Consider the following 57,671-nt stretch of genomic DNA (forward strand, 5'->3'; position numbering starts at 1 on the left):
CGTGCCACGCGCAAGGCGACTGCCCCGGCCGGTGCGCCGCAGGCCGCCGAGGAGATCGTGGAGGCGGCTCCGGCTGCCGTCGCGGAGGTGCCCGAGGCCGCCGAGGAGGCCCCCGAGGCCCCCGCGCCGCGCACCCGCCGTCGTGCCACGCGCAAGGCGACTGCCCCGGCCGGTGCGCCGCAGGCCGCCGAGGAGATCGTGGAGGCGGCTCCGGCTGCCGTCGCGGAGGTGCCCGAGGCCGCCGAGGCCCCCGCGCCGCGCACCCGTCGCCGCGCCACGCGCAAGGCGACCGCGCCGCAGACCACCGTCGCGGACCCGGCCGTCGCCGAGGCCGTCGAGGACGAAGAGGCCGAGGACGCCGAGGAGACCGCAGAGGTCACCGCCGAGGCCCCGGTCGCGCAGGCCCCGGCCGCCGAGGCCCCCGCGCCCCGCACCCGCCGCCGCGCGACCCGCCAGGCGACTGCCCCGGCCGGTGCGCCGCAGGCCGCCGCCGAGCAGCCCGCGGAGCCCGCCGCGAAGGCGAACGCGCCCGCCGAGGCCGAAGCCCCCGCCGCCGAGGACGAGGCGCCCCGCGGACGCACCCGCCGCCGCGCCGCCCGCCCCGCGTCCAGCCCGCAGTTCACGCCGGTCGAGCCGCAGCCCGCCGCACAGCAGGAGGAGCCCACCGGGCGCTCCCGCCGCCGCGCCACGCGCCCCGCCGTCGCCGTGTTCCAGGCGCCCGTCTTCACCGAGCCGATGTTCCAGACGCCGGAGACGGCCGCGGCCGCCGCTGCCGCCGCCCGCGTCGAGGAGCCCGAGCCCGCCGAGACCGACGAGACCGTCGTCGAAACCGCCGAGCCCACCGCCGAGCCGCAGGGCCGCTCGCGCCGCCGCCGCCGTCGCGGCGAGGCCGCCGAGCCCGTCCAGGACAAGGCCGTCGACGAGCCGGCCGACGAGCAGGTCGACGAGGCCGCCGAGGCCGACGCCGAATCCGACGACTCCGACGACGACCGCCCCTCGCGCCGGCGCCGCCGCGGTGGCCGCCGCCGTCGCCGCGGCGAGCCCGCCGAGGCCGAGGACGCCCCGGACGAGCCGTACGAGCAGGCCGACCAGGCCGATGGCAACGACGCCCCCGCCGAGTCCGACGAAGAGGACGACGAGGACGAGGACGGCACGCCGTCCGCCGCCGGAACCAGCAGCAGCCGTCGCCGGCGCCGCCGCCGTCGCCGCTCCGGCGACGCGGGCCCCGAGGCCGAGCAGGGCTCCGACGACCCCGAGCGCACCGTCGTCAAGGTCCGCGAACCCCGCACGACCCGCGAGCGCCTTGACTCCGCCTCCGGCTCCACCTCCTCCGACGAGGTCCAGTCCATCAAGGGCTCGACGCGTCTGGAGGCCAAGAAGCAGCGCCGCCGCGAAGGCCGCGAGCAGGGCCGGCGCCGCGTCCCGATCATCACCGAGGCCGAGTTCCTGGCCCGCCGCGAAGCCGTCGAGCGCGTCATGGTCGTCCGCCAGAGCGGCGAGCGCACCCAGATCGGCGTCCTGGAAGACAACGTGCTCGTCGAGCACTACGTCAACAAGGAGCAGGCCACCTCGTACGTCGGCAACGTCTACCTGGGCAAGGTCCAGAACGTGCTGCCCTCCATGGAGGCCGCGTTCGTCGACATCGGCAAGGGCCGCAACGCCGTCCTGTACGCCGGTGAGGTCAACTTCGAGTCGCTCGGCATGGGCAACGGCCCGCGCCGCATCGAGGCCGCCCTCAAGTCCGGCCAGTCGGTGCTCGTCCAGGTCACCAAGGACCCCATCGGCCACAAGGGCGCCCGCCTGACCAGCCAGGTCTCGCTGCCCGGCCGCTACCTGGTGTACGTGCCCGAGGGCTCGATGACCGGCATCAGCCGCAAGCTGCCCGACACCGAGCGCGCACGTCTGAAGACCATCCTCAAGAAGATCGTCCCCGAGGACGCGGGCGTCATCGTGCGCACCGCCGCCGAAGGCGCGAGCGAGGACGAGCTGCGCCGCGACGTCGAGCGCCTCCAGGCGCAGTGGGCCGACATCCAGAAGAAGGCCAACCAGATCTCGACGTCCTCGCCGTCGCTGCTCTACGGCGAGCCGGACATGACCGTCCGGGTCGTCCGCGACATCTTCAACGAGGACTTCTCGAAGGTCATCGTCAGCGGTGACGAGGCGTGGGAGACCATCCACGGCTACGTCGCGCACGTCGCCCCGGACCTCACCGAGCGCCTGACGCGCTGGACCAGCGAGGTCGACGTCTTCGCGACGTACCGGATCGACGAGCAGCTCGCCAAGGCCCTGGACCGCAAGGTCTGGCTGCCGTCCGGCGGTTCGCTGGTGATCGACAAGACCGAGGCGATGATCGTCGTCGACGTCAACACCGGCAAGTTCACCGGCCAGGGCGGCAACCTCGAAGAGACCGTGACGAGGAACAACCTCGAAGCGGCCGAGGAGATCGTGCGCCAGCTGCGGCTGCGCGACCTGGGCGGCATCGTCGTCATCGACTTCATCGACATGGTCCTGGAGTCCAACCGCGACCTCGTGCTGCGCCGACTGCTCGAATGCCTGGGCCGCGACCGCACCAAGCACCAGGTGGCCGAGGTCACCTCGCTCGGCCTGGTCCAGATGACCCGCAAGCGGGTCGGCCAGGGCCTGTTGGAGTCGTTCTCCGAGACCTGCGTCCACTGCAACGGGCGCGGCGTGATCGTGCACATGGAGCAGCCGGCCGTGTCCGGCGGCGGTGCGGGCAAGCGCGCGAAGAAGCGCGGCCGCGGCGGCGCCGAGAGCGACCAGCACGACCAGCACACCCACGAGCACGACCACGAGCACGACGCCCCGGACACCGAGGCCGCCGAGCACATCGAGTCCGAGGCCGAGGTCGCGGCCGAGGTCGCTGCGCCGGTGGCGCTCGCCGAGCCCGAGTTCGTGCCCGACGAGGAGCTGTACAGCAGCGTCGCCGAGGCGGAGGCCGCGGCCCGTGGCGGCCGGTCCCGTCGCCGCGCCACCCGCAGGGCCTCGGCCCCGGCCGGTACGCCCCGTACGGCAGCCGTCGAGACCCCGGCCCCCGCGGCCGAGGAGCCCGAGGCAGCGCAGGCCCCGGCCGCGGTGACCGTCGCCTCGTTCATCGAGGACGACGCGCCGCGCGGCCGCACCCGTCGCCGTGCCACCCGCAAGGCGACCGCTCCGGCGGGCGCTCCGGCCTCGGCCACCGTCGAGCCCGTGGTGGTCGTCGCCGAGCCCGAGCCGAAGGCCGATGAGCCCCAGGCGCAGGAGCCGGTGGCCGAGCCCGCCGTCGCCGAGCCCGTCGAGGAGGCGCCCGTCGCCGCTCCGCCGCGGGCCCGCCGCCGGGCGACCCGCAAGGCCACGGCCCCGGCCGGTTCGCCGTCGGGTGCCGAGGACGCGGCGGTCGTCGTGGTCGTGTCCGCCCCGGCGGCCGAGTCCGCCGAATCCACGGAGCCCGCCGAATCCGCGGAGTCCGCGGAGGAGGCGGCCCCGGCCAAGAAGGCGGCCCGCAAGACGGCGAAGAAGGCCACCGCGAAGAAGGCCGCCACCCCGAAGAAGACGGCGGCCAAGAAGACCGCCGCGAAGAAGACGACCGCCAAGAAGGCCACGGCCAAGAAGACGGCGGCGGCGGAGCAGCAGTCGTCGTCGGTCTCGGCGTCGACGGACAGCTGACAGGTGACGGCAGCCAGGTGACGGCCGGCAGGTGACGGATGACGGTCGACGGCTGACAGATGTCAGACGATGACCGTTGTCCCGCAGGGCCCGCCTCCTCCGACCCCAGGGCCGGAGGAGGCGGAGGGCGAGGCCGGTTCGCGGCCGACAGGTCGCGGACAGCCCCCGCTCAGCCGGCGTACACCCGGCGGTAGTTGACTGATGCACGGCCCAGGAGCCCGTCCCCGGAACACCGGGGGCGGGCTCCGTCGTACGAAGGAGAGACCGCCCCCGCATGAGTGCGATCAGCAAAGCCGTCATCCCCGCCGCCGGGCTCGGCACGCGTTTCCTGCCGGCCACCAAGGCCACCCCCAAGGAGATGCTGCCGGTGGTCGACAAACCGGCGATCCAGTACGTGGTGGAGGAGGCGGTCGCGGCGGGGCTCTCGGACGTCCTCATGATCACCGGGCGCAACAAGCGCGCCCTGGAGGACCACTTCGACCGCAACCACGAGCTGGAGTCGGCGCTGACCCGCAAGGGCGACGCCGACCGGCTCGCCAAGGTGCGCGAGTCCAGCGATCTGGCCACCGTCCACTATGTGCGCCAGGGCGACCCCAAGGGCCTCGGGCACGCGGTCCTGTGCGCGGCCCCGCACGTCGGTGACGAGCCCTTCGCGGTGCTGCTCGGCGACGACCTCATCGACGCCCGGGACCCGCTGCTCGCACGCATGGTGGAGGTCCGGGAGCGCCTCGGCGGCAGCGTCGTCGCGCTGATGGAGGTGGCGCCCGAGCAGATCCACCAGTACGGCTGCGCGGCCGTCGAGCCGACCGGCGAGAGCGACGTCGTCCGCGTGACGGGCTTGGTGGAGAAGCCCGAACGGGCCGCCGCGCCCTCGAACCTCGCGGTGATCGGACGCTACGTCCTGGACCCGGAGGTCTTCGGCGTACTGCGCACCACCGCGCCCGGCCGCGGCGGCGAGATCCAACTCACCGACGCCCTCAACCGGCTCGACACCGTGCACGGCGTCGTCTTCAAGGGGCGCCGCTACGACACCGGCGACCGGGCGGACTACCTGCGCGCCATCGTGCGCCTGGCCAGCGAGCGGGCGGACCTCGGGCCGGACTTCCGGGCCTGGTTGCGCGGTTTCGTCGCCGAGGAGTGCGGGTAATGACGCTGGTTTGACCCACCACGCCCGGCCCCGTAGCCTTGACCCTCGGCGTGTTTATATACGCGCCTACCCCTGAGCACCTCACCTCCCGGTCCGCCGGGGGAGGCCCCCTGTTTTCCGCGGGATGGCTGGCTTCAAGGGTTCCGTATCGAGCGAGAGAGAGATCCGCGTGTACGCCATCGTGCGCAGCGGTGGTCGCCAGCACAAGGTTGCTGTCGGCGACATCGTTGAGGTTGACAAGATTTCCACTGCCAAGGTTGGCGACACGGTCGAGCTCTCGACCCTGCTCGTTGTCGACGGCGACGCCGTGACCAGCGACCCGTGGGTGCTCGACGGCATCAAGGTCACCGCTGAGATCGTGGACCACCACAAGGGTGCCAAGATCGACATCCTTCGGTACAAGAACAAGACCGGTTACCGCCGTCGCCAGGGCCACCGCCAGCAGTACACGGCGATCAAGGTCACCGGCATCCCCACGGCTGCGAAGTAAGGGACTGAGGAGACATGGCACACAAGAAGGGCGCATCGTCCACCCGGAACGGTCGCGACTCCAACGCTCAGCGGCTCGGTGTGAAGCGCTTCGGCGGTCAGACCGTGCTCGCCGGTGAGATCCTGGTCCGCCAGCGCGGCACCCACTTCCACCCGGGTGCGGGCGTCGGTCGCGGTGGCGACGACACCCTGTTCGCGCTGCTGCCCGGCGCGGTGCAGTTCGGCACCCACCGTGGCCGCAAGGTCGTGAACATCGTTCCGGCCGCCTGATCACTTAGGCGACCGTAGAGCGGTTTCAGCGGAGGCGGACCTCACTTCCCCCACGGGAAGCGGGTCCGCCTTTCGCGTGTTACTAGATAGACATTCCCGTACTTTCCCTCGACCGCTGGCCGGGGGCCCTCAGGAGGCACATCCCATGACCACCTTCGTGGACCGCGTCGAGCTGCACGTCGCCGCGGGTAACGGAGGCCACGGCTGCGCCTCCGTCCACCGTGAGAAGTTCAAGCCGCTCGGCGGCCCGGACGGCGGCAACGGCGGCCGTGGCGGCGACGTCACCCTGGTCGTCGACCAGTCCGTGACGACCCTTCTCGACTACCACCACTCGCCGCACCGCAAGGCCACCAACGGCCAGCCCGGCGCCGGTGACAACCGCTCCGGCAAGGACGGCCAGGACCTGATCCTGCCCGTGCCCGACGGCACGGTCGTCCTCGACAAGCAGGGCAATGTGCTCGCCGACCTGGTCGGCGAGGGCACCACCTACATCGCGGGCCAGGGCGGCCGCGGCGGCCTCGGCAACGCGGCGCTCGCCTCGGCCCGCCGCAAGGCCCCCGGCTTCGCGCTGCTGGGCGTGCCCGGCGAGTCCGCGGACATCGTCCTGGAACTCAAGACCGTCGCCGACGTGGCCCTGGTGGGCTACCCGAGCGCCGGCAAGTCCTCGCTGATCTCGGTGCTCTCGGCGGCCAAGCCGAAGATCGCGGACTACCCGTTCACCACCCTGGTCCCCAACCTCGGCGTGGTGACGGCCGGCTCGACCGTCTACACCATCGCGGACGTCCCCGGTCTGATCCCCGGCGCCAGCCAGGGCAAGGGCCTGGGCCTGGAGTTCCTGCGGCACGTCGAGCGCTGCTCGGTGCTCGTGCACGTCCTGGACACCGCGACGCTGGAATCCGACCGGGACCCGGTCTCCGACCTCGACATCATCGAGGAGGAGCTCAAGCAGTACGGCGGGCTCGACGACCGGCCCCGCATCGTCGTCCTCAACAAGATCGACATCCCGGACGGGCAGGAACTCGCGGACATGATCCGGCCGGAGCTCGAAGAGCGCGGCTACCAGGTCTTCGAGGTCTCCGCCGTCGCCCGTACGGGCCTGAAGGAGCTGTCCTTCGCGCTCGCCGGGATCGTCGCTCAGTCGCGTGCCGCCAAGCCCAAGGAGGAGGCGACCCGCATCGTCATCCGGCCGAAGGCCGTGGACGACGCCGGCTTCACCGTCACCTTCGACGAGGCGAACGAGGTCTACCGGGTGCGCGGCGAGAAGCCGGAGCGCTGGATCCGCCAGACCGACTTCAACAACGACGAGGCCGTCGGCTACCTCGCGGACCGCCTCAACCGCCTCGGCGTCGAGGACGCCCTGATGAAGGCCGGTGCCCGCACGGGTGACGGCGTGGCCATCGGCCCCGAGGAGAACGCGGTCGTCTTCGACTGGGAGCCGACGATGATGGCCGGCGCCGAGATGCTGGGCCGCCGCGGCGAGGACCACCGCCTGGAGGCCCCGCGGCCCGCCGCGCAGCGCCGCCGGGACCGGGATGCGGAGCGCGACGAGGCGGAGCAGGAGTTCAAGGAGTTCGGGCCCTTCTAGTCCAGGCCCTTCCCACAGGCGGGGCCGGGTGGCCGGCCGGCCGGGGGTACGGGATCACGTCCGCGGGCCGCGGGGGCTGTTTGCGCAGTTCCCCGCGCCCCTGGGTGCGTTCTCGGCTGCGGGCCGTGGGTGGCTTGTCGCGCAGTTCCTCGCGCCCCTGGGTGCGTTTTCGGCTGCGGGCCGTGGTCGCTTCTCGCGCAGTTCCTCGCGCCCCTGTAGGTGGCCGGCGTTGCCCTGGTCGCGCCCACCGCGGCGGAGCCGCGCAGGTGTCACAGTCTCGCGCCCTTGTAGGTGGCCGGCGTCGCCCCGGTCGCGTCCACCGCGGCGGAGCCGCGCAGGTGTCACAGTCTCGCGCCCCTGTAGGTGGCCCCGAATGTCTCGGTGCTGGCCGGCAGAGGCATCTTCAGCCTGTCCGGCGATTGAGGACGAGCGCCCTTCAGGCGCGAACGGGGTCTGGGGCGGAGCCCCAGGGGCTTGGTGGAGAGGGGCCCGCACGGGGGCTCCCGTAGGATTCTGGGATGAGCCAGAGCCCTGCCTCCCCGGACCGCCCCCCGGGCGTCAGCGTCGTCGTCATCGCCTACAACGACGCCGAGCTGGTCACCGACGCCGTACGGTCCGCACTCGCGCAGGGCCCGGCCGTCACCGAGGTCGTGGCCGTCGACGACTGCTCCAGCGACGGCACGGCCGCCGTGCTGGACCAGCTGGCCACCACCGAGCCCCGGCTGCGCGTGCTGCGCCGCGCGGACAACAGCGGCGGCTGCGGCACGCCCCGCAACGACGGAATCGCCGCCGCCACCGCCCCGTACGTCCTGTTCCTCGACAGCGACGACGTGCTGCCCCCCGGCGCCGTCCAGGCGCTGCTCGACGCGGCCCGCGAGCACGGCACCGACGTCACGGTCGGCCGCGCGGTGCGCCGCGAACTGCCGGCCGGACGGGACGTCCCGTGGCAGCCGGGCCTGTACCGGGAGGCGGCCGTGTACGAGTCGCCGGAGGCCGAGCCGCGCCTGCTCCACGACACGCTGTGCGTCAACAAGCTCTACCGCCGAGACTTCCTGACGGAGCATCAACTCCGTTTCCCCGACGGCAAGTTCACGTACGAGGACTTCGTCTTCACGGCCCGCGTGTACGCCGCGGGCCCCCGCGTCGCCGTCGTGCCCCAGCTCGTCTACGTCTGGCACGTGCGCCGCGCCGCCGCCCAGGTGTCCATCTCGCTGGCCCGCAAGGACGTCGCCAACTGGCAGGCCCGCATCGCCGCCCACGCCCAGGCCGTCGAGGCCTTCGGCGCGGCCGACCGCAAGGCGCTCGCCGCCGCCTGCCGCACCAAGTTCGTCGACTACGACCTGTGCCTCTACCTGCGCGAGCTGCGGGTACGGGACGCCGGCTACCGGGACCAGTGGTGGCGGCTCACCCGCGCCTACCTCGCCGATTTCGCCCCCGCCGAGCTCGCCGCGGCCGCCGCACCCGCGCGCTGGCTCGCCCAGGTGGTCCTGGCCGCCGACGCCCCGCGCGACCTGGACCGGCTCTCCCAGCTCGCCGCCGACCCGGCCCGCCTGATCCCGCCGTACGCGAGCGCCGCCGCGGGGCCGGTGTGGGCGGACGACCTCGCGGACGTGGCCCTGGACGGCCTGGCGGCGCTGCCCGCCGACCGGCTGCCCGTCACCGTCGACGCGACGCTGCTCGCCGGGCGGCGCGGCATCGTCAAGCTGCGCGTGCACGAGCTGTACGGGCGCCTCGCGGCCACCGGAGCCCCCATCAGCGCCGACATCGAGTTCGTGCCCAGGGACGGCGGCGAGAGCGCCCTGACCGTGACCGCCCCGCTGCGAGCGGGCGGCGACGGTTGGACCGGCCAGGCCCCTGTGATGCTCGCCGCTCTCGCGGCGGCGGGCGGGCGCGGCACCCAGATCTGGGACCTGCGGGTCCGTCTGCACAGCGCGGCGGGCCCCGGCGCACACACCACCCTCCGGGCCCGGGCCGCCGGGCTGCGGCGCACGGCGGTACCCGCCAGCCGGTACGGTGTTCTGCTGGTGCAGCCGTACCGGACGTCGAGCGGATCGCTCGCGGTGCGGCTCGCCCCTGGAGTACAGGGGGCCCTCGGGGTGGTCGGCGGCAAGCTGCGCAGACTGGCCCGGACGGCTCGATCAAGGCGACGATGAGGACGTGGACGCACACATGACTTTTCTGATCACTGGCGGCGCCGGATACATCGGCTCCCATGTCGTGAGGGCCATGACGGCGGCGGGGGAGCGCGTCGTCGTGCTCGACGACCTGTCCACCGGTGACGCGAAGCGGCTGCCGCAGGACGTGCCGCTGGTGGTCGGCTCCGTCCTGGACCGCGAGCTCCTGGACCGCACCCTCGCCGAGCACTCCGTGACCGGCGTGGTGCACCTCGCGGGCAAGAAGCAGGTCGGCGAGTCCGTCGAGATCCCGCTGCACTACTACCGGGAGAACGTGTTCGGCCTGACCGTGCTCCTGGAGGCGGTCGCCGCGGCCGGCGTGCGCACCTTCCTGTTCTCCTCCTCCGCCTCCGTGTACGGCATGCCGGACGTCGACCTCGTCACCGAGGACACCCCGTGCCTGCCGATGAGCCCGTACGGCGAGACCAAGCTGGCCGGCGAGTGGCTGGTGCGCGCCGCCGGAAAGGCGCACGGCATCGCCACCGGCTGTCTGCGCTACTTCAACGTGGCGGGCGCGGCCACCCCCGAGCTCGGCGACACCGGCATCTTCAACCTCGTGCCGATGGTCTTCGAGAAGCTGGAGGACGGGCAGCCGCCGCGCATCTTCGGTGACGACTACGAGACCCCCGACGGCACCTGCGTGCGCGACTACATCCACGTCGAGGACCTCGCCGACGCGCACCTGGCCGCCGCCCGCAAGCTCGCCGAGTCCGCGCAGGCCGGCGAGTACGCCGACCTGACCGTCAACATCGGCCGGGGCGAAGGCGTTTCGGTGCGCGAGATGGTCGACCTCATCAACGAGATCAGCGGCCGCGGCATCGCCCCCGAGGTGCACCCGCGCCGCGCGGGCGACCCGGCGCGCGTGGTCGCCTCCGCCGACCGCATCGCGGCCGAGCTCGGCTGGAAGGCGCACCACGACGTGCGCTCGATGATCTCCTCGGCGTGGGCTGGCTGGCGCCACCACCGCGACGGCTGACCGGCCTCGCACACGCGCCCCGCAACCAACGAGAAGGCCCCGCCGACCGGCGGGGCCTTCTCCGTCTGCTCGCCGCGGCGACCGGCGGGCTCAGCGGCCGCGCACCAGGCGGGTTGCCCTGCGGCGCACTTGGCGTACCAGCGGTACCGGTACGGTCAGGCGCAGGGGTTCGCCGGAGGGTTCGATCACCGGTACGTCCCGGGTGAATGTGCCTGCGTGGAGGCGGAGTTGGAGTTCCCAGGTGCCTGGGGTGACGCCGTCGGCGGTGGCTCGTGCCGCGATGCGGCCGTTGGTGTCGACTTCGGTGGTGGTCGGTGCGGTGAGGGTTGTGTGGCCGGAGACCAGGAGCAGGCGGGTCTCGCCGCGCTCGGCGGGCCAGCCGGGGACGGTTGTGCGGGCGGTGGCTTCGACCCGGCCGAGGCGGGTGCGGGTGAGGGTGCCGCGGGCGGTGGTGGCGAGGAGTCGGCGGGTGTCGCCGATGTCGAGGTTGAGGTGCTGGTGGGCGGCGGAGTGGAACAGGCCCGCGGCGCAGGGTCCGGTGTTGCCGCGGTCGATGATCCGGGGTTCGGGCGAGACGTCGTACAGGCGGTCCGAGGGGCGTGCGAGCCAGGCTTCCTTGCTGAGTTCGCCGCAGGTGACGACGATCCGCATGCTCCATATTCCGTCGGGGAGGGGTTCTCCGTCGGCGGCCCGGCCGATGTCGAGGCGGAGGGTGTAGGTGCCGTCGTCGGCGGTGTCGGCGGGTACCCAGTAGGTGTAGCCCTGGCGGCGCAGTAGCACGCCCACTGTGCGGCCGGCCGGGTCGAGTTCGCTGAGCCGGGCCGAGCCCTCGACCCGCAGTACCGGGCCGTCCCAGGCGTAGGAGTCGACGCGCTGGACCAGGCGGACCCGGGAGGTGATGTCGTAGGCGGAGTCGGGGATGGCCCGCTCGGCGTCGCGGAAGTAGGGGTAGGCGGCGTAGACGCGCTCGCCGTCCTGGTGGGCGGGGCCCAGTGTGTTCCCGGTGTCGGCGCGGACGATCTCGGTGAGTTCGTCCACCAGGCCGTGGCGCAGGCAGTGCACGCGCAAGCGGAGGCGGGGCGGCAGGGCCGCCATGATCGGCTCGGTGGTCCACTCGTCGAGCAGCACCTTGGCAGCGGCGGCCATGTCCTTGCGCCCGGCCTCGTCGCGGGCCAGATACGGCTCGCCGAACATGCTCAGGATCTCGCCGTGGAAGTGACGCTCCATCAGTTTGTCCCGCTCGCGGCCGGCCGGAACCAGCTCGCCGAGGGTGCGCAGAATGCCGCCGACGAAGGCGAGTTGGTCGACCCAGTCGACGTCCTGGCGGCTGGCGTTGGTGCCGTCGCCCCGGCCCTCCAGGTAGTAGCAGTCGTAGTCGGCGACCACCGAGATCTTCTTGGCGCGCAGCACCGCGGGGACGGCGAACGCCACGTCCTCGTTGAGGAGCCGGCCCTGCGCGAAGCGCAGCCCGTGTTCCTCGATCAGGGCCCGGCGCCACAGCTTGTAGGGGGCCAGCGTCCAGTACACGGGGGAGTCGTACAGGTCGACCTCGGCGCTGGTGGTGCGGAAGTCCACCGGGGCGTCCCGCCCCACGCCCACGATCCGGCCGTACACGATGTCGGACTCCTCGGCGTCGGCCATCGCGACCATGCGCCGCAGGGCGTCGGCGCCGAGGTAGTCGTCGGAGTCCAGGAAGAAGAGGTAGCTGCCGCGGGCCCGCTCGATGCCCACGTTACGGGGCTTTCCGGCGCCGCCCGAGGGCTCCTGGTGGATCACCTGGACGTGGTCGCGCTCGCGTGCCCACGCGTCGAGCCAGTCGCCGCTGCCGTCCGACGAACCGTCGTCCACCGCGATCACTTCGAGCTTGCGCCGTCCGATGGTCTGGGCTTCCACGGACCCGAAGCAGCGCTCCAGATACCGCAGGGTGTTGTGCACCGGGACGATCACGGTAACAACGGGGTCCATCGGCACACATCCTCGAATGGGGCACAGCCGCAAGGGTGGTCGGTGACTCTCGCGCGCGGACACTGGCACAGCTTTTCTTATTTATTGGAGGCCCTGTAGGGGCCCTGTGTCAAAGGGGTGCGGGTATGCGACTTCTGTGCGGTCACCCGCAGGTGGGACGGCGTGCGAAAGGCCCCGGCACACGCTGGGTGCCGGGGCCTTGTGCTCGTACCGGGCGCTACGGAGGCGCGGAGCGGATCAGAGGATCAGCGCTTCAGCGCTTCAGCGCTCCAGGAAGGTGAAGAGGTCCTCCCAGCGCCGGACGATCTCGTCCGTACGGTAGCGCTGGATGTTCTCGCGGGCCGCGTCCCCGAGCCGGTCGCGCAGCTCCTGGTCGGCGAGCAGGGACTCCAGGCGGCGCGCGAAGATGAGGGTGTTGCCGGGCGGCGCGAGCAGGCCGTCCTCGCCGTCCCGGATGATCTCGCGGATGCCGGGTGCGACGTCGAAGGCCACACACGGCACGCCGGTCGCCATGGCCTCCAGGAGCGAGAGCGGGAAGCCCTCGCCGCGCGAGGCGAGCGTGAAGACCGCGCCGTCCTGGAGGGCGCCCTCCGGGTCGTCGGTGCGGCCCATCCACTCCACCGAGCCGTCCAGGCCGAGCTCGGTGCACTGGCGGCGCAGCGCCTCCTCGTCCGAGCCCGTGCCGTAGATCCGCAGCGTCCAGCCGGGGTGGCGCGGGGCGACCTCGGACCAGGCGTCCAGGAGCAGGTCGGTGCCCTTCTCCTCGTGCAGGCGGCCGATGCTCACCACGTGCTTGGAGGTCCGCTGCGAGGGCTCCGCGGGGAAGAACGGCAGCGGGTTGGGCATGAAGTCGACGTTGTCGAGCCGCTGCTGGGCCCACAGGTCGGCGTCCTCGCGGGTCAGCGCGAGCAGCCGGTCGACGTCCTTGTAGTAGCGCTTGACCCGCCCGAACCGGGAGGACCGGCGGCAGGCCTCGAACGACTCGTGGGTCATGCCGACGACCGTGACCGAGGACGTGTCGGCGAGCGCCACCCACTCCATCGCCCACACCTGCGTGACGATGACGACCGCGCCGGGCCGGGCCTGGCGGAACATCCGGGTGAGCTTGGCGGCCTGCTCCTGCATGCCCTCCGCGCGGGCGGCGCGGCGGCGGCGGTCCGCCAGGTTCAGCTTGCCCTTGATGCCGTGCGCGCCGGGCACCGACGGCGGATGCACGTCGTACAGCGTGGTCGTGCCGTACGGCAGGTCCGGGCCCAGCTCGAAGGGGTGGCTCGGCGGGGTGATGCCGACCATGTGCACCAGGTTGCCGCGGTCGGCGAAGAGCCGGGCCATCTGGTGCGACCAGGTCGCCACGCCGCCGAGCTCGTTGACGGCGTTGGAGACGAAGAAGATGTCACGGCCGCCGCCCATGGCGGTCTGCTCGGTCACTTGCCGCTCCCGGAGGTGAAGAACTTGGCGACGATCTGCTGGGCGGCGGTGCCCCGGTCGTACTCACCGAACTCGGCCGCGAAGCGCTCCCGCGCCCCGGCGTACTCGGTGTCCGCCGACTTGAGCTCCGCCACCGCCTCGAACAGCGCGGCCTCGGTGCCCACGACCGGCCCCGGCGCCTTCTCGCGCAGGTCGAAGTAGGTGCCGCGGCTCTCGCCCGCGTACTCCTCGTAGTCGTACGTGAAGAAGATCATCGGCCGGTCGAGGAGCGTGTAGTCGAACATCAGCGACGAGTAGTCGGTGATCAGCGCGTCGGCGAGGACGAGCAGCGGTGAGATGTCGTAGCCGCTGGAGACGTCGATGACCTTGCCGCGCACCGACGGCGGCAGCACGACCTGGTTGAGGTAGTGCGAGCGGATCAGCAGCGTGTACTCGTCGCCGAAGCGCTCCGCGAACGCCTCGACGTCGAAGGGCAGCTCGAAGCGGCGCACCGCGCCCTGCGGGGTGGCCCGGAACGTCGGCGCGTACAGCAGGATCTTCTTGGCCGGGTCGATCTTCAGCTCGGCGGCGAGCGGGCCGCGCTCGCGCGCACCCGACTCGATCTCCCGCCCGCGCGCCGCGACCAGCTCGTCGTTGCGCGGGTAGCCGGCGCGCAGCAGCCGGTCCTCGCGCAGCTTGAAGCCGCGCGCGAGGGTGCGCACATCGTGCTCGGAGCGGACCAGGAAGTGGTCGAAGCGGTCCAGACCTCGCTGGAGGCGCTCCCGCTCGGGGCGGCCGAGCACCTTCATCTGCGGCAGGTCGAAGCCCATCCGCTTGAGGGCGCTGCCGTGCCAGGTCTGGATGTAGGTGGTGCCGGGGCGCTTGGTCAGGGAGGCCGGGAAGCCCTGGTTGTCGATCCAGAACTCGGCCTGGGCCAGGGCCCGCAGATAGGCGTAGCTCCAGCGTCTGACCAGCGTGGCGTCCTTGGGGAAGCCGGTGGGCTTGGCGCCCTCGTAGGACCAGACGGGCTCGAAGTCGACTCCCTGGCGGCGCAGTTCGTCGTAGATGGCCTTCGGGCTGTCGCTGAACTGCTTGCCCATGTGGCTCTCGAAGACCACCAGGCCCTTGCGGATCGGCAGCTTGGAGAGGACCTCGTGGTAGACGCGGACCTTGGTCTCGCCCGAGTTGAGGTCCTTCTTCATCCGGCGGGCCTTGCGCAGGCTCTTCTTGGCGACCCCGGCGGCCTTGCTGCGCAGGGCCTCCTCGATCAGGCCCTGGGTGCGGACGGTCGCGGCGCCCGAGGCGGTCAGGACGTAGCTCAGATTGCCCTTCTTGGAGACCGACGGCTCGATGCGGTCGGAGACCAGCCGGCTCAGCCGGGGGCGGACGTGCAGCGGGTGCCCGGAGTTGACGTCGATGCTGCCGGCCGAGACGCGGGTGGAGACCGCGTCGCCGTCGATGTCCAGGTGGAGCCAGACGTCCCACACCACGTCGATGATGCCCAGCGGGCGCAGCTTGCGGGCGATGTCCGCCTCGGCCTTCCAGTCCAGCGTGCGGCCCGCGTGCGTCAGCGAGGTCAGCGGGAAGCGGAAGGACTGGAGGCTGGTGCGGCGGGCCCGGAACTCCAGGGCGCCGGTCAGCTCGGCGCCGGCCTTGACCCGGCCCAGCGGGTTGACCACCGAGCCGCCCAGGCGCACCTTGCCCCGGCCGTCGTCGGCGTAGGAGGTCAGGCGGTTGCCGAGCGACAGCTTGTTCAGCGGGCGGGTGTGGTAGCCGGCCGCCGTCACGTCGAGGATGCGGGCGCCGTCCGGGTCGTCCAGGTGCTCGGCGCACCAGTAGATCCGGCCGTCCTTCTCCACCAGCGGCGCGGTGAGCTTGCCGGGGGTGATGAGGGCGTCGGCCGCCGGCATCAGGTTCTTCCAGTCCTCCTTGCCCAGGAGGTAGGCGCAGATCGCCTGGATGGGCTGGACCTCGGCGTAGGCCTGCGGGGAGATCGTCGCCAGATAGCTGTTGGCGAGCTCCGCGAACTCGTGCCGGTAGTCGTTGTCGAGCAGCGGAAGATCCCGCAGATGGAGCACCAGGTCGTGCTTGAGGAACTTGACGTCCTTGCGGAACTTCAGGTCCTCGTAGCCCTTCTCCTCCAGGAGCTCGTCGACCCGCCGGTGGATCTCCATGCGGTGCACGAAGTTGGCGATCTCGTGGCGCCGGTTGCTGATCGACTTCGCCGAGGCGTTCTCCACCACGTTCCACGAGTAGACGCGGTTGGGGATCAGCGCGATGCGCCGGGCGGCGACGTAGGCCTGCGCGGAGAACAGCAGGTCCTCGTAGTGGATGCCGACCGGGAAGGACAGACCCTGTTCGAGCAGGAACTCACGCCGGTAGCACTTGTTGGTGGAGAGGGTGTCGAAGACCAGCAGGTCCGGCATCTCGGTGATCGATTCGAGCGTGCGGCTCGTCGAGTAGATCCAGGGGTACCAGTCGACGGTCTTGCCGTGCCGGCTGTCCACGTAGACCCGCACGCACATGCCGGACACGAGGTCGGCGCCGGTGCGCTCGGCCGCGGCGACCATGTTCCGGCAGGCGTTCTCCTCCAGGACGTCGTCGCTGTCGAGGAATATCACGTACGTGCCAAGCGCCTCGGCGATGCCGTGGTTGCGGGGTGCCCCGCAGCCACCGCTGTTCTGCGGCAGCTGGAATGCCCGCACCCGTCCCGGGTTCGCGGCCTGGAGCTCCTGGGCGATCTCGTAGGAGCGGTCCTTGCTGCAGTCGTCGACGATCAGGACCTCGACACTCTTGTGGGTCTGGTCCAAGACAGACTGGACGGCCGTCGGCAGTCGATCGGCATCGTTGTAGACGATGACGATCACGGAGACGTCAGGCACTGGCACCTCAATCCATTTGTGCTAATGGCATGCGGTTCAACGCTACCTGGTATCCACCGGCCTCCCGGCAGCCGCCCGGGCGGCTCCGTCGCCCGTTCGCGGGACGCACCCACCGCCCCCTCCTCCTGCTTCGTTACGCAACCGTGAAAGAAGACCGGGCAACCAATGAGGGCCGAGGGCCATCTCCGGAGAAGGTGGTGCCAGGCGCGCACCTCCGCCGGGAACGTCATACTTCTCCTGGACCCCGTCCATGGCCGTCACGGCCGGACATCCCGGGCAAAGCCGACGCAGAGCGAGTGAACGAGAAGGCACGGTGCTGAAAACCTCCCCCGCGGAACAGGCGGCGACGACCGAACGGAGCAGCCGGTCCCGCCCGAAGATCCTCGGAGCGCAGACGGCCGCAGCCACCCTTTCGGCCGTGATCTCCATGGGCGCCTACTGCGTGGCGATGGCCGTGCACGGCACCTACCCCTTCGGATCGCGCTCGCGGGCCGTCAACGACCTCGGCAACCAGTTCGTGCCGTTCCACGCGCACCTGTGGGACCTCATGCACGGCAACACCTCCGGCGACCTCGTCTTCAACTGGGGCAGCGGCTTCGGCGTCCCCTTCCTCGGGGACTTCTTCACCTACCTCATGAATCCCTTCTCCTGGCTCGTGGGACTGTTCCCGCGCGACCAGGTGGAGATACCGGTCTTCCTGGTCACGGTGCTCAGCGTCGGCCTCGCCGCGTTCCTGATGACCGTCTTCCTCGGCCGGCTGCGCCCCGGCTCGCCCTGGCTGCGCGGGCTGCTCTCGGTCGGCTACGCGGTCAGTGCCTGGATGATCTCCGACGGGTTCTCCGACCCCATGTGGATGTGGGGCCTGGCCGCCTTCCCGATGCTCGGCATCGCCTCCGACTGGTGCCTGCGCGGCCGCCACTGGATCCTCGGCACCCTGCTCGTCTTCGCCGCCTGGGCCGGCAACTTCTACATCGCCGCGATGGCCACCATCGGCATGGGCCTGGTCCTCGTCGTCCGTCTGATCCTTGAGGACACCCCCGTCCGCGAGCGCCTGACCGCGCTCGTACGGGCCGCCACGATGACCGCCACCGGCCTGCTGCTCGCGGCCCCCGTGCTCACCGTCGGCCTCAAGGCCAGCAAACTCTCGCAGCCCGCCCCGGACGCCACCTACAAGGGCCCGCCCGGATTCGCCGACTACGTGGCGCACCTGCTGCCCGGCGGCCTGCACGGCAACGCGCCGCAGATCTCGGTCGGCCTGCTCCCGCTGCTGCTCGTCCTCGCGTTCCCCTTCGTCCGCCGGGTGCCCGGCAAGGAGCGCATCGCCTGGTGCGTCCTGCTCGTCCTGGTCGCCCTCTCCTACATCTGGGCGCCGACGATCCTGCTCTGGCACGGCCTGGCCATGCCCAACGGCAGCCCCTACCGGGCCTCCATCGCGCTCACCGCGATGCTGGTGATCGTCGCGTGGCTCGCGCTGTCCCGGCGCCCGCGCCCCAAGGAGCTGCTGTACGGCGCCGCGGTCACCGCCGTCGTCGTGGCGGTGTCCGCCCGCAGCTCCTACGTCTCGCACGGCACCTGGATCCTGACCGTCGGCGGCGGACTGCTCGTCCTGGTCCTGCTGGTCCTCCTGTACCGCTTCCGCGGGCAGCGCCCGATGCGCGTCGCCCTGACCGGGGCCCTCGCCTGCACGGTGTTCCTGTCCACCGCGTACACCGTCCTCTCGGTCACCGCGATCCGCGACAGCAGCGACTGGTGGCAGCCCAAGCGGACCCTGGACGCCCGCTCGCTCGCCGCCCACGACGCCGTCAAGGCCCACGACAAGTGGCCGGCCACGCGCAGCGACCCCGGCCCGCACGAGTTCGCCAACAACGACCCGCTGCTCCTCGGCGGCCAGGGCGGCTCGTACTACAGCAGCTACGTCCCCGCGAAGACCGCCGAGGCCCTGCACGGGCTCGGGGCCGGCTGGTACATCCAGGGCCGCCACACGCTGAGCTTCACCGACCCCGTCGGCCGCGCGATCATGGGCATCGGCAGTTACCTGGACTGGGCGCGCAACGGCCGCGGCTTCACCCAGCACTCGGTCGACGCCCCGCCCGTGGTCACCCTGCGCCCGGGCGACGTGAGCGCCTCCGACTCCGGGGCCCACGACGCCTCCGTCTTCGCCCGCCAGGAGCGCGTGCTCGGCACCCGCGTCTACGACGTGCCCGCCCTCACCCCCGCCGGCGGTCCGACGCCGACCGCGGGGTCGAACGGCGACTGGCACCTGCCCGGCAACGAGACCGGGTCCAAGTGGACGACGTTCAGCGCCCGTTGCACCCCCGGCACCCAGGCCTACTGGTACGCGCCCTGGTACCCGGGCGGCATCCAGGCCTTCGACCGGAACAGCTCCCAGCACGGCAGCGACAACATGACCAGCAACACCCTGCAACTGCTCGGCACCGTCCCGGCGAGCGGAAAGTTCACCGTCGCGTTGGGCGTCACCAGCCCCCAGGACATCCCGCAGTTCCCGGTCGGCTGCCTCAGCCGTGCCAAGCTCAAGGGCGCGGTCGACCACCTCAAGGCCACCGCCCCCCAGAAGGTCACGGCCGGCGGTCACAGCATCGCCGCCACCTTCCCCAAGGGCACCACCGGCACCGCCGTGATCTCCACCCCGGCCACCGACGGCTGGCAGTGCTCGGTCGACGGAGGCCCGTCACGCGCGCCCGGTACGCTGGGCGGGCTGATGGCCGTGAACCTCGGCAACGGCGGATCCCGCCTCTCGTGCTCCTTCCAGACCCCCGGACTCAAGCCCGGACTCCTGGCGAGCGGGCTGGCCCTGGTGGCCCTGCTCGCCGTCGGAGTCGGCGGCGCGGTCCGCACCCGCACCAGGTCCTTCCGAACTCCCTCCCCGTCTTCTGCCAACGGAAAGCACTGATGATGAAGCTGTCGGTCGTCGTCCCCTGTTACAACGAAGAAGCGGTCATCGACCAATTCGACGCCAAGACCCGCAGCGTGCTCGACACCCTCCCGATCGAGTACGAGATCTGCTACGTGGACGACGGCAGCCGGGACAAGACGCTCCTGCACCTGCGGGCCCTGGCCGACCGGCACCCCGACGCCACCCGTTACGTCTCCTTCAGCCGCAACTTCGGCAAGGAGGCCGGCATGCTCGCCGGGCTGCGCGAGGCCACCGGGGACGCCGTGGTCATCATGGACGCCGACCTCCAGCACCCGCCGGAGCTCATCGGCCAGATGCTGGACCTCTACCAGCTGGGCCACGACCAGATCATCGCCCGCCGCACCCGCGAGGGCGACAAGAAGGTCCGCTCCGCCCTGAGCCGCATCTACTACCGCGCGGTCAACAAGTGGGTCGACGTCGAACTCACCGACGGCGTGGGCGACTTCCGCATGCTGTCGCGCCCGGCCGTGGACGCGCTGCTCTCGCTCGGCGAGTACAACCGCTTCTCCAAGGGCCTGTTCTCCTGGATCGGCTTCGACACCGTCACCTTCGACTACCAGAACGCGCAGCGCGAGGCCGGCGAGACCAAGTGGAAGTTCGGCTCGCTGCTGAACTACGGCATGGACGGCCTGATCTCGTTCAACAACAAGCCGCTGCGCCTGGCGATCTGGCTCGGCGTCCTGCTCGCCGGCGTCGGCGCGGCCTACGCCCTGTGGATCACCGTCGCCGCCATCGCCTACGGCGTGAGCACCCCCGGCTATGTCACCCTCGTCGCGATCATCGTCGGCCTCGGCGGTGTCCAGATGGTGATGCTGGGCCTGATCGGCGAGTACATCGGCCGCATCTACTACGAGACCAAGCGCCGTCCGCACTTCCTGGTCAAGGAGGCGCACGGCTTCCCGGGCGAGCCGGAGGGCGTCGAGCGGCGCGAGGTGTACGTCAACGAGCCGCAGCGCAGGGCGGTCTGATGCCCAGTCAGCTCGGACAGGTGATCAGGTTCGGCTTCGTCGGCGGAGTCAACACCTGCACCTTCTACGCCTTCTACTGGCCGCTGCTGCACCTGGCGAAGCTGCCGTACTTCGTCGCGTACACCATCGCCTTCCTGCTCAGCATGGTCGGCTCGTTCTTCCTCAACACCTACTTCACCTACCGCACCAAGCCGAGCTGGAAGAAGTTCCTGCTCTTCCCGCTCACCAACGTCACCAACTTCGTGGTGCAGAGCGCCGGTCTGTTCGCCCTGGTGCACTGGGTCGGGATGAACAAGACGATCGCCCCGCTGGTCGCCGCCGTGGTGGCGATCCCGTTCACCTATGTGCTGTCCCGCCGGATCCTGGTGCCGGGCAGCCAGGAGGCGGTCGCGCCGGACCCGGTCGAGCCGAAGATCCCGGTCAAGTAGCGCACGTACCCCGCGGGCAACGGAAAGAGGGGCGGTCACCGGACCGGTGGCCGCCCCTCTTTCCGTTGCCCGCTAGACGCGGCTGCCCGCGCTCTCCTGGGCCGCCGCCCCCCACTCCCCGAACCTGGCCCCGGGCCGGGTCTGGCGTGCCGTGTACAGCTGGCCGTCGGTGCCGAGCACCACGAGCACGCCCCGGCCCGCCGAGTCCTGCGCCACTCCCGGGATCCCCACGAACTGCACGCCCGGCGTCTCCCAGGCCGCCTGCTTGGCCGAGCCGTCGGACGCCGGCACCACCCGGCCCTGGTCGTCCCGGGCCGCGATGACCAGCGAGGCCCCGTTCCCGTTCAGGCGGTACGCCGAGACCCGCCCGTAGCCGCCCGCAGGATTGCGCCGGGCCACCTTCCACGCGGCCTCCGCGGTACCCGAAGGGCCGCCGGGGGAGGCGACGGTCACCTGGGCGGTGCCGGCACCCCGGTAGACGGCGAGCGCGCCGCCCTTGCCGTCCGCGACCAGGCTCACCGCACTGCCCGACGGCGGCAGACCCGTCGGCGTCGAGAGCTTCGGCAGCTCGCCGGGGGCCGGGGACACCCAGTGCAGCACCGTCTTGACGGTCGGCGCCGCCACATGGATCCGCCCCGACGCGTCGACCAGCGCGTCGATCCCCTCCACCACCAGCGGATGCGGAGGCGGCTTGCCCTCGGGGTGGTCGAGCAACTGCCAGGGCTGCCACGCCCTGCCGCCCTTGCCGCTGCGCATCGCGATGTCACCGGCCCAGTTGCGGACCAGTACGTGCACGGTGCCGTCCGGGGCGACCGCGGTCGCCGGATAGCCCGTCTCCAGGGACTTCTCCGGAGCGGTGTCCGGGGCGCCGAGCGAGGTCCACGCGCCGAACTTGGGCACCCCGTCGGCGCCCACGCCGGTCTGTGCGACGCACACCAGCTCCTTGTGGTGCTTCTCGCCCTTGAACGGCAGAACCGTACGGGTGCCGAACAGCTGAAGCGTTCCGTCAGGCAGCCGCACGACCTCCACCTGCGGGTCGAGCGGGCCGCCCGCGCTGCCCACCGCGTCGAACGGCCCGGCCCACGGCCCCTTGCCGGCCTCGCGCTCCACCCAGCAGCGCACCGAACCGTTGAGCACCGCGAACGCCGCGAGCCGGCCGTCCTTGAGCGGCGCGAGCCAGCGCGCGGTGCCCGGGGTGCGGGTGCGGGTGCCGCGCGCCCAGCCGGCCCCGCCGCCCTTCAGGCCGTTCGGGCCCACCTTGAGGTCGCCGCAGCCCGCCGGGTCACCGCAGTCGCGGTGGTCCGCCCAGCCGTAGGCGTTCAGGAGCTGGGAGTTGCGCCGGGTGGCCGCCGCGTCCAGGGACGGCGGCGTGTAGTTCGTCGGATAGCCGATGTAGTTCGACACCGACGCCGGACGCCCCTTGCCGCCGCCCCAGTAGCGCTCCATGGCGGCCTGCATGAACTGGGCCGACGACGTGTGGTCCTGGTGGTCCAGATAGCTCAAGCCCCGCAGTATCGTCGGCGCGCTCATCATCGCCACCGTCTCGCGCGGCGCGTGCATGGGGGTCGGGTCCAGCGTCCTTATCACCGTCGGGTTGACCCGGGCGATCACCGCCGCGAGCGCGTCGATGATCTGGTCCCGCGTGTAGGCGCGGGGCATCCGCACCGGGCTGCCCGTGCCCGGCAGCGTCGGCAGCTCCTTGATCGCGCCCAGCCACAGGCCCCGCATGCTCACCGGCCGCGGCACGCTCACATAGCGCGCCTCGCACAGGCCCATGTAGATCAGCTGGACGTGCGGGGCGGCCTGGAGGTAGTGCAGCTCCGAGCGGAAGCCGGGAATCAGCTCCACCGGCTCCACCGACCAGGGGCTGTTGTCGTCGCCCGTCGCCATCAGGGCGTTGGCGGCGCGCAGACCGTTTATCCGCGCCCGCGCGAAGCCCGGCCGGTCCGTCCGCATCGACTTGAACTGGGGGGACTTGCCAGGCGCGTTGCGCCCGTCGGACTCACCGCTCGTCATGCACACCGTCACCGAAAGGGCGCCGCTGCGTATCGACTGCTCCAGGTCCGGGTTCATGAAGTAGATGCTGTCGTCGGCGTGCGCGATCACGTGCAGATACGCCTGGGCGGCCGAGTCCGAAGCCGGCTTGCCCGTCGTGGTCCCCGTCGAAGGACTGTCCACGCCCGCCCCGCCGCGAGGTGCCAGCCACTGCCATCCGCCGTAGGCGAGCGGCGCCGCCACGAGGCCGCCCCCGGCGACCTGCAGCAGACGTCGGCGAGATGGTGACGACGGCATTCGGCACACTCCTTGTTGCATCCATGCGCCCCGAGTCCCCCGGGCGTCCGCCATGGAGTTGTTCGAACAGTCATCAGGAGGGAGGGCGTAGCAGCTCCTGAGGTTTCACTTCTGACGCTAAATTTGCCTGGCCGGTACAGAGCCGCACGCCAGGGACGTGTGGGCTTCAACACCCCATCGGCCCATCAGTTCCCCGGTTTTCGCACTTTTTCGAGCTTAAAGGCCCTTTGTACGGCCCCGGTGAGGCTGTCCGCCGATTGGAACTTCCAAGCGCCCCCGGCCCGTCCTGGCATAGATTTCACCGTGTGACAGTGGCAAGGCAGCAGGTGGCACAGGCCCGCAGAATTGTAGTCAAGATCGGTTCGTCCTCACTCACCACCGCCTCCGGCGGCCTCGACGCGGACCGGGTCGACGCCCTCGTCGACGTCCTCGCCAAGGCGCGCGGCGGCGGCGAGAAGGACATCGTCCTGGTCTCCTCCGGCGCCATCGCGGCCGGCCTCGCCCCCCTCGGGCTGCGCCGCCGCCCCACGGACCTGGCCCGCCAGCAGGCCGCCGCCAGCGTCGGCCAGGGCCTCCTCGTCGCCCGCTACACCGCCTCCTTCGCGCGCTACGGCGTACGCGTCGGACAGGTGCTGCTCACCACCGACGACACCAGCCGCCGCGCGCACTACCGCAACGCCTACCGCACCCTGGACCAGCTCCTGGCGATGGGCGCGCTGCCCGTCGTCAACGAGAACGACACCGTGGCCACCGACGAGATCCGCTTCGGCGACAACGACCGCCTCGCCGCCCTCGTCGCCCATCTCGTCCGCGCCGACCTGCTCGTGCTGCTCTCGGACGTCGACGGCCTCTACGACGGCGACCCCGCCAAGCCCGGCACCTCGCGGATAGACGAGGTCCGCGGCCCCGACGACATCGCCCACGTCCAGATCGGCAGCGCGGGCAAGGCCGGGGTCGGCACCGGCGGCATGGTCACCAAGGTCGAGGCCGCGCGCATCGCGGCCGCCGCCGGCATCCCCGTCGTCCTGACCTCCGCGAGCCAGGCCGCCGACGCGCTCGCCGGACGCGCCACCGGCACCCACTTCCACCGCACCGGACGCCGCTCCGCCGACCGCCTCCTGTGGCTGGCCCACGCCTCCACCCCGCAGGGCGCCCTGGTCCTCGACGACGGAGCCGTACGGGCCGTCGTCGAGGGCCACAAGTCGCTGCTGCCCGCCGGAATCGCCTCCGTCGAGGGCGAGTTCGCGGCCGGCGACCCGGTCGAGCTGCGCGACCTCCGGGGCCGTGCCGTCGCCCGCGGCCTCGTCAACTTCGACGCCAAGGAGATCCCCCAGCTCCTGGGCCGCTCCACCCACGACCTCGCGCGTGAACTCGGCCCCGGCTACGAGCGCGAAGTCGTACACAGGGACGATCTGGTCGTCCTGCACCCCTGAAACGGCTGAAAGTCCAGCCATAAGACAGACACCTTCAGGAAAACGGCCCCGCGCCCGGCCCCGGGCTGGTCAACTTTGAGACGGAGGTACACGCGGACCGGCAATTCGCGCAGTACCGCACCGCATCGCACACAGCAGCACAGGAGGCCGCCGGTGAGACGAGCGCGCCCCGGGGCGGCGCCCCGAGGGACGACGGCTGAGCGGACCCTGACCAGTGTGGGGACGGGGGCCGACGTCGAACGGAGCGAGGCAGTCGAGGAGCCCGGGGACATCCCCAGGCTGTGGCACATCACGCTGAGCGTCTCGGGAGCCGAGGCGCCGCTGAAGGAGGTCCGGCGCGGCCTCGAACAGCTCGCCCACGACCACCCGTTCCTGCTGACCAGCCGCTATGCCAACGACCACGCCGAAATCCGCTACTGGGAGGAGGCCCGCGACCTGCACGACGCGGCCGCCGTCGCGCTGCGCCTGTGGGGCGAACACCGCTCCACCGCCAAACTCCCGCCCTGGGAGATCGTCGGCCTCGAAGTCATCGACCGCGGCACCTACCACCAGCGGCTCGCCGAGGGCTACGGGCCGCCGCCGGCCGCCCCCGTGGGCGTCCACCCTTTCTGACCCCGCTCCCCGGGTCCGTCTCGGGGAGTGGAACCGGGGCGAAACGGCCGCCCGCCGCCCATTAGTCTGCGGACATGGCTTCGCAGACCTCGCCCACTCCGTACGACGACATGTCCCCGGTCACGCAGACCGCCTACCGGGCGCGCGCCGCGGCCGCCGAGATCGCGCCACTTCCGCGCGCGGTCAAGGACGAGGCGCTGCTCGCGATCGCCGACGCCCTCGACGTGCGGACGGCCGAGATCGTCGAGGCCAACGCCGTCGACGTCGCCAAGGCGCGCGAGGCCGGAACCAGCGAGACCGTCATCGACCGGCTCACGCTCACCCCCGAGCGGATCCGCGCGATCGCCTCCGACGTGCGCGACGTGGCCGCCCTGCCCGATCCGGTCGGCGAGGTCGTGCGCGGCTCCACCCTGCCCAACGGCGTCGACCTGCGGCAGGTCCGCGTCCCGCTCGGCGTCGTCGGCATCATCTACGAGGCCCGGCCCAATGTGACCGTGGACGCCGCCGCCCTCTGCCTCAAGTCGGGCAACGCGGTCCTGCTGCGCGGCTCGTCCTCCGCCTACGCCTCCAACACCGCGCTGGTCCGCGTCCTGCGCGACGCGGTCGGCGGCGCGGGCCTGCCGGCCGACGCGGTCCAGCTCGTCCCCGGTCAATCCCGCGACTCCGTAAGGGAGTTGATGCGCGCCCGCGGCCTCGTGGACGTCCTCATCCCGCGCGGTGGCGCCTCCCTGATCCGTACCGTCGTCGAGGAGTCCACCGTCCCGGTCATCGAGACCGGCACCGGCAACTGCCACGTCTACGTCGACGCGGAGGCCGACCTCGACATGGCCGTCGACATCCTGATCAACTCCAAGGCCCAGCGCCCCTCGGTCTGCAACTCCGCCGAGACGCTCCTGGTCCACCGGGACATCGCGGACGCCTTCCTGCCGCGCGCCCTGGACGCCTTGGCCGAGGCCGGCGTCACCGTCCACGCCGACGAGCGCGTACGGGCCTACGCCGACGCCTCCAAGGCCACTGTCGTCGAGGCCACGGTGGAGGACTGGGAGACCGAGTACCTCTCGTACGACATCGCCGCCGCGGTCGTCGACTCGCTCGACGCCGCCGTCGCCCACATCCGGCTGTGGACCTCCGGGCACACCGAGGCCATCGTCACCACCTCGCAGGCCGCGGCCCGCCGCTTCACCCAACTGGTCGACTCCACGACCGTCGCCGTCAACGCCTCCACCCGCTTCACCGACGGCGGCCAGTTCGGCTTCGGCGCGGAGATCGGCATCTCCACCCAGAAGCTGCACGCCCGCGGCCCCATGGGCCTGCCGGAACTGACCTCCACGAAGTACATCGTGACCGGCGACGGTCACATTCGGTAAGTGATGTAACTCTCCGTACCGGTGGGCGAATTCGCCCACCGGCTGCCCAAACGCACCGCCCGGGGCTACGCTGAACGCGTGCCGGACGACGTAGGGGGCAAGCCGTTCCCGGACGGCTGGGAGCCCGACGACGACCGCGGGGGCGCGGACGATGACTTCGCCTCCGTGGTGTTCGACGAGGACTTCGTCAGAGCCGCCGCCATCCACGAACCCAGCGCCGTCGAGCGTCTGCTCGCCGCCGCCCAGGCCCGTGCCGAGGCGGAGGCGGCCCGTGCCCGCGCGGGCGCCGGAGCCCCCGACGACGAGCTCTACGACGACGGCTACGACCCCTACCGCTCGGCCCGCGACCCGGACGACCTCGGCGGCCCAGGGCTGCCCGGCGGCGCCGAGGCGGGCCCCTACGGCCGCTTCGGCGGCGTGCTGCGCCCCTACCGGGGCCGCGCCCGCTGGCACCGGCCCATCGCCTGGCTGATGGCCGTGATCATGGGTATCGGCATGGTCGCCCTCGCCTTCTCCGCCGTCTACCGCGGTGCCTCCTCCGGCCGCGAGGACAAGGCCCCGCCGCCCCCCGCCACGAGCAACGTCGACAACCCGTCGAACGCGGCGGCGCCCGCCCAGTCCCCGCCCGCCGCCACTGAAGGCCGGCCGCCGGTGATCGGCGGTGCCCCGGGCACGGAAGGCCTGGCGGCCCCCTCGCCCACGGCCTCGTCCTCCGCCCCGGGCGCAGGGACCGCTTCCGGCACGGCCGCCCCGGCTTCCGCTTTCGCCTCGGCCCCAGCTCCGGCCTCGGCCTCGGCCGATTTCGGGGCGCCCGCCGTATCGGCTTCGAGCCGGCGCTGAACGCCCCCTGAGCAGCCTCTGAACCGGCGCGGGGCAACTCGTCGGAAGTTGACGCGCACCAGCGCGTTTACCTTTCCCCCGCGAGACCTACCCTGAAGGTATGGCAGGGCTTGGAGAGCCACCCGAGGAAGCACCGGAGGGTCTCCCCGGCGGTGGCGACGACGAGTACCGGTCCGTCGTCTTCGACGAATCGTTCGTCCGCGCCGCCCGCCTCCAGGAGTTCTCCGCGCAGGAACGGATGCGCGAGCACGCGCGGGCCGTGCGCTCCCGCCCGGGCTGGTCCCCCCGAGCCTTCTCCAAACCCGCCATCGCGTTGGTGCTGCTGCTCCTCATAGCCTTCACCACCGCCATCTACATGGGCGTCCGCCACCCGTACCAGCCGCCCCCGACCGGCCGCCCCGAGCCGCTGCGCATGTCCGTGGTCCCACTGGCCCCCCAGGACCCGGTGCCCGGTGGCGACGCCGAGCAGCTCTTCGCCCACAGCCCCGCCGCCCAGTTCCGCACCGGCGGCTCCGGGATCAACCTGCCGTCGGCCACCAGGACCACGCACTTCTCCGAGGCCCAGGTGATGAACGCCCTCTCCATCGCCAAGGACTACCTGGTCAAGTCGTCCCTGGACCCCGATGTCCTGGCCGGCGGCCCGGACCATCAGATCCGGGTGCTGCTCGACCCCGATCTGATGGCCCAGTTCGACCAGAGCCTGGCCACCCCGGCCGACGACGGCAGGCACTCGGCCACCGGCTGGTTGGTCCGCTTCGATCCGGCCAAAGTGGCCCTCGCCGATCCCCGGATCCGCGTCCAGGGCTCGATGAGCTATACGGAGTCCGACCCGGACGCCCTCCTCGTCGCCACCGACTACGTCTTCGTGTACGCCCTGCACCCCGCCGGGAACGGGCCGCACACCGAGGACGCCTCGCTCTTCACCGTTCGCCGCGAGCTGACCTTCCGGCTCGACCGCGAGGACCTGCGGCTGAACCGTACGGAGATCCAGGTCAGCACCGAGCAGGCCGGACCGCAGGCCTGCTCGGCCGATGTGGCGAGCCGGCTGCGGCCGCTCCTGGCGGGGGAGCGGGCGAGCGGGCAGGGCCCGGCCGGCACCGATCCGTACGCGACCGGTCCCGCCCCCGAGGCGCTCTGCGGCACCCTGGCCACCGGCGCGCAGCCGTCCCCGTCGACCGCGCAGCCGTCCCCGGCGACCGGCTGACCCGCTTCCGTCCCCTCGGCCGCCTCTGATCACGGCCGCCGTCCCGGCCGCCGTATCAGCCTCCGACCCCGCTTCCGTCCCAGCCCCCGTCTCAGCCCTTTCCGCCCCCGTTCTGCTCCGGCTTCGCGTCCGTCGGGCCGTCGTCGGGGCCGTCGTCCGGGCCGGCCCCCTTGTCGGAGGCCGAGGACGAGGGCCGTGTCCCGGTGCCCGTGAACCTGTCCCTCAGCTTGCCGCCCAGGTCCGCCGTGCCGCCCGCGATGTCGCCGACCAGCTTCATCAGCGGGTCCTTGCTGCTCTTGACCGAGTCGGCGTAGGAGGCCGCGGACTCCCGGAAGGAGTCGGTCACCGAGGTGTCCTTGTCCTGGTCGCGGCGCGGATAGTGGCCGTCCATGATCCGCTGGTAGTCGCGGCTCTCGGCCCACTTCTTCAGCTCGGCTGCACGCACCGTGGTGAACGGGTGGGTACGGGGCAGCACATTGAGGATCTTCAGCACCGAGTCGCGCAGGTCGCCCTCCGCCTCGTACTCCTCGGCCTGCTCCAGGAACGCGTCCACGTTCATCTCGTGCAGGTGGTTGCCGCCCGCTATCTTCATCAGGCCCCGCATCGAGGCCTTCAGATCCTGGCCCACCAGCAGGCCCGCCCGGTCCGCGGACAGCTCCGACTTGCGGAACCACTCGCGCAGCGCGGTGACGATCGCCATGATCGCCACGTTGCCCAGCGGGATCCAGGCGACCTTCAGGGCGAGGTTGGTGAGGAAGAGCAGGATCGTGCGGTAGACGGAGTGGCCGGAGAGGGCGTGACCCACCTCGTGGCCGACGACCGCGCGCATCTCCTCCTCGTCGAGCAGCTCGACCAGGCCCGTCGTCACCACGATGATCGGCTCGTCGAGGCCGATGCACATCGCGTTCGGCTGCGGGTTCTGCGTCACGTACATCGGGGGGACCTTCTCCAGGTCCAGGATGTAACAGGCGTCCCGCAGCATGGAGTTGAGGTGGGCGAACTGGGCGTCGCTGACCCGCACCGAGTCCGAGAGGAACAGGAGTCTCAGGCTCCGCTCGGGCAGCAGCCCGCTCAGTGCCTTGAAGACGGTGTCGAAGCCGGTCAGCTTGCGCAGCGCGACCAGCGCCGAGCGGTCCGCGGGGTGTTCGTAGGCCCGGGAGGAGATCCCGGGGAACCTGCGCCGCTGCCTGCTCGGCACGGTGTCGTTGATGTCCTCGGTCATGGGTGCCCCCTGTCGTTCGAGTCGTCGGCTCGTCCCCCTGACGACATCCACATTAGGCGGTGGCGATACCGTGGCCCGGGGGCCTGTGGATAACTTCGAGGAGACCTGCCATGCCCGACACCATGCCGGACGTCGTCACCGCTCTCGCCTCAGCGTCCGGCCAGGGGCCGGGCGCGCTGCTGCGGATCCTGCTGCTCGGCTCGATGGTCGGAGCGGCCCTCCTGGCCTGGTTCCTGCTGCGCGGATACCGCTCGAACGGCGGCGACGACAACAAGAACGACTGAGTCGGCGTGAGCGTGCCCGGACCGCCCGCATACGATGTGGGCGAAGTCTCCGCCCCGACTCCCGGATAGGTCCTGCCGAAGATGAGCCTCCACAGCACCGCCGCCAACCTGGTCTCGCTCGCCGAAGGCGCCGAGCACGGTGGCAACCACGAAAGCCTCCAGCCCTGGTTGACGGGCGGCGGCGCGCTGTTCGCCCTCCTTCTCCTGCTGTGGATCACCACCCGCTTCAACCGCGACCGCTGAGTCGGGCCGAAAAGCCGGGCCAGTAGGCTCTGCACGCATGGGAGAGCAGGAAGTGCCTACCGGTCCGGTGAAGCGTCGCATCGGCGTGATGGGCGGAACGTTCGATCCGATCCATCACGGACACCTCGTGGCCGCCAGTGAGGTGGCCTCGCAGTTCCACCTGGACGAGGTCGTGTTCGTGCCGACCGGGCAGCCGTGGCAGAAGAGCCACAAGCTGGTCTCCCCGGCCGAGGACCGCTATCTGATGACGGTCATCGCCACCGCGTCGAACCCCCAGTTCTCGGTCAGCCGCATCGACATCGACCGCGGTGGTGCGACGTACACCATCGACACGCTGCGGGATCTGCGCGAGCGCAACAGCGACGCGGACCTCTTCTTCATCACCGGTGCCGACGCGCTCGGCCAGATCCTCACCTGGCGCGACGCCGAGGAACTGTTCTCGCTGGCCCACTTCATCGGTGTGACGCGGCCCGGCCACGTCCTGACGGACGACGGGCTGCCCGAGGGCGGTGTCTCGCTGGTGGAGGTGCCGGCCCTGGCGATCTCCTCGACGGACTGCCGCGCACGGGTCGCGCAGGGCGACCCCGTCTGGTATCTGGTTCCGGACGGTGTGGTCCGCTACATCGACAAGCGCCAGCTGTATCGCGGCGAGTGAGTCCAGCTGTACCGCCTGTACGTCGGCGAGTGAGAGAAGGCCACCGGTGAACGACCGCCAGTACGACCCGTATGCGCCCCAGGTGCAGCTGGTCGGATACGACGAGTACGGCCGGCCGGTGTACCAGCAGGTCCCGCCGCAGCAGCAGGCGTACGACCCGTACGCCCAGCCGCAGGAACCCCAGCAACCGCCCCAGCAGCAGGGGTACGGGTACGACCAGACCTATGTGCCGCAGCAGTCGACCTACGACCCGTACGGGCAGCAGCAGGCAGGGCAGCAGCCGCCGCAGCCGTCGCCGGACCAGCAGGTGCACCAGGCCGCGCAGGCGCAGCAGCCCCAACAGCCCCAACAGTCCCAACAGCACCAGCAGTTCACGGAGAACCAGGCCTTTCCGCAGCAGGGCTACGGGCACGACTACGGCACCGCCCAGCAGCCCGCCGTCCAGGAACCCGCGCCGGACCCGGAGCCGCAGGGCGCGCCCGTGGTGCCTCAGCAGCGCCGGGACGGGAAGGCCGCGGGAGGTGAACGCGGCCCCGGTACCGAGGAGTTCGCGTTCATAGAGGAGCCCGACGAGGACTCCGAGGACGTCATCGACTGGCTCAAGTTCACCGAGAGCCGCAGCGAACGCCGTGAGGAGGCCAAGCGCCGCGGACGCAAGCGGGGCGTGGCGCTCATCGTGGCGTTCGTCCTGGTCGTGGTGGGCGGCGTCGGCTATCTGTGGTTCGCCGGAAAGCTTCCCGGCCTCTCGTCGTCCGCCGATTCCACGAAGGACGGGGCCGCCCCGGTCGGGGCGCAGAAGCGGGACGTCATCGTCGTCCACCTGCACAACACCAAGGCGGGCGGCACCTCCACGGCGCTTCTCGTCAACAACGTGACCACCAAGCAGGGCACCACCGTGCTGCTGCCCAACACGCTCGCCGTGACCGACGACGACGGCAACCGCACCACGTTGGGCAAGTCGGTGGACTCCGACGGCTCGCAGGGCACCCGTGACGCGCTCTCCAACCTCCTCGGCGCCAAGATCACCGGCAGCTGGCGGCTCGACACCCCGTACCTGGAGAACCTCGTCGACCTCGTCGGAAACATCGACATCAGTACGGACACCGACGTACCCGGCGCCAAACAGGGCGGCGACCCGCTGGTGAAGAAGGGCGACGACCAGACCCTCACCGGACAGATGGCCGTCGCCTACGCCACCTACCGGGGCCCCGGCGAGGCCGAGACCAAGCAGCTCCAGCGGTTCGGCACGGTGATGTACGGCGTGCTGCGCAAGATCTCCGACGACCCGAAGGCGGCCACCATCACCGTCCAGACGCTCGCGCAGATCCTCGACCCCTCGCTGCCCGAGAGCGACCTGGGCGCCTCCCTGGCCAAGCTCGCCGAGCACGCCAAGATCGGCGCGTACAAGACGGCGCTCCTGCCCGTGCAGCCCGACGGCACCCTGAGCCAGCAGGCCAGTGACAGCGTGGTCAAGGACGTTCTCGGCGGCAAGCTGGGCGGCGGAGCGGACCAGGGCTCCGCGCTGCGGGTCGGGGTGAAGAACGCCAGCGGCAACAGCAAGGCCGCCGAGGCCGCCCGGGTCGCCCTCGTCAATGGCGGCTACACCTTCATCGACGCCGGAAGCGCCGGTTCGCAGGCCGCCTCGCAGGTCCTGTACGGCGACGAGGCGAAGAAGGCGAACGCCGTCGAGGTCGCCAAGACGCTCGGCCTGCCGGACAGCGCCGTCAAACAGGGCGGTGCGGCCGCCAACGCGGACGTGTCGGTCGTGATCGGCAAGGACTACAAGGCGCCGAAGTGAAAGGCCGCAGAGCACTGAAGCGAGGGGCCGCGCGGCGCTGAAGCCAGGGGCCGCGCGGTGCTGAAATGCAGGGCTGCGCGGCGCTGGAGTGAAGCGCCGCGCGGCGTCGGGGTGAGGGCCCCGGAGCAATGCTTTCGGGGCTGTCGGCGGTCCGTGAGATCCTGGAAACCGATCTGATCCGATCTGACCGCCGACGAAAGCCTGCTTGTGACCGCCACGGACCGTTCCATCGAGCTCATCACCGCCGCCGCTCAGGCGGCTGCCGACCGGCTCGCGCACGACATCATCGCGTACGACGTCAGTGACGTGCTGTCGATCACCGACGCCTTCCTACTCGCCTCCGCGCCCAACGACCGCCAGGTCAAGTCGATCGTCGACGAGATCGAGGAGCGGCTCAACAAGGAGCTCGGCGCCAAGCCGGTGCGCCGCGAGGGCGACCGCGACGCCCGCTGGATCCTGCTCGACTACGTCGACATCGTCGTGCACGTCCAGCACAGCGAGGAGCGTGTCTTCTACGCCCTGGAGCGCCTGTGGAAGGACTGCCCCGAGCTGCCGCTCCCGGACGACGCCATGAAGACCCGCGGCAAGGCGGCCGAGCACGCCGCGCTGACCGGCGCCGACGAGACGGACGGTGAGCTGAGCTGAACGGCACCAAGGGCGGCCGGGGCCGCCGCATCGTCCTGTGGAGGCACGGCCAGACGGCCTGGAACCTGGAACGCCGCTTCCAGGGCTCCACGGACATCGAGCTGACCGAGACGGGCATCGGCCAGGCGCATCGGGCCGCGCGCCTGCTGGCCGCGCTGAAGCCGGACGCGATCGTGGCGTCCGACCTTCAGCGGGCCGCCGCCACCGCCGCCGAGCTGGCGGCCGTGACCGGTCTGCCGGTCGAGCACGACTCGGGCCTGCGGGAGACGTACGCGGGCGCCTGGCAGGGGCTCACGCACGAGGAGATCGTCGCCCAGTACGGCGAGCAGTACGCCGCGTGGAAGCGCGGCGAGCCGGTGCGCCGGGGCGGCGGCGAGCTGGAGACCGAGGTCGCCGACCGGGCCGCCCCGGTCGTGCTGCGCCATGCCGACAAGCTGCCCGACGGCGGCACGCTCGTCGTCGTGAGCCACGGCGGCACCATCCGCACCACCATCGGTCGCCTCCTCGGCCTGGAGGCGCACCACTGGGAAGGCCTCGGCGGCCTCACCAACTGTTGCTGGTCCGTCCTCGGCGAGGGCGCGCGCGGCTGGCGCCTGCTGGAACACAACGCCGGCACACTGCCCGAGCCGGTCCTCGGCGACGACGACTAACCGCTGCTCAGAGGCGGTGACGGGCGGATTTCACTTTCCGGCAGGTCACAGGCTAAAGTTCTTCTTGTTCGCAGCGAGGGACCGCCGAAGAAGCGGGAACAAGCCGAACAGCGGGGCTATAGCTCAGTTGGTAGAGCGCCTGCATGGCATGCAGGAGGTCAGGAGTTCAATTCTCCTTAGCTCCACAGTCGGATCCCGTCCCCTCAGGGGGGCGGGATCTTCTCGTTGTGCGGCCGAAGCTCGTCGTGCGGCCGAAGCCCGCCGTCCGGACAGAACCGGTTGTGTGGCCAGAACTGTGCGTCCGGCGGAGCCCTGTCCTCCGGTGAGTCCGGGGGCGCGCGCATCCGCCCGCGCGCCGCGGCAGCACTCCTTCGCACCGACGGTCCTGTCCGTCCTGGGCGGCCTGTCCGATCTCGTACGGTGACGGCACCGACCCTCTTGCGAGGGCATGGCAGAATCGGGACGGCCGGAGGGGGACGACGGACCGAACGGGAGGGAGCGCGCGATGCCCGCGAGTCGCGAAGAATTCCCGCAGTCGTCCGGCGGACCGCGCGCCTCGGCTTCCAGCGCCCCCCTGAGCTGCCCGTCCTGCGGCTCCGCACACGTCGCCCAGATGCTCGGCGACAACGGCGGAGTGTCCTACGTGTGCACGGCCTGCGGCCACAGCTGGAGCTGAACATGGGTGCACACAGGCGGAAATGCGACTGGTGCGGCAGTGGTACGCCCATCGTCAGGGACATGGATCCGGTCAACACCGACTATCAGTACTGGTGCGAGGAATGCGCCCGGGCGCTGATCATAAAGGGCGACCCGATCGAGACCTACCGGGAACTTGAGGGCGAGCCGATCTACGGCCGACTCCTCGAAGCGCACTGCACCCTCAAGCGCTTCTACTCCTTCGCGACGGCCTGAGCGCCGCGAGCACGAGGAAACCCACCCCCGCCAGCGTATAGAGCGCGGAGAGCGCCATCTGGCCGCCGCTCTGGGCCAGTTCGGGCCGGCTCGTGCCATGCGGCACCCACCAGAGCGCGTACAGGCAGAAGACGGCGCCGAGCAGCGCCCAGCGCGACCTCTCGGCCACGAGCAGCACCACCACCGGCACGCACCACACCCAGTGGTGCGACCAGGACACCGGGCTCACCAGAAGCGCCGTCACCGCGCAGGCCGTCGCCGCCCGGGCCCGCTCCCCGCGCAGTTCGGCACGTACGGCGACGGCGAGACCGAGCACCGCCGCGACGACCGCGGCCGCCGTCCACCACGGGCCGGGCTCGCCGGTGTGCAACAGCCGGGCCAGCACCCCGCGCAGCGACTGGTTGGCGGTGTCCTCGGCGTGGCCGACCCGGCCGGCCTCGAACACCATCGACGTCCAGAAGCGCAGCGAGTCGTGGGGGAGCGCCATCGCGGCCGCCGCCGTGGCCGCGCAGAACACCGCGGCGGCCCTGATGGTGACGGCGAGCGGAAAGTTCCCGGCGCCGCTCCTCTTTCGGATGACGGCGGTGATCAGCAGGAAGAGCCCGAACAGCGCGGGCGTGAGCTTCAGCGCGGCGGCGAGGCCGATACCGGTGCCCGCCCGGCGGTCGCCCCGCTCGCGGGTGAGGTCCCAGAGCACGGCGACCGCGAGCAGCAGATTGATCTGGCCGTAGCGCAGGGTGGTCCACACCGGCTCGCACCAGACGGCGAGCGCGGCGATCCACAGCGCGGCCCCGGGCCGGCGCATCCACAGCGGGGCCCCGGGCCGGCCAGGGACCGCGAGCCGCAGCGACAGCTCGGCCAGCGCGACCAGCAGCCCCAGGTTCGCGACGGTAGCCAGGGTCCGCAGTTCGGGGATGCCGGGCAGGGTGAGCGGGGTGAACAGCAGGGCCGCGAACGGCGGGTAGGTGGTGGGCAGCTGCGCCCGGGTGGCGCGCATCGCGTAGAGGTCGGCGCCGGCCCGCACCGTCTGGCCCTCGGCGCGGTAGACCAGCAGGTCGATCATCGAGACCCCCGCGGCCCGCTGAGCGGCCCAGAACGCCGCGAAGGACAGCAGGCAGACGGCGGCCGCGAGCGGCACGGGGCGGCGGGCGGAGGGGAAGCGGGCAGCGGTGTGCACCAGCACCTTCACGGTCACGAAGGTGGACGTTACCGCCCTTCTCCGTACAGAACGGAAACCGATTTGGTGAAGCACCGGGGTGACCGTGTAATGTTCTCGATGTCGCCGCGGGAAACCGGACGACAAAGAAGCAAACAAGGGGCTATAGCTCAGTTGGTAGAGCGCCTGCATGGCATGCAGGAGGTCAGGAGTTCAATTCTCCTTAGCTCCACAGTAAAGAAGGCGGGCCGTCCGATTCGGATGGCCCGCCTTCTTGTTGTGCCTGCCTTGTGATCGAAAACGGTCAACTCCGGCCGCTGCCCAGGGCCTTGCGGCTGGCCTGGGGGAGCGCGGCCGGGGCCTGCTCGATCCGGAGCGCGAGCGCCGGGCAGCGGCGCACGGCCCGTTGGGCGCGCCCCCGCAGATGCATGGGCACGGTGGCGTCGGCGACCAGGGGGTAGCCGTCCGGGCCGAGCCGGATCAGCTCCGGCACGATGTCCGCACAGAGCCCGTGGCCCTCGCACAGCGTCCAGTCCACCAGCACCTTCTCGCCGCTCGGCACGCCCTCCTCGCGGTAGCCCACCGCGGGCAGCGGCAGCACACCGACCGTGGGCCGGCCGCAGCCCCCGCCGAGCACATGGGCCGCCAGGTCGTCCGTGAACGCGGCCAGTGTGGATGCGAGGAAGCGGGCCGAGCCGTCGGGGTGCTTGCAGGCGCCGCGGCCCTTCACCGCACCCGTCACCTCGCGCAGCGCCTCCAGGGCGGCCGGGCCGCCGCCGTTCAGCACATCGGCGAGTCCGCCGGCCGCGGCCGGAAGGCCCAGCCTGCACGGGCCGCACTGGCCCGCCGTTTCCGCCGCGAGCCACTCCGCCACTCGAAGCGCCTCGCCTAGCGCGCATGTGCCCGGCCCGATCGGCAGGATGGCGCCGGCCCCGAGGGCCCCGCCGAGCGCCGAGAGCGAGGCGCGCGAGACGGCCGCGTCGTGGGCGGCCACCGAGTTCAGCCAGCTGCCGTGGTAGCCGCCGGTCAGCACGCCCTGGGGCAGCGCGGGCGCCCCGGCCAGCTGGAGGACGTACCGCAGCGGCACTCCGGTGGGGACCTCGACCACCATCGGGCGGGCCACCGCCCCGGACAACGTCAGGAGGACCGTGCCGGGTTCGCCCGGCTCGCCGGTGTTGCAGAAGCGGCGCGGGCCGATCCGGGCGGCCACCGCGAGCTGCGCGAAGGTCTCGGCGTTGGAGAGCAGCGTCGGGGCGCCGCCGACCCCCGATTCGGCGGCCCGCTCGCGGCGGCCGGGCGGCAGGGCGGGCCCGCCGTCCACGGCCCGGATCACGGCGGAGGCCTCGCCGGACACCATGCGCTCGGGGGTGCGGACCACGCGGGCGCGCAAGGGCGAACTGCGCTTGTCGGCCAGGCCGCGCTCATCGAGGGCGGCACGCACCGAGGCCTCGGTCGAATCGCGGGTGACGGCGATCACCAGCGTGCGGGCCCCGAGGGCCTCGGCGGCCAGCAGGGCGCCGTCCAGGACGAGATGGGGGGCCCGGCACACCAGGACGGTGTCCTTGCGGCAGGCGGGCTCTCCCTCGCTCGCGTTGACGACGACGACCGGGCGTATGCCGCGCCGGATCGCCGCGGAGGCCACCGCCCGCAGTTTGCGGCCGAAGGGGAAACCGGCGCCGCCGCGGCCGTTGAGCGCGATGTCGTCGGCGAGCTGGGCGAGGCGTTCGCCGTCGACCGGTTTCAGCGGGCCGTGCACCTTGAGGTGCATCGGCAGGGCCAGGCGCTCGACGAGGTCGAAGCCCGCGGTCAGATGGGGCAGGCCGACGACGCGGACTTCGGGAACATCGGGGAGGGGCGTGTTCATGGTCGTACTCCTGCGGTTGCGGGCACCGTCACGGGCGTTCCCCCGAGGAACCCGGCTGCGCATGCCAGGGCTCGCCGGCGGCCGGCGGCTGGTAGGGCGCGGACGGCGCGGGGGCGGGCAGCGGCTCGGGGGGACGCGGCGCGGGCGCGGGCCAGCGGGAGGGCGGGGGCGCGGCGGGAGCCAGGGAGACCGCGCGGTAGCCCGCCGAGATGCCGGTGCCCGCGTGGCCGCGTACCTCCTGGCCTGCGGCCGGACGATAGCGGGGAGGGGCCTCGTGCGGCGGCTCGTACAGGGCGCGCGGCTGCTCGAACTGCCGTGTCCTTTCGAGGAGTTCGTCGGCGGCCTGCGCACCACGCAGTGGCCGCGTCTGCCGCTCCTCATACGCCTCACAAGCCTCATAAGAGGGTGCGCCCAAGGGCTCGTAGGGCGGCTCGAAGGCCGACTGCCCGTAACCCGGCGCACCCGGCGCACCCGGCGCACCATCCGAGCCCGGCGCCTCGTACGGCTCGAACGAGGGCGGTGTCGTGGGCCGCGGCGGCACGGCGGGCTCCGGCCGCTCGCTCTCCGGGCGCGGGCGGACGGCGGCGAGCCGGGCGGCGATGCGGCGCTTGACCGGGCGGGGGAGCGCGCGTACGGCCAGCGCGCCCGCGACTCCCGCCAGGCTCAGGGCGTACATCGCGACGACCCAGCCGGCCGGTGGGCGGCCCGCGTACAGGCCGTGCACCAGCGCCGAGCACCAGGCCGGATAGGCCAGCATGTGCACCGCGCGCCAGCGGCTCGCGATGCGGCCCGGGGTGGCGAAGGCGCTGCGCATCGCGCCCGTGGCGGCCGTGAGGACCATCAGGACGCCGGCGAGCGACCCGAAGCCGATCAGGCCGGACGCACCGGTCGTGCCCAGTCCGAACGGGACCACGGCACCGAGCAGGCCGACATGGCCGAGCGCGATCTTGACGGTGACGTGGAGGACCAGGAAGCCGATGGAGGCGACCGCGGTCGCGCGGTGGACGGCCTGCGCCATGAGGCGGTCGCGCGGGGTGAGGAAGAGGCGGTCGGTGGCCAGCAGGCCCCAGGCGACGGAGGCGGTCAGGGAGACCAGGGACAGGACGCCGGCGGTGAAGTCCAGGGCGGCGCGCAGGGCGCCCGACGAGAGGAGCGCCAGCGGCGGTATGAGCAGGGCGACGACGCCGAGTGCGGCGGCGGAGAGTCCGCCTCTACGGGCCGGTCGGCCCAGTGCGGCGGCGGAGAGCCCGCCCCTGCGGGCCGGACGGCCCCGGGCGGTGTTCTGGCGCGGGCGGAGCGGGTGGAGCGGATTGCGAGGTTTCATGGTGGGGCGACTCCGAATGGTTCGGCAAAGCGGTCCCGTGGCGGCATGCTAGGTCGCCCCATACCAGCCGGTACGGGGTTTGAGCGGTTGCCCCAGAAGAGGGCGGTACGCGGAGTAACCTCGCCCCCGGGCACCCCCCGGGCACCCCCCGGGCACCCCCCGGGGGCATGTGCGGGCCCCACCGGTATGCACCGCGGCACCCCCCACGGACACTCCGTGCGGCCCTTGCGGGGCCTGCGGTACCCTGACGCCATGCGTGCCGTACGCCTTCTGCTTAGCGAGCCGCGCTGAACACTCCCGACCGATGAACAGATCCGGTCGGACTCGGCGCGGCGCCCCCTCCTGTGCGAGGGGTTTTTTCGTTTGGCGATTCGATGGCGGATCGACGGACGAACGCTCGTAACCGCTGGCAGAGACGATCGATGGAGCTTTGAGGACATGAGCGAGACGAATACCGCTGCCGCCGCAGAGACGGCCGCGCCGCACCGCTACACGGCGGCCATGGCCGCCGACATCGAGGCACGCTGGCAGGACTTCTGGGACGCCGACGGCACCTACGCGGCGCCGAACCCGACGGGCGACCTGGCCGGTGACCCGGCGGTCGCCGCGCGGCCCAAGAAGTTCATCATGGACATGTTCCCGTACCCCTCGGGCTCGGGCCTGCACGTCGGCCACCCGCTGGGCTACATCGCCACCGACGTCTACGCCCGCCACCAGCGCATGACCGGCCACAACGTGCTGCACACGCTGGGCTTCGACGCCTTCGGCCTGCCCGCCGAGCAGCACGCGGTCGCCACCGGCACGCACCCGCGGGTGTCGACCGAGGCCGCCATGGACAACATGAAGCGCCAGCTGCGCCGGCTGGGCCTGGGCCACGACAAGCGCCGGTCGATCGCGACGATCGACCCGGAGTACTACAAGTGGACCCAGTGGATCTTCCTGCAGATCTTCAACTCCTGGTACGACGCCGACGCGCAGAAGGCCCGCCCGATCGCCGAGCTGGTCGCCGCGTTCGAGGACGGCAGCCGTGAGGTCCCCGGCGGCCGCGCCTGGGCCGCGCTGAGCGAGGCCGAGCGCGCCGACGTCCTGGGCGAGTACCGCCTGGCGTACGCCTCCGACGCGCCGGTCAACTGGTGCCCCGGCCTGGGCACCGTCCTGGCCAACGAGGAGGTCACCGCCGACGGCCGCTCCGAGCGCGGCAACTTCCCCGTCTTCAAGTCCAAGCTGCGCCAGTGGAACATGCGGATCACCGCCTACGCGGACCGTCTGATCGACGACCTGGACGCGCTGGACTGGCCGGACGCGATCAAGCTGCAACAGCGCAACTGGATCGGCCGCTCCGAGGGCGCCCGCGTCGACTTCGAGGTCACCGACACCGACGCGATCACCGTCTTCACGACCCGCCAGGACACCCTGTTCGGCGCGACCTACATGGTCCTGGCGCCCGAGCACGAGCTGGTCGACACGATCGTCCCGGCCGCCTGGCCCGAGGGCACCCACGACGTGTGGACGGGCGGCCACGCCTCCCCGGCCGAGGCCGTGGCCAAGTACCGCGCGTTCGCCGCGGCCAAGTCGGACGTGGAGCGTCAGGCCGACGCCAAGGAGAAGACCGGCGTCTTCACCGGCGCGTTCGCCACCAACCCGGTGAGCGGCGAAAAGGTTCCCGTCTTCATCGCCGACTACGTACTGATGGGGTACGGCACCGGCGCGATCATGGCCGTCCCGGCGCACGACACCCGCGACTTCGCCTTCGCGCGCGCCTTCGAGCTGCCCATGCGCTGCGTCGTGCAGCCCGACGACGACCGCGGCACCGACGCCTCGACGTGGGACGACGCCTTCGGCTCCTACGAGGCGAAGCTGGTCAACTCCGCTGGCGCCGACATCTCGCTGGACGGCCTGGGCGTCGTCGAGGCCAAGGCGAAGATGACCGACTGGCTGACCGAGCGCGGCATTGGCGAGGGCACCGTCAACTTCCGGCTGCGCGACTGGCTGTTCAGCCGCCAGCGCTACTGGGGCGAGCCCTTCCCGATCGTCTACGACGAGGAAGGCATCGCCCACTCGCTGCCCGAGTCGATGCTGCCCCTGGAGCTGCCGGAGGTCGACGACTACTCGCCGCGCACCTTCGAGCCCGACGACGCCAACACCTCGCCCGAGACCCCGCTGTCCCGCAACGAGGACTGGGTCAACGTCGAGCTGGACCTGGGCGACGGCGTCAAGAAGTACCGCCGCGAGACCAACACCATGCCCAACTGGGCGGGTTCCTGCTGGTACGAGCTGCGCTACCTGGACCCGCACAACAGCGACAAGCTGGTCGACCCCGCCATCGAGCAGTACTGGATGGGTCCGCGCGACGGCATGCCCACCGGCGGTGTCGACCTCTACGTCGGCGGCGCCGAGCACGCCGTACTGCACCTGCTGTACGCGCGCTTCTGGTCCAAGGTCCTGTTCGACCTGGGTCACATCTCGTCGGCCGAGCCGTTCCACAAGCTGTACAACCAGGGCATGATCCAGGCGTACGTCTACCGGGACAGCCGCGGTTTCCCGGTGCCGGCCGCCGAGGTCGAGGAGCGCGACGGCAAGTTCTTCCACGCGGGCGAGCCCGTCAAGCGCGAGCTGGGCAAGATGGGCAAGTCCCTGAAGAACGCGGTCACTCCGGACGAGATCTGCACCGAGTACGGCGCCGACACCCTGCGCCTGTACGAGATGGCGATGGGCCCGCTGGACGTCTCGCGCCCCTGGGACACCCGCGCGGTCGTCGGCCAGTACCGGCTGTTGCAGCGGCTGTGGCGCAACATCGTCGACGAGGCGACCGGCGAGGTCACCGTCACCGACGCCGAGCCCGACGAGGCGACGCTGCGCGCCCTGCACAAGGCGATCGACGGAGCCGGCGGCGACCTGGCGGGGCTGCGCTTCAACACCGCCATCGCCAAGATCACCGAGCTGAACAACCACCTGACCAAGGCGGGCGGCCCGCTGGCCCGGCCGGTGGCCGAACAGCTGGTACTGCTGATCGCCCCGCTGGCCCCGCACATCGCCGAGGAGCTGTGGCGCAAGCTGGGCCACACCGACTCCGTGGTGCACCGCGACTTCCCCGTCGCCGACCCCGCGTACGTCGTGGACGAGGCCGTGACCTGCGTCGTCCAGATCAAGGGCAAGGTCAAGGCCCGCCTGGAGGTGCCGCCCGGCATCTCCGACGACGAGCTGGAGAAGCTGGCGCTGGCCGACGAGGGCGTCGTCGCGGCGCTGGACGGCGCGGGCATCCGCAAGGTCATCGTGCGCGCGCCGAAGCTGGTGAACATCGTCCCCGCGTAAGGGCCGAAGCGGCACCGGGGGCTTTCCCCTACGGGCAGGTTGGGGGTTCCGCGGGAACCCACGGCCTGCCCGTTCCGTTTACGGTGGAGGGGACGATGCCGACCGACCGAGGGGACGTTCATGGAAGCCGCGATCCTGATCATGGCGCTGCTGTTCGTCGCCTTCGTGGCGCTCGGCGTGTACGTGACGGTCAAGGTGGTCGGCGCCGCCAAGCGCGGGGTGGAGCACACGGTCACCCAGGCGCGGCGGACGGTGGAGGACACCACGCTGAGGGCCAAGAGCGTCGGCCAGCCCGGTGTCGCCGGCCAGCTCGCCCAGCTCAGGCTCTCGCTGCGCACCTCGATGCGGGCGACCCAGGAGGCGCTGCACGCCCGGCTGGCCGAGGACGAATCCCTGAAGGAGTCGCTCGCCCTGTTCGAGCGGCTCAGCGGGCACGGCCACGAACTGGACGACGAGCTGAGGCGGCTGGAGCGCGAGCCGGACAAGCGCAAGGTCGCGGAGCGGATGCCGGAGCTCCGCGAGCGCACCGAGCGGATCACGCACTCCGCGGACTCGCTGCGCTGGGCGGCCCGCGACCGGGCACGCCAGTTCGCCGACGACGATCTCGCCTCGCTCAGCCAGCAGATCGAGATGGAGTCGGGTGCCCTGCGGGACTGGTCGGTCAAGGGCCCCACGACGGGTGAAAACCCTTACGGGGACGACGTTCCGGGCCACCCCGCACCGCAGGCCCGGACCGCGCAGCCCCGGACCTCGCAGGACCAGGCACCGCACGTCCAGGCACCGCAGGCGATAGGCCCGACCCAGCAGCCGGTGACCTACCCCTGGCAGAAGGCGCCCCGTCCCGAGGCGACCAGCTGACCAAGCACCCGTGACCGATGACGCACGCCGGCCGGCCTCGAAGCGGTGAGCTGATGGCGCCTCCGTGGATGCCCGTCCGGATGCGGCGAGCTCATGATGCCGCCGCGGGTGCCCGTCCGGATGCCCTGGATGTCCTGGTCGGCGACGGCGAACACCAGGTCAAGGCACGGGAACAGGGCCCCGCGGGCTGACCCGAACTGATCATTGCCCCGGGGCCGGACTGCCGCGCGACGCCCTCGGCAGGTAACCTCCCGCTCATGTCCCGCCATGTCGCGATCGTCACCGATTCCACGGCCTATCTGCCGCCGCAGACGATGGAGCGGCACCACATCACCGCAGTGCCACTGACCGTTGTCCTGGGGGACCAGGCGCTGGAAGAGGGCACCGAGATCTCGGCCCGTTCCCTCGCGATCGCCCTGCAGAAACGACGCCCCGTCACCACTTCCCGGCCCAGCCCGGCGGTATTCGCGGCCGCCTACCGCAAGGTCGCCGAGGCGGGGGCGACCTCGATCGTCTCCCTGCATCTGTCGGCCGAGATCTCCGGCACCTATGACGCCGCCGTACTGGCCGCCAAGGACGCGCCGGTGCCGGTACGGGTCGTCGACACCGGCATGGTCGCGATGGCCCTCGGCTTCTGCGCGCTGTCCGCGGCTGAGGTCGCCGAGGCGGGCGGGACCCTGGACGAAGCGGTGGCCGCCGCCGAGAAGCGGGCCGGCGCCACCTCCGCCTTCTTCTACGTCGACACCCTGGACTATCTACGCCGGGGCGGCCGGATCGGGGCGGCGCAGGCCCTGCTCGGCTCGGCCCTCGCGGTCAAGCCGCTGCTCCAGCTCGACGGCGGCCGGGTCGACATGCTGGAGAAGGTGCGCACCGCCTCGAAGGCCATCGCACGCCTGGAGGAGATCGTGGTCGAGCGGGCCGGGAGCAGCCCGGTCGACATCGCCGTGCACCATCTCGCGGCACCCGACCGCGCCACCGCGCTCGCCGACCGGCTGCGGGCGCGGGTGCCGGGCCTGGTCGACCTGCACATGAGCGAGGTCGGAGCGGTGATCGGTGCGCATACGGGACCGGGACTGCTGGGCGCCATCGTCTCTCCGCGCTGAACGAGCCCGGGAGCCCGGCGAGGGCCTCCCGATCCGGAGCATCCCCTCCTCCGCACCCTCCTCAGCTCACTCAACAGCTCCCGCAACTCCCTCTTGCGGGTGGCCGAGTTATCCACAACTGGCCGGTTTTCCACGGAAATTGAGGGTGCTCAGCGGGCCGGGGTCCGGGTGCCTAACGTATCGTGACATGGCAATCCGATCACCACGCACCGCCACGAGCGGACCGGGCCGGGCCCCCGGCTCGGACGGCCGCATCCGTACCCACCACGGCCACGGCCGCCGGGGTCGCGCCGCCCCGGCTCACACATCAGTCCTGAGCGCACGCAGGCGCGCGGACGCGCTCTTCCTGCCGTCCCCGCCGGGCACGGCGGCCCCACCGCCGGATCCGGCCGCCACGCCCTCTTCGGCTCCGCCTTCGGGCCTGCCTTCGGCCCCGCCTTCGGTCCTGCCCGAGACGTCGGCCGACCTCCCCCCGAGCGCCACCTTCCCCGCTCCCGGTGTACGTGCGCGGATCGGGGCGGCCGTGCGGGAGCGGCTTCCGCTGTGGGCCCAGTCGAGATGCGGGCTCGCGCCGCGCAGCCTGGCCGCGCTGTGCGTGGTGCTGGTGGTCGCGGCGGGGTTCGCCGTCCATCACTTCTGGACCGGGCGGCCGCAGTCCGTACGCGCTCCCGAACTGGTCGACGGGGCTGAGCCTGCACCGTCGGGGTCGTCGGGGTCCCCGCCTGCGACCGCGGGAAGGCGGGCGGCCCACGGCTCCGGGAGCGGAGGCGAGAACACCGACGCGCCACCCCGTCCGGTGGCGAACGCGGCGCCGTCACCGGTGGGAGTGCTCGTGGTGGACGTGGGCGGGAAGGTGCGGCGGCCCGGGATCTACCGGCTGCCCAACGGATCCCGGGTGGCCGACGCGCTGGCCGCGGCGGGCGGTGTACGCGAGGGCGCGGATCTGACGGGCCTCAACCGGGCGCGGCCACTCGCGGACGGCGAGCAGGTGCTGGCCGGGATGCCGGGCGGGGCTCCGGTCGGGCCCGGTGCCGAGGCCGGAAGCGCCGGCCCCGTCGGCGGAGCGGGCGGGCCGGTCAGTCTCAACTCCGCCTCGGTGGACCAGTTGGACGGGCTGCCCGGCGTCGGCCCGGTGCTCGCGCGGCACATCGTGGACTACCGGGCCCAGCACGGCGGCTTCCGCTCCGTCGATGAACTGCGCGAGGTCAATGGGATCGGCGAGCGGCGGTTCAACGACCTCCAGCCTCTGGTGCGGTTGTGATCCGCCCCGACGTCCACGCCGAGGCCGGCCACCGGCTGGGCGCGGCCAACCCCTTCCGGGAGGGCCCGACGGATCTGCGCCTGGTCGGCCCCGCGCTCGGAGCGTGGGCCGGTACGGCTGCGGCGGTCAACGCATCGGCGGATGTAGCCGGTTGGGGAATGGTCTTGTGCCTCGCCGTGGCCGGAGTGCTAGTGGCGCCGACGGCCGGCCGAGCGCTCGCGCGGTGGCTGGCGGATGTGAAGGCGGGGGTGCGACGGGAGCCGGACGGGGCCGAGTACGGGGGGCAGGACGGAGATGGGGATGGGGAGGTGAACGCGGACGGAGACGGTGTGACGGAGCCGGGCGGCCGGTCCGATCAGGGGATCTGGCGGTACCGGGGCGCGGTGGCCGCGGTGCTGGTCTGTGCGGCCGCCGGGATCGTGGCAGGCGGGCTGCACGCCGCCGAGGCGCGCCGGGGGCCACTGCCCGCGCTCGCGGCCGAATACCGCTATGCCACCGTGGAGTTGGTGGTGCGCGCCGATCCGCGGGCGACCCGGTCGCCGGGCTGGGGCGGTCCTTCGTTCGCGGTGGACGCGGAGGTCGAACGGGTCCTGGGGCCGGGCAGCGGGACCGCGCTGGTCCGTACGCCGGTCCTGGTGATCGCGCCTGCGAGTTGGCAGGGCCTGTTGCCCTCGACCCGGGTGCGGGTGACCGGGCGGCTCGCACCGGCGGACGGAGCGGTCGCCGCCGTACTGAAGGCGCCGGGCGGCCCGCCCCGCGTCACGGGGGCGCCAACTGCCGTACAGCGGCTGGCCGGTGGGCTGAGGTCGGGACTGCGCACGGCGTCCGGCGGGCTGGCGCCGGACGCGCGGGCACTGCTGCCCGGCCTGGTCGTCGGTGACACCTCGCGAGTGACGCCCGAGTTGAAGGCCGCCTTCGAGGCGACCGATCTCACGCACCTCATGGCCGTGTCCGGGAGCAACTTGGCGATCATGCTGGCGCTGTTGGTCGGGGCGCCGGGGCGGGCCCTGCTCGCCGAGCGGGGCGGCCTCGCCCCGCGGCTCGGCATCTCCCTGCGGGCGACCGCCCTGCTGGGTGGGGCGCTCACGCTCGCCTTCGTCGTGGTGTGCCGCCCGGAGCCGAGCGTGCTGCGAGCCGCGGCGTGCGGACTGGTCGCCCTGCTGGCCATCGCCACCGGCAGGCGTCGATCGCTGATCCCGGCTCTGGCCGCCGCCGTACTGCTCCTGGTGCTGTACGCGCCCGAACTGGCCCGCAGTTACGGCTTTCTGCTGTCGGTCCTCGCGACCGGGGCACTGCTCACGATCGCGCCCGGCTGGGCCGCGGCACTGCGCAGGCGCGGGGTGCCTGACCGGCTCGCCGAGGTGCTGGCCGCGGCGGGGGCGGCGCAGGCCGTGTGTGCGCCGGTGGTGGCTGTGTTCGCGGAGCGGGTCAGTCTGGTTGCCGTGCCCTGCAACCTGCTGGCCGAGCCGGCCGTGGCACTGGCCACGGTCGCGGGCTTCGCCGCACTCGCCACGGCCCCGATCGCGATGCCGGCCGCCAAGTTCCTTGCCTGGTGCGCTGGTTGGCCCACCGGGTGGATCGCATCGGTGGCCCGTACCGGAGCGGCGCTGCCCGGGGCGCAGTCGCAGTGGCCCGGCGGCTGGCGCGGGGGACTGCTGCTGGCGCTCGTCACCGGGGTCGCGGTGTTCATCGCCCGCCGACTGCCCCGGTATCCCTGGGCGGCCGCCGCGCTCGCACTTCTCGTTCTGCTCGCCGTGGTGCGGCCCGCTCCGCTGACCAGGCTGGTCACCGGCTGGCCGCCGCCGGGCTGGTCGTACGCCATGTGCGATGTGGGGCAGGGGGACGCCACGGTGATTGCCGCCGGAGCGGGATCGGCGGTGGTGGTCGATACGGGGCCGGAGCCTCTGGCGGTGGACCGATGCCTGCACGAACTCGGCGTGAAACGCGTCCCGTTGCTGCTGCTGACCCACTTCCACGCCGATCACGTAGGGGGCCTCACCGGGGTCTTGCGGGGTCGTTCGGTGGGGGTGATCCAGACGACGGGGTTCGCGGAGCCGCCCGACCAGGCCGCCTTCGTCCGGCGCGCCGCCGCTGTGGGCGACGTGCCCGTGGTGACGGCCGGATACGGCGAGCGGCGGGCCCTTGGCGGGCTCTCCTGGGAGGTGCTGTGGCCACCGCCGACGCGGCGAGCGGGTCTTCCGGGGCCGGGGCCGGTGCCAGGGCCGAGTCCGCTGCCGGGGCTGGTCCCGGACGGGCCGAGTCCGCTGCCGGGGCCAGGGCCGGGGCCGGTGCTGGTCGCGGACGGGCCGAACGACGCCAGTGTGACCCTGCTCGTCCACACCGCTGCCGGGCTGACCCTGCTGCTGCCGGGAGATCTCGAACCGCCCTCCCAGCAGGCCCTGTTGCGGGGGAACCCGGGGCTCGGACGGGTGGATGTCCTCAAGGTCGCGCATCACGGTTCGGCGCACCAGGAGCCCGCGCTGCTCAGAGCCGTACGTCCGAGGCTGGCATTGATCTCGGTGGGCCGGGGCAACCGCTACGGCCACCCCGCGCCCGGCACCGTCGCCGTACTGCGGGCACGGGGAGCGGCGGTGCTGCGTACGGACGTGGACGGGGCGATCGCGGTCACGGGGGTGGGCGAATCGCTGAGGGCCGTGCCGCGGGGGAGGGGCCCGTGACGCGCAGGAGCGGCGTCCGGTCGGCTGCCCAAGACACCCGCTGCCGTCAAGTCACCGGCGGACGAAGGGACTTGCTGAGCGTCAGACGAGCCAGGCTCCTTCGCTCATCAGGTCGCGGCCGGGGATCTCGTTGAGCTCGCGCCAGGCCTGGATGCGCTGGGGGACGACACGGAAGTAGGCGTAGGAGGGGCCGCTGTCGCGCGGATCCCAGATGAGCTTGGCGGCGAAGGCGTCCGCCGAGGCGGTGGGCAGTTCGCCGGACGGGAAGACCGTCGCGGTGCCGGTGATGTGGACGACGTCCCGGGTGTGGCCGAGCGTCACCTGCACCGTGCGGTTGCCGGACTCCAGGTTGCGCAGGGTGGGGTTGGTGCTCCGGGTGCACATCAGGAGGGAGTCGTGTTCCCAGACGAAGGAGAGAGGCATGAGGTGGGGTTCCCCGGAGCTGGAGGCCGTCGCGATCCAGGCGTCCGCGTCCTTTTCAAGGCGGGTCAGGACATCCTGCTTGCGCTGTTCGGGGCTGCGGGCAGGCTCATGTGTCGTCATGTCCCGGAACGCTAGGGGGTTTTGGGGGCCGGGCACCTCGGGCGCCGGACCTAGGTCCGGCGGCCCAGGTCGGAGTGGAGGACGGCCGGGACAGGGCCGGCTCGGCGCACACAAGCGGAATGGCCAATTCGGGCCTCTGGTGACAGGTGCCTCAGCAGTGCCCAGGCTCCACGTTTGCCTCGAACGGCACAACAGTGATCGAATGCGTCTTCGTCAAGGGGTCGCAGTCCTGCTGTGGCGAGGACGGACGAGGATGTCTGCCCCCTGCGCGGCCCGGCAGCAACTTCTTCGCACGGGGGTGCGTGCACAGTGTTCAGCCGCTGGTTCGGCAAGAGCTCGACCAGTTCTCCACTTCGTTCCGGGCCCCTGGCCGGCCTCTCGGTCCCGCCGACCGCGGGCGTGCTCAGCTGTCGTGTGCTCGACCCCGTCAGCGAGCCCGTCCAGCGGGCCGAGTACGTGGTCAGCGATGCCTCGGGCCGCAAGATCGTGGCGGGGGAGACCGACCCGTTCGGCACGCTCATCACGACGGTTCCGGCGGGCGAGTACCGGCTGGCTGTCACCGCCGACGGCTACACCCCCTTCCACGGCAGCGCCAGTGTCCCCGCGAGCGGACTCACGGCGCTCGGCGATGTCACGCTCCAGGTCGCCGCCCCGCCCTCGCTGCCGGACCCGGGCGAGTGGGAACTCGACCCGACGCACTCCCAGATCGGCTTCACCGCGAGCCATATCGGCCTGGCCCGGATCCACGGCCGGTTCAACACGTTCGCCGGAGCCATCCGGATCGGTGAGCGCATGGAGGGGTCGGCGATGCACGTCATCATCGACACCGCGTCCATCGACACCGGGGTCGGCATGCGGGACGACCATCTGCGCTCGGGCGACTTCCTGGACGTCGGGAGCTATCCGACGATGGAGTTCTACAGCGACCGCTTCGTGCACCGGGGCGGCGGCCGGTGGGCCATCATCGGCGGCCTCACGCTGCACGGTGTGAGCCGTACGGTGACGCTGGACACGCAGTACCTGGGCCTGGGGACAGGGCTCGGCGGCGAGACCAGGGGCGCCTGCCGGGCCAGCACCGAGCTGCACCGCGAGGACTTCACGCTCACTTGGCAGACCATGCTGGCGCGGGGGATCGCGGCGATCGGGTCGTCGATCTCGATCGACCTCGACATCCAGGTCGTGCCGAAGGCGGCCTGACCCCGGCCGGTGGGTGGGCTGACCACGGCCGGTGGGCGGCCTGACGCCGGCCGGTGGGTGGGTGGGCTGATGGCTCCGGCAAGGGGGCGGCCGGGCTGACCCCGGTCGGGCGGCGACCAGGGGCGCGGCCCGTGGCGGGTCAGGGGGATTCGAGCCAGCCGTCGTGTTCGGCGACCAGGGTGTCCAGGGCCTTCGGGTCCAGGCGGGCGTCGGGGTCGTCCAGGACGACGAGCCACTGCGCGTCCTCCGCGTCGTCCTCGCCGGCCAGGGCGTCGCGGACCAGCTGGGGCTCCTCGGCGAGGCCGAACAGGTCGGTCAGCTCGGTGGCCACCTCCTCGGCGGCATCGCGGTCCGGGAGCACCAGTACGTGTCGGGTCACATCGTTCACCTGGCCATTCTCCGACATGCCCGGCGGAGCGCGGGGCAGCGGGGGAGCCGGCGGACGGGCGCTGTCAGTGGCCCGTGGGATGCTGGACGGCGATGGCCACCAGGAAGAATTCCACCGACGATCCGCTCGCCCCCGTCACGCTCGCCGTGGGCCAGGAGGACCTGCTGCTCGACCGAGCCGTGCAGCAGGTGGTGGCGGCCGCCCGGGCCGCCGACTCCGACACCGATGTGCGTGACCTGACCTCCGACCAGTTGCAGCCCGGCACGCTGGCCGAGCTGACCAGCCCCTCGCTCTTCGCCGAGCGGAAGGTGGTCGTCGTCCGCAACGCGCAGGACCTGTCGGCGGACACGGTCAAGGACGTGAAGGCGTACCTCGACGCGTCCGCCGAAGAGATCACGCTGGTACTCCTCCACGCGGGCGGTGCCAAGGGCAAGGGGCTGCTCGACGCGGCCCGCAAGGCGGGGGCGCGCGAGGTCGCGTGCCCCAAGACGACGAAGCCGGCCGAGCGGCTCACGTTCGTACGGCAGGAGTTCCGGGCGCTGGGGCGTTCGGCCACGCCCGAGGCGTGCCAGGCGCTCGTCGACGCCATCGGCAGCGATCTGCGGGAGCTGGCCTCCGCGGTGTCGCAGCTGTGCGCGGACGTGGAGGGCACGATCGACGAGGCGATCGTCGGGCGCTACTACACGGGGCGGGCCGAGGCGTCCAGCTTCACCGTCGCGGACCGGGCGGTGGAGGGGCGGGCCGCGGAGGCGCTGGAGGCGCTGCGCTGGTCGCTGTCCACGGGGGTCGCGCCGGTTCTGATCACCAGCGCGCTGGCGCAGGGGGTACGGGCGATCGGGAAGCTGTCTTCCGCACGGGGTGGGCGGCCGGCGGATCTCGCGCGGGAGCTCGGGATGCCGCCGTGGAAGATCGACCGGGTGCGGCAGCAGATGCGGGGCTGGACACCGGACGGGGTTTCCTTGGCCCTGCGGGCCGTGGCCGAGGCGGATGCGGGGGTGAAGGGCGGGGGGGACGATCCCGAGTACGCCCTGGAGAAGGCCGTCGTCGCCATTGCGCGGGCGGCACGATCGGGGCGCTAGCACGACGCGCTGGCCCCCTTGAGCCCGGGGCTTCGCCCCCGCCCCCTGCTGTTGGTCGTCCGGTGCGGGTGGTCGTGGGTTGTTCGCGCAGTTCCCCGCGCCCCTGGGGGGTTTGGGCTGCGCCCTGCTTACCCTTCGCTGTCTGTTCGTAGGGTGCGGGTGGTCGTGGGTTGTTCGCGCAGTTCCCCGCGCCCCTGGGGGGCGCTTGGCTTGGGCCCTGCTGTCCCCCTCGGCCGCGTGTTGTTGGTGGTTCGGTGCGGGTGGTCGTGGGCTGTTCGCGCAGTTCCTCGCGCCCCTGAGAGGCGGCCTGGGTGTGGGCTGTCTTCTTGCCGGGTGCCTGTTCGTAGGGTGCGTGTGGGCGTGGGTCGGTCGTGTGGGTCCTCGCGGTCCTGCCGTCTGGCGTCGTCGCCGTGGGCTGCCCGGCGATAGATAGCAGGGGGGACTCCCCATAGGGGGCCGCCCCGTACCGGAACGCGGTTCCGGGCGGTCCGGTCGGTGCTGTTCCAGTTCGGCTCAAGTCCTGCGCTAGTACGGGCCGTTGTGATGGGGCGAGTGCAATGCGAGGGCGGCGGCCTCCGTGAGCCCGGGCGCGCTGGGGACGGGGCCACACCGGATAGCGGTCCGCCGTACCAGCCCGATCCGCACCACGAGTTTCCGCGCATCAGCCAATCCTCGAACCCAACCCCCGACCTTCAACCCCCCACCCGGACAAGTCCTTTGGAGGACTTTATGAGCCACCTCATCATCGGTCTCGCCGTCACCGTCGCCGTCTGCCTGGTCGTCAAGTTCGGTGGCGATGCCCTCAAGAAGCGCCGCGACTAGGCGGTATGCCCGGGACCGGAGGGCCCGCCGACCACCCCGGTCGGCGGGCCTCCCGTATGCCTGCATTGCGCGTGTCTCGACTCTCAACTCTCAACGCCAATACCAACGCCAACGCCAACGGCGGCAAGAACTTCAGCGCACGCGCCAACAGCCAAGTGCCCGCAGAGGGGAGACCCTGCGGGCACTTGGGGTGTGTGGGGGCGGATCAGGCGTGGCGGCCGCCCCTGCGGTAGGCGAAGGCGGCGAAGGCCGCGAGCAGCGCCGTCCACAGGGCGAGCACGCCCAGGCCGGTGCCGCTCGGCGCGGAGTTCGCGGCCGCGTCCCACGAGAGCTGGGCGTAGCGGTAGACCGGGGTCTCCTTCGACAGCGGCTGGAGCCAGCTGGGCAGCGTGTCGGTCGGCATCATCAGGCCGCCGAGCAACGTCAGCGTCAGATACGAGACGGTGCCGGCGATCTGGGCGAGCTGCGCCTTGAAGAGGTAGCCGATGCCGATGCCGAGCATCGCGAGCGGGGCGATGCCGACCCAGAGCAGCAGGAAGATCTCCAGCCATGTGCCGGGCGACAGGTCCACGCCCCGGTAGAACTTGCCGATCAGGCCGATGACCACGATGGGCAGAATGCCGAGGCAGGTGGCGACGGCGCCGCGGGCGACAACGACCTGCACCGGCGAGAGCGGGGTGAGCCGCAGCTGGCGCAGCCAGCCGAGTGCCCGGTCCTCGGCGATGCCGGTGCCGTTGGTGATGACCACGCCGAGCGCGCCGAACGCGGCCGCGCCGACCATGGCCTGCACCAGGGACTCCTGGTCGGGGCCGCCGCCCGCGAGCGTGACATAGAGGCCGACCGGCATGACGAGACTCATCATGAGGTAGCCGCCGTTGCGGACGAGCCGCAGGATTTCGAGGCGGATGTAACCGAGCATCAGGTGGTCCGTCCTTCCGGAGCGGCTGCCGCGTAACGGGACTCGTGGGTGAGCGCGATGAAGGCCTCTTCCAGGCCCACGCCCGACACCTCCAGACCGGTGAAGGCGTCGGCGCGCGACAGCGCGTGCACCGTGGAGTCGGAATCGCTGGTGCGCAGGTGGACACGGCCGCCGCGGTACTCCACGGAGCTGACGCCCGGCAGCAGGTCGAAGCCCTGCTGCCGGCCGCGCGGTACGAAACTGACCGTACGGCCCTCGATCATGGACTTGATCTGCGAAGTGGTGCCGTCGGCGACCACCCGGCCCGAGGCGATGACGACGACGCGGTCGGCGCTGTCGTCGGCCTCTTCGAGGTAGTGCGTCGAGAAGAGCACGGTGTTGCCGCGCTCCGCGTACCGCTGCATCGCGGCCCACAGCTCGCGCCGCGACTCCACGTCGAGTGCGGCGGTCGGCTCGTCGAGGACCACCAGATCCGGGTCGCCGGCCAGCGCGAGGGCGAAGCGCACCCGCTGGGCCTGGCCGCCGGAGAGCCGGTCCACATTGCGGTTCGCGATCTCGGACAGCTCGGCGAGCTCCAGGATCTCCTGGAGCGGCAGCGGCTTGCGGTAGGTCTGGCGGACGAAGTCCACCAGCTCGCGCACCGATACCCGGGGAATCATCTTCCCCTCCTGGAGCATCGCACCCAAGTGCCCCGCTCGCATGGCGAGTTCGGGCTTCTTGCCGAGGACCTCGATCCGGCCGTGGTCCGGTGGGAAGAGCCCGAGGAGCATGTTGATGGTGGTGGACTTGCCGGCACCGTTGGGGCCGAGCAGGGCGACCGTCTCACCTCGATGGATCGTCAGGTCGATCCCGTCGACGGCACGGACGCTTCCGTACTCCTTGACGACACCCTCGAAGACGACCGCGGGCGGGCCGTGCTGTTCTGCCATGGGGGATGGCATCTGTTCCCTTTCCTGTGTGAGTGGACGCATGTCGGATCAGCCCTTCCAAGGTGTGGACCGGTTCGGTGGGGCCCGGCAGGGGTTCGCTCTCCGCGCGTACGCCCCGCGCAGCCTCCCGGGCGAGGGCGAGGGCGAGGGCGAGGGCGAGGGCGAGGGCGAGGGCGAGGGCGAGGGCGAGCGGGGGGCGGGGTGTGCCGGGGCCGGCCGCCGGCCATGCCCACGAGCGTGACCGGCCCCGCTTGAACGCCACTTGACCCGCACTCGGCCGGCCCTCTTCGGGTTGCCCCGCACTCGGCCGGCCTTCCTGCGACGCCGCTCGCGTCCGCTTTGAGAGGCGCTCGGGCCACGCGCGCGCCGCTCAAGCCGCGCCGCTCAAGCCGCGGCGAAGAGGTCGAGGACGGGGCGGCGGCCGGCCAGGTGCGAATCCAGCGCCGGGTCGCCGGCGAGCACCGCGCGGTGCAGTTGCTGGAGCCGCGCCGAGGGGTCGAGCCCGAGTTCCTCGGCGAGCCCGCGGCGCAGGTCCTGGAACACGTTCAGCGCCTGCCACCGCCGCCCCGAGCGGTACAGCGCCACGATGCGCTGGGCGTGCAGGCCCTCGTGCAGTGGGTGACGGGCCGTCAGAGAGGTGAGTTCGGCGAGCAGTTGTCTGTGCCGCCCGAGCCGCAGATCGGAGTCGATCCGCTGTTCAAGGACGCCGAGCCGGCTCTCCTCCAGGCGGACCAGCTCGATCTCAAGCAGCGGTCCGAGACGGACGTCCACCAGGGCCGGCCCGCGCCACACGCCGAGTGCCTCGCGGTACAGCGCGGCCGCGCACTCGTCGTCGCCGCGCTCGGTGGCACCGCGTGCGGTCGCCACCAGACGGTCGTACTCGTGCACGTCCACCGCACCCGGCGTCACTTCGAGGAGGTAGCCGCCGTGCCGGGTGGCCAACACCTCACGTGCGGTGCGGGGACCGTCCGGGCCGAGCGCCCCCGCGATCAGCCGACGCAGCTGAAGGATGTACGTCTGAAGGGTGGTCGGGGCGCTACGGGGCATGTCGGAGCCCCAGATCTCCTCCATCAGCGTCGGGACGGGCAGGACCTGGTTGGCGTACACCGAGAGCAGCGCCAGTATCTGCCGCGGCTTGCCGGCGCTCGGGACCACCGACGTGCCGCCCGACTCGGCCATGAGCGGACCGAGCACCTTGATCTCCATGGGATTCCTCCGGGGTCGGATCTGCCGGATGCCCCGATGGTTCGGACCCGGCTCCAAGCACCCTCAAAAGCTGTCACCAGGGCCCGACTTGCGGCAGTGCCGCGCTCCCGAACCCGGCATGTGACTGTCCCGGGTACGGCTGTGAAAGTTTCACGTCCATCCCGTGACCGCGGCACTGGGGCGGATCCGACCGACCCGGCAGAGTGCTGGAGGCCGACCCGACCGGAAGCGGCCCGGGCATCGGCCGCCTCCCCCCTGGCGGCCGAGCCGGTGGCGCCCACGCGCGATTCCGGCACGCCCGCACCCGCGAACTCCCGCACGCCCGCCCGCCCGCACCCGTGAACTCCCGCCCGCCCGCACCCGTGAACCGACGCACGCCCACACGGCGCGAACTCCCGCACGGCGCAGGCGAACCACACCCCGCCGGTGGAAGGACCCCTCTCATGCGTATCGACCGCCTCGCGGCACGTGAACTCGGTGAGTTCTGGTCGCTGCGCGAGGACGTCACGGTGCGGTTCGGCCGGCGCACCGTGCTGCGTACGCCCTGGGGGGAGCTGTGCATCTATCGGCCGGGGTCGTTACTGTGCGAGGCGCTGCGACGGATGCAGCTCGGCCCGGTGTCGCTCGCCAACGTGGCGCCCGGCTTTCCCGGGTACGACGTGCCCGAGCGCGAGTGGAACGATGCCTCGCGGGAACTGCTCGGCGCCCTGGACCCGCTGCAACACGTGATCGTGCGGCACCTCGCCATCGGCGCCTCGCCGCTCCTGAGCGTGATACCCCTCTCGCGGCACGCCACCTTCCGTCCGCCCCCGGACCCGGTCCCGTCCCCGCCCGGGGACGGCTTCCGCCCGCTGGAGGAGGCGGTGCCGCGTCGACTGGGGCGGGATCTGGTGTTCTCGTACGAAGGACGTGACCACCGCGTAGAGCTGCGCGGACCGGACGCTCCGAAGCTGCTGCGCCATCTCCGGGCGGGCGACGGCGATTCCCGGCCACCGGTCGATGGGCGACTGCCGGCGGCCGTCGTCCGCGCGGCCCGCGCCTACGCGGCCGCCGCCGGGCCGCTCTCCCCGGTGGAGTACGGGGAGAACCGGTCCAGCGCTACAGATCCGGCCTCCGGATTACCTATGATCCGGACAGGGGACGTGCTTCCGACCGAGCACCGTGGGCCAGGACCACTCACCACGTAACGCCATGCTCCGCCTGACGAGCCGGGCGCACACGGTGAACGGGCGTCTGGCTGCGGGCACGGGGCACGGGGCACGGGGCACGGGGGGAACGGCTACTTCGAGTTGGCCCGCAGTCGAAGATGTGCAAGCTCATGGGGGAGAGTTGAGAACCGATGCGGTCGCCCGCACGGACGGGGACACGGCGAGTGGGACGGATCCGGCGCTGCCGAGGCGTACGGCGATCGCGATCACCGTCGGGGTGCTGTTCGGCTTCTTCGTGATCGACGGCTCCTACGTGTGGTTCGAGTATCCGCCGCTGTGGGAGCTGGCCGCCGTCGTGCTCGGCTTCGCGGCCATGCTGGGGTTGCAGCTCGCCCATTCGTTCCCGGATCTCGCCCCCTGGCCCGCTCGATACCGCTACCTGACCTGGGTGCTCCAGGGCCTGCTCGCCTATCTGCCGATCCTCCGGTACGGGATCGCCTGGGGCGGGATGTCGGCGTTCCTCACGGCCTCCGCGGTGCTGGTGTTCCCGGGGGCGCTCGGCTGGGGCCTCTTCTGTCTCGGCTACCTCGGAGAGGCCCTCGTCTTCTACCACTTCCGAACGGGCTGGGACTCCGTCGCCTACTCACTGGTCGAATCCGCCCTGATCCCACTGACGGTCATCGGACTCTCCCGGATGTCCGACATGATCGTGAAGCTGCACCGCTCGCGCGAGGAGCTCTCGCGCCTGGCCGTGGCTGGTGAACGGCTGCGCTTCGCCCGCGACCTGCACGACGTCCTCGGATTCAGCCTGTCCGCCATCTCGCTCAAGTGCGAGCTG

General features: G+C 71.9%; 45 protein-coding genes, 2 tRNA genes and 1 pseudogene (1 of these 48 running past the window's edge). 35 read left to right on the top strand and 13 right to left on the bottom strand.

All coding sequences use genetic code 11. The annotated features are described in order from the left end of the window. The 7 genes from CG740_RS28965 to galE all read left to right on the top strand — a co-directional run. On the top strand, positions 1-3,663 hold a 3,663-nt coding region (locus CG740_RS28965; protein ID WP_100578236.1), incomplete at its 5' end, for an Rne/Rng family ribonuclease. A gap of 274 nt (positions 3,664-3,937) precedes the next feature. Continuing rightward, positions 3,938-4,810: a UTP--glucose-1-phosphate uridylyltransferase GalU gene (galU, locus tag CG740_RS28970; protein ID WP_100578237.1), complete on the top strand. Its 873-nt coding sequence runs from the start codon at positions 3,938-3,940 to the stop codon at positions 4,808-4,810. A 169-nt stretch (positions 4,811-4,979) separates the two neighbouring features. Further along, positions 4,980-5,300 (top strand): 50S ribosomal protein L21, encoded by a 321-nt coding sequence (gene rplU, locus CG740_RS28975; RefSeq protein WP_010062939.1) that lies wholly within the window; start codon positions 4,980-4,982, stop codon positions 5,298-5,300. Between the two features lie 14 nt (positions 5,301-5,314). Further along, positions 5,315-5,569: a 50S ribosomal protein L27 gene (rpmA, locus tag CG740_RS28980; protein ID WP_100578238.1), complete on the top strand. Its 255-nt coding sequence runs from the start codon at positions 5,315-5,317 to the stop codon at positions 5,567-5,569. A 145-nt stretch (positions 5,570-5,714) separates the two neighbouring features. Then, entirely contained in the window at positions 5,715-7,154 is a 1,440-nt protein-coding gene (obgE, locus tag CG740_RS28985) for a GTPase ObgE (protein ID WP_100578239.1), read from the top strand. A 518-nt stretch (positions 7,155-7,672) separates the two neighbouring features. After that, positions 7,673-9,307, top strand: coding sequence for a glycosyltransferase family 2 protein (locus CG740_RS28990; protein ID WP_100578240.1), 1,635 nt, complete (start codon positions 7,673-7,675; stop codon positions 9,305-9,307). A 16-nt stretch (positions 9,308-9,323) separates the two neighbouring features. Beyond that, on the top strand, positions 9,324-10,304 hold the full coding sequence (gene galE, locus CG740_RS28995; protein WP_100578241.1) for a UDP-glucose 4-epimerase GalE: 981 nt from the start codon (positions 9,324-9,326) through the stop codon (positions 10,302-10,304). Between the two features lie 90 nt (positions 10,305-10,394). Here the strand turns inward: galE and CG740_RS41625 are convergent, their stop codons facing one another. The 3 genes from CG740_RS41625 to CG740_RS29010 all read right to left on the bottom strand — a co-directional run bounded on the left by CG740_RS41625 (position 10,395) and on the right by CG740_RS29010 (position 16,564). Beyond that, positions 10,395-12,269, bottom strand: coding sequence for a glycosyltransferase family A protein (locus CG740_RS41625; RefSeq protein ID WP_100578242.1), 1,875 nt, complete (start codon positions 12,267-12,269; stop codon positions 10,395-10,397). Between the two features lie 261 nt (positions 12,270-12,530). After that, positions 12,531-13,679, bottom strand: coding sequence for a glycosyltransferase (locus CG740_RS29005; protein ID WP_199846615.1), 1,149 nt, complete (start codon positions 13,677-13,679; stop codon positions 12,531-12,533). A gap of 14 nt (positions 13,680-13,693) precedes the next feature. Then, positions 13,694-16,564 (bottom strand): bifunctional glycosyltransferase/CDP-glycerol:glycerophosphate glycerophosphotransferase, encoded by a 2,871-nt coding sequence (locus tag CG740_RS29010; RefSeq protein ID WP_100578244.1) that lies wholly within the window; start codon positions 16,562-16,564, stop codon positions 13,694-13,696. Between the two features lie 307 nt (positions 16,565-16,871). Between CG740_RS29010 and CG740_RS29015 the strand changes: the two genes are divergently transcribed. The 3 genes from CG740_RS29015 to CG740_RS29025 are packed head-to-tail and all read left to right on the top strand — an operon-like array spanning position 16,872 to position 20,889. Next, complete coding sequence (locus CG740_RS29015) at positions 16,872-19,469, top strand: YfhO family protein (protein ID WP_159030426.1); 2,598 nt, start codon at positions 16,872-16,874, stop codon at positions 19,467-19,469. A gap of 2 nt (positions 19,470-19,471) precedes the next feature. After that, on the top strand, positions 19,472-20,461 hold the full coding sequence (locus tag CG740_RS29020; protein WP_100578366.1) for a glycosyltransferase family 2 protein: 990 nt from the start codon (positions 19,472-19,474) through the stop codon (positions 20,459-20,461). Further along, entirely contained in the window at positions 20,461-20,889 is a 429-nt protein-coding gene (locus CG740_RS29025; protein WP_100578246.1) for a GtrA family protein, read from the top strand. Before CG740_RS29020 ends, CG740_RS29025 begins: the two co-directional genes overlap by 1 nt. Before the next feature lie 72 nt (positions 20,890-20,961). Here CG740_RS29025 and CG740_RS29030 read toward each other — a convergent pair whose 3' ends face one another. Beyond that, positions 20,962-23,181, bottom strand: coding sequence for a PIG-L family deacetylase (locus tag CG740_RS29030; RefSeq protein ID WP_100578247.1), 2,220 nt, complete (start codon positions 23,179-23,181; stop codon positions 20,962-20,964). A gap of 305 nt (positions 23,182-23,486) precedes the next feature. Between CG740_RS29030 and proB the strand changes: the two genes are divergently transcribed. The 5 genes and pseudogenes from proB to CG740_RS29055 all read left to right on the top strand — a co-directional run bounded on the left by proB (position 23,487) and on the right by CG740_RS29055 (position 28,637). Beyond that, on the top strand, positions 23,487-24,614 hold the full coding sequence (proB, locus tag CG740_RS29035) for a glutamate 5-kinase (protein ID WP_100578248.1): 1,128 nt from the start codon (positions 23,487-23,489) through the stop codon (positions 24,612-24,614). Positions 24,615-24,767: 153 nt separating this feature from the next. Further along, the gene (locus tag CG740_RS29040; RefSeq protein ID WP_100578249.1) at positions 24,768-25,226 is read left to right on the top strand and encodes a hypothetical protein; all 459 of its coding nucleotides are present in this window, start codon (positions 24,768-24,770) and stop codon (positions 25,224-25,226) included. Positions 25,227-25,300: 74 nt separating this feature from the next. Further along, positions 25,301-26,593, top strand: a complete 1,293-nt coding sequence (locus tag CG740_RS29045) for a glutamate-5-semialdehyde dehydrogenase (protein WP_100578250.1) — start codon at positions 25,301-25,303, stop codon at positions 26,591-26,593. Positions 26,594-26,671: 78 nt separating this feature from the next. Beyond that, a pseudogene (locus CG740_RS29050) lies at positions 26,672-27,244 on the top strand (SCO2584 family spore wall biosynthesis protein); the annotation flags it as partial. A 289-nt stretch (positions 27,245-27,533) separates the two neighbouring features. After that, entirely contained in the window at positions 27,534-28,637 is a 1,104-nt protein-coding gene (locus tag CG740_RS29055) for an SCO2583 family membrane protein (protein ID WP_100578251.1), read from the top strand. Between the two features lie 91 nt (positions 28,638-28,728). Here the strand turns inward: CG740_RS29055 and CG740_RS29060 are convergent, their stop codons facing one another. Continuing rightward, complete coding sequence (locus tag CG740_RS29060; protein ID WP_234376532.1) at positions 28,729-29,859, bottom strand: M48 family metallopeptidase; 1,131 nt, start codon at positions 29,857-29,859, stop codon at positions 28,729-28,731. A gap of 110 nt (positions 29,860-29,969) precedes the next feature. Between CG740_RS29060 and CG740_RS39880 the strand changes: the two genes are divergently transcribed. The 9 genes from CG740_RS39880 to CG740_RS29090 all read left to right on the top strand — a co-directional run bounded on the left by CG740_RS39880 (position 29,970) and on the right by CG740_RS29090 (position 35,046). Further along, positions 29,970-30,143 (top strand): hypothetical protein, encoded by a 174-nt coding sequence (locus CG740_RS39880; protein WP_159030427.1) that lies wholly within the window; start codon positions 29,970-29,972, stop codon positions 30,141-30,143. Positions 30,144-30,224: 81 nt separating this feature from the next. Continuing rightward, positions 30,225-30,386: a hypothetical protein gene (locus CG740_RS40465; RefSeq protein ID WP_167153229.1), complete on the top strand. Its 162-nt coding sequence runs from the start codon at positions 30,225-30,227 to the stop codon at positions 30,384-30,386. A gap of 37 nt (positions 30,387-30,423) precedes the next feature. After that, the gene (gene nadD / locus CG740_RS29065) at positions 30,424-31,041 is read left to right on the top strand and encodes a nicotinate-nucleotide adenylyltransferase (RefSeq protein WP_100578252.1); all 618 of its coding nucleotides are present in this window, start codon (positions 30,424-30,426) and stop codon (positions 31,039-31,041) included. Between the two features lie 46 nt (positions 31,042-31,087). After that, the gene (locus CG740_RS29070) at positions 31,088-32,839 is read left to right on the top strand and encodes an LCP family protein (protein ID WP_100578253.1); all 1,752 of its coding nucleotides are present in this window, start codon (positions 31,088-31,090) and stop codon (positions 32,837-32,839) included. A 207-nt stretch (positions 32,840-33,046) separates the two neighbouring features. Next, positions 33,047-33,484, top strand: a complete 438-nt coding sequence (gene rsfS / locus CG740_RS29075; RefSeq protein WP_100578254.1) for a ribosome silencing factor — start codon at positions 33,047-33,049, stop codon at positions 33,482-33,484. Beyond that, on the top strand, positions 33,481-34,134 hold the full coding sequence (locus tag CG740_RS29080) for a histidine phosphatase family protein (RefSeq protein ID WP_100578255.1): 654 nt from the start codon (positions 33,481-33,483) through the stop codon (positions 34,132-34,134). Before rsfS ends, CG740_RS29080 begins: the two co-directional genes overlap by 4 nt. A gap of 112 nt (positions 34,135-34,246) precedes the next feature. Then, positions 34,247-34,319, top strand: a tRNA-Ala gene (locus CG740_RS29085). 320 nt (positions 34,320-34,639) lie between these two features. After that, positions 34,640-34,810: a hypothetical protein gene (locus CG740_RS40470; protein ID WP_199846609.1), complete on the top strand. Its 171-nt coding sequence runs from the start codon at positions 34,640-34,642 to the stop codon at positions 34,808-34,810. A 2-nt stretch (positions 34,811-34,812) separates the two neighbouring features. Next, positions 34,813-35,046, top strand: coding sequence for a hypothetical protein (locus CG740_RS29090; RefSeq protein ID WP_053726163.1), 234 nt, complete (start codon positions 34,813-34,815; stop codon positions 35,044-35,046). Here CG740_RS29090 and CG740_RS29095 read toward each other — a convergent pair. Continuing rightward, on the bottom strand, positions 35,015-36,241 hold the full coding sequence (locus tag CG740_RS29095) for a glycosyltransferase 87 family protein (RefSeq protein WP_234376533.1): 1,227 nt from the start codon (positions 36,239-36,241) through the stop codon (positions 35,015-35,017). The two genes, CG740_RS29090 and CG740_RS29095, sit on opposite strands and share 32 nt — an antisense overlap. Before the next feature lie 120 nt (positions 36,242-36,361). On the opposite strand from CG740_RS29095, the gene CG740_RS29100 reads away from it, so the two are divergent. Further along, positions 36,362-36,434, top strand: a tRNA-Ala gene (locus CG740_RS29100). 72 nt (positions 36,435-36,506) lie between these two features. On the opposite strand, the gene CG740_RS29105 is transcribed toward CG740_RS29100, so the two are convergent. Then, positions 36,507-38,066, bottom strand: coding sequence for an NADH-quinone oxidoreductase subunit NuoF family protein (locus CG740_RS29105; RefSeq protein ID WP_100578257.1), 1,560 nt, complete (start codon positions 38,064-38,066; stop codon positions 36,507-36,509). A 28-nt stretch (positions 38,067-38,094) separates the two neighbouring features. Next, the gene (locus CG740_RS29110; protein ID WP_234376534.1) at positions 38,095-39,390 is read right to left on the bottom strand and encodes a hypothetical protein; all 1,296 of its coding nucleotides are present in this window, start codon (positions 39,388-39,390) and stop codon (positions 38,095-38,097) included. 438 nt (positions 39,391-39,828) lie between these two features. On the opposite strand from CG740_RS29110, the gene leuS reads away from it, so the two are divergent. The 5 genes from leuS (at position 39,829) to CG740_RS29140 (ending at position 48,602) form a co-directional block, all read left to right on the top strand. After that, the gene (gene leuS / locus CG740_RS29120) at positions 39,829-42,702 is read left to right on the top strand and encodes a leucine--tRNA ligase (protein WP_100578258.1); all 2,874 of its coding nucleotides are present in this window, start codon (positions 39,829-39,831) and stop codon (positions 42,700-42,702) included. Positions 42,703-42,822: 120 nt separating this feature from the next. Next, complete coding sequence (locus CG740_RS29125; RefSeq protein ID WP_100578259.1) at positions 42,823-43,560, top strand: hypothetical protein; 738 nt, start codon at positions 42,823-42,825, stop codon at positions 43,558-43,560. Between the two features lie 257 nt (positions 43,561-43,817). Beyond that, on the top strand, positions 43,818-44,663 hold the full coding sequence (locus tag CG740_RS29130; RefSeq protein WP_100578260.1) for a DegV family protein: 846 nt from the start codon (positions 43,818-43,820) through the stop codon (positions 44,661-44,663). A 187-nt stretch (positions 44,664-44,850) separates the two neighbouring features. Then, positions 44,851-45,924 carry a ComEA family DNA-binding protein gene (locus tag CG740_RS29135; RefSeq protein ID WP_100578261.1) on the top strand — a complete coding sequence of 358 codons (1,074 nt, stop codon included), beginning with the start codon at positions 44,851-44,853 and terminating at the stop codon, positions 45,922-45,924. Then, the gene (locus CG740_RS29140) at positions 45,921-48,602 is read left to right on the top strand and encodes a ComEC/Rec2 family competence protein (RefSeq protein ID WP_199846610.1); all 2,682 of its coding nucleotides are present in this window, start codon (positions 45,921-45,923) and stop codon (positions 48,600-48,602) included. Before CG740_RS29135 ends, CG740_RS29140 begins: the two co-directional genes overlap by 4 nt. 81 nt (positions 48,603-48,683) lie before the next feature. Here the strand turns inward: CG740_RS29140 and CG740_RS29145 are convergent, their stop codons facing one another. Further along, positions 48,684-49,145, bottom strand: coding sequence for a pyridoxamine 5'-phosphate oxidase family protein (locus CG740_RS29145; RefSeq protein ID WP_100578262.1), 462 nt, complete (start codon positions 49,143-49,145; stop codon positions 48,684-48,686). A gap of 309 nt (positions 49,146-49,454) precedes the next feature. Between CG740_RS29145 and CG740_RS29150 the strand changes: the two genes are divergently transcribed. Beyond that, complete coding sequence (locus tag CG740_RS29150) at positions 49,455-50,342, top strand: YceI family protein (protein WP_100578263.1); 888 nt, start codon at positions 49,455-49,457, stop codon at positions 50,340-50,342. 139 nt (positions 50,343-50,481) lie between these two features. On the opposite strand, the gene CG740_RS29155 is transcribed toward CG740_RS29150, so the two are convergent. After that, positions 50,482-50,730, bottom strand: coding sequence for a hypothetical protein (locus tag CG740_RS29155; RefSeq protein WP_234376535.1), 249 nt, complete (start codon positions 50,728-50,730; stop codon positions 50,482-50,484). Between the two features lie 92 nt (positions 50,731-50,822). On the opposite strand from CG740_RS29155, the gene holA reads away from it, so the two are divergent. Continuing rightward, on the top strand, positions 50,823-51,809 hold the full coding sequence (holA, locus tag CG740_RS29160) for a DNA polymerase III subunit delta (RefSeq protein WP_100578265.1): 987 nt from the start codon (positions 50,823-50,825) through the stop codon (positions 51,807-51,809). A 1,027-nt stretch (positions 51,810-52,836) separates the two neighbouring features. Here holA and CG740_RS29165 read toward each other — a convergent pair. Next, on the bottom strand, positions 52,837-53,550 hold the full coding sequence (locus CG740_RS29165) for an ABC transporter permease (protein ID WP_100578266.1): 714 nt from the start codon (positions 53,548-53,550) through the stop codon (positions 52,837-52,839). Beyond that, positions 53,550-54,479 carry an ABC transporter ATP-binding protein gene (locus CG740_RS29170; RefSeq protein ID WP_234376536.1) on the bottom strand — a complete coding sequence of 310 codons (930 nt, stop codon included), beginning with the start codon at positions 54,477-54,479 and terminating at the stop codon, positions 53,550-53,552. The genes CG740_RS29165 and CG740_RS29170 overlap by 1 nt, the downstream gene beginning before the upstream one ends. Positions 54,480-54,519: 40 nt before the next feature. Here CG740_RS29170 and CG740_RS29175 point away from each other — a divergent pair, with 40 nt between their 5' ends. Beyond that, complete coding sequence (locus tag CG740_RS29175; RefSeq protein WP_159030428.1) at positions 54,520-54,720, top strand: hypothetical protein; 201 nt, start codon at positions 54,520-54,522, stop codon at positions 54,718-54,720. Between the two features lie 143 nt (positions 54,721-54,863). Here the strand turns inward: CG740_RS29175 and CG740_RS29180 are convergent, their stop codons facing one another. Next, a complete protein-coding gene (locus CG740_RS29180) occupies positions 54,864-55,685 on the bottom strand; it encodes an AfsR/SARP family transcriptional regulator (RefSeq protein WP_100578269.1) in 822 nt (273 codons plus the stop codon). 443 nt (positions 55,686-56,128) lie between these two features. On the opposite strand from CG740_RS29180, the gene CG740_RS29185 reads away from it, so the two are divergent. Both CG740_RS29185 and CG740_RS29190 read left to right on the top strand, forming a co-directional pair. Next, positions 56,129-56,872: a hypothetical protein gene (locus tag CG740_RS29185; RefSeq protein WP_100578270.1), complete on the top strand. Its 744-nt coding sequence runs from the start codon at positions 56,129-56,131 to the stop codon at positions 56,870-56,872. A gap of 142 nt (positions 56,873-57,014) precedes the next feature. Further along, positions 57,015-57,671: the 5' portion of a sensor histidine kinase gene (locus CG740_RS29190; RefSeq protein ID WP_159030429.1), read on the top strand. The gene runs 1,827 nt beyond the window's last position; the window shows 657 of its 2,484 coding nt (coding positions 1-657); the start codon lies at positions 57,015-57,017; its stop codon lies beyond the right edge, outside the window.

This window comes from Streptomyces sp. CB01201 (assembly GCF_002803085.1).
Classification (GTDB): domain Bacteria; phylum Actinomycetota; class Actinomycetes; order Streptomycetales; family Streptomycetaceae; genus Streptomyces; species Streptomyces hundungensis.

Bases quoted from the DNA above. Each gene is read 5' to 3' on its own strand.
- rpmA (WP_100578238.1), top strand. From the start codon at position 5,315: ATGGCACACAAGAAGGGCGCATCGTCCACCCGGAACGGTCGCGACTCC.
- CG740_RS29060 (WP_234376532.1), bottom strand. From the start codon at position 29,859: ATGACCGAGGACATCAACGACACCGTGCCGAGCAGGCAGCGGCGCAGG.
- CG740_RS29170 (WP_234376536.1), bottom strand. From the start codon at position 54,479: ATGGCAGAACAGCACGGCCCGCCCGCGGTCGTCTTCGAGGGTGTCGTC.
- holA (WP_100578265.1), top strand. From the start codon at position 50,823: ATGGCCACCAGGAAGAATTCCACCGACGATCCGCTCGCCCCCGTCACG.
- obgE (WP_100578239.1), top strand. From the start codon at position 5,715: ATGACCACCTTCGTGGACCGCGTCGAGCTGCACGTCGCCGCGGGTAAC.
- CG740_RS29090 (WP_053726163.1), top strand. From the start codon at position 34,813: ATGGGTGCACACAGGCGGAAATGCGACTGGTGCGGCAGTGGTACGCCC.
- CG740_RS29145 (WP_100578262.1), bottom strand. From the start codon at position 49,145: ATGACGACACATGAGCCTGCCCGCAGCCCCGAACAGCGCAAGCAGGAT.
- CG740_RS28990 (WP_100578240.1), top strand. From the start codon at position 7,673: ATGAGCCAGAGCCCTGCCTCCCCGGACCGCCCCCCGGGCGTCAGCGTC.
- CG740_RS29045 (WP_100578250.1), top strand. From the start codon at position 25,301: ATGGCTTCGCAGACCTCGCCCACTCCGTACGACGACATGTCCCCGGTC.
- CG740_RS29165 (WP_100578266.1), bottom strand. From the start codon at position 53,550: ATGCTCGGTTACATCCGCCTCGAAATCCTGCGGCTCGTCCGCAACGGC.
- CG740_RS29055 (WP_100578251.1), top strand. From the start codon at position 27,534: ATGGCAGGGCTTGGAGAGCCACCCGAGGAAGCACCGGAGGGTCTCCCC.
- CG740_RS29135 (WP_100578261.1), top strand. From the start codon at position 44,851: ATGGCAATCCGATCACCACGCACCGCCACGAGCGGACCGGGCCGGGCC.
- CG740_RS29185 (WP_100578270.1), top strand. From the start codon at position 56,129: ATGCGTATCGACCGCCTCGCGGCACGTGAACTCGGTGAGTTCTGGTCG.
- CG740_RS29110 (WP_234376534.1), bottom strand. From the start codon at position 39,390: ATGAAACCTCGCAATCCGCTCCACCCGCTCCGCCCGCGCCAGAACACC.
- CG740_RS29005 (WP_199846615.1), bottom strand. From the start codon at position 13,679: ATGGGCGGCGGCCGTGACATCTTCTTCGTCTCCAACGCCGTCAACGAG.
- CG740_RS29130 (WP_100578260.1), top strand. From the start codon at position 43,818: ATGTCCCGCCATGTCGCGATCGTCACCGATTCCACGGCCTATCTGCCG.
- CG740_RS29105 (WP_100578257.1), bottom strand. From the start codon at position 38,066: ATGAACACGCCCCTCCCCGATGTTCCCGAAGTCCGCGTCGTCGGCCTG.
- nadD (WP_100578252.1), top strand. From the start codon at position 30,424: ATGGGAGAGCAGGAAGTGCCTACCGGTCCGGTGAAGCGTCGCATCGGC.
- CG740_RS29030 (WP_100578247.1), bottom strand. From the start codon at position 23,181: ATGCCGTCGTCACCATCTCGCCGACGTCTGCTGCAGGTCGCCGGGGGC.
- CG740_RS40465 (WP_167153229.1), top strand. From the start codon at position 30,225: ATGAGCCTCCACAGCACCGCCGCCAACCTGGTCTCGCTCGCCGAAGGC.
- CG740_RS29025 (WP_100578246.1), top strand. From the start codon at position 20,461: ATGCCCAGTCAGCTCGGACAGGTGATCAGGTTCGGCTTCGTCGGCGGA.
- galE (WP_100578241.1), top strand. From the start codon at position 9,324: ATGACTTTTCTGATCACTGGCGGCGCCGGATACATCGGCTCCCATGTC.
- CG740_RS29175 (WP_159030428.1), top strand. From the start codon at position 54,520: ATGTCGGATCAGCCCTTCCAAGGTGTGGACCGGTTCGGTGGGGCCCGG.
- CG740_RS29180 (WP_100578269.1), bottom strand. From the start codon at position 55,685: ATGGAGATCAAGGTGCTCGGTCCGCTCATGGCCGAGTCGGGCGGCACG.
- CG740_RS39880 (WP_159030427.1), top strand. From the start codon at position 29,970: ATGCCCGACACCATGCCGGACGTCGTCACCGCTCTCGCCTCAGCGTCC.
- CG740_RS29125 (WP_100578259.1), top strand. From the start codon at position 42,823: ATGGAAGCCGCGATCCTGATCATGGCGCTGCTGTTCGTCGCCTTCGTG.
- CG740_RS40470 (WP_199846609.1), top strand. From the start codon at position 34,640: ATGCCCGCGAGTCGCGAAGAATTCCCGCAGTCGTCCGGCGGACCGCGC.
- CG740_RS29020 (WP_100578366.1), top strand. From the start codon at position 19,472: ATGAAGCTGTCGGTCGTCGTCCCCTGTTACAACGAAGAAGCGGTCATC.
- leuS (WP_100578258.1), top strand. From the start codon at position 39,829: ATGAGCGAGACGAATACCGCTGCCGCCGCAGAGACGGCCGCGCCGCAC.
- CG740_RS41625 (WP_100578242.1), bottom strand. From the start codon at position 12,269: ATGGACCCCGTTGTTACCGTGATCGTCCCGGTGCACAACACCCTGCGG.
- galU (WP_100578237.1), top strand. From the start codon at position 3,938: ATGAGTGCGATCAGCAAAGCCGTCATCCCCGCCGCCGGGCTCGGCACG.